The organism is Alteromonas sp. RW2A1 (genome assembly GCF_001886475.1).
GTDB classification, from domain to species: Bacteria; Pseudomonadota; Gammaproteobacteria; order Enterobacterales; family Alteromonadaceae; genus Alteromonas; species Alteromonas hispanica.
This window is the reverse complement of sequence record NZ_CP018031.1, coordinates 3,440,111-3,497,781: the sequence shown is the minus strand read 5'-3', so window position 1 is coordinate 3,497,781 and position 57,671 is coordinate 3,440,111. Positions and strand designations below refer to the sequence as shown.

Below are 57,671 nucleotides of genomic sequence, written 5' to 3'. Positions count from 1 at the left end.
TGACGCAAGATAACGCCATGGCGGGAGTCAAGTTTTATGTTGTACCTGACTTTTCAAAGTTAAATGCATCGGTAATTAACGGCGCCTTAGCCCAAGCGTTCTTCTCGCTATCGTTAGGAATGGGGATCCTCATTACCTATGGCAGCTACATAGATAAATCGGCTGACGTACCAACTTCTGCAAAGCTGGTGGCACTTACTGATACTGCGGTTGCCTTTACTGCTGGCCTAATGATTCTACCCGCTATTTTCTCGTTTAACCCAGAAATAAATCCTAACGAATTAAGCGAGTCTTCAGTGGGTATGATATTTACCTATCTACCAAGTATCTTCTTGGCGTTGCAGGAGTCTATCGGTTATTTAGGCGCTTCAATAGTTGCTAGCTTGTTTTTCTTACTCGTATTTTTTGCCGCTATTACCTCGCTAGTTTCAATATTTGAGGTGCCGGTAGCAGCGCTAATGGACGAGAAAGGTGTAAGCCGTAAATGGGCGCTGACCTCGTTGGGAAGTATTATGATAGTACTAGCTATCTTAAGTGCACTTTCCTTCGGTAAGATTGAGGCGTTAACCACCTTTGTAAGTTACGCTGGAGCCGATAAGTCATTCTTTGATGTGATCATCGATGTTTTTTACGAAACCATACTGCCTCTGAATGGCTTATTGATTTGCTTATTTGTTACCTACCGTTGGAAAACCACTAACTTCAATGCGTCACTGGAAGAGGGCAGCAGTGATTATCGCGGCAGCTGGTTCGAAAAATACGTCGATATTTCGCTTAAAACGTTTATTCCGCTAATTTTACTGGTCATTTTCGCCAACACAGTAGCAGTTAAATACTTCGGCGTAAGTTTGTTCGGTTAATCATAATACGGGCGCTGTTTTTGTTACAAAGAGTGCTCGTTGCAATTTAATCGTTACAATCTAATAAGAATTACACTCAAAAAAGGGATGGCAAACGCCATCCCTTTTTTATTTATTGTAAATCTGGCTTATCATTTACCAGAGTACATATCATCTGGGTTTGAAAAGCGAGGAGTAATCTTCAATGCTTTCCAGCTTGCTGTGGCATCAACTACTTTGCCTTTGGCCTCATATTCAGTGTCAGAGAAGATGGGCAGCGGGAGATTAAGCGCCGATGCTGCGCGAGCATAATATTCGCCACGTTTAGGGTGAAGCTCACTGCATAGGTGCAGGGTTTTGTTTTGCAGCGGAGTGCGAATAACATTCACCAGAGCGCTAACCACATCGCTAATATGCACAAGGTTTATACGTTTGTTGCCCGCAGGCAACTCCCGTCCGCTTAATGAGCGTGCAGGGTGACGGTCTGGACCAACCAAGCCCGCCAAACGAAGCACTGTATAATCAATCTGCGACGACACTGACGCTAAATGCTTTTCTATCGCTACATGTGCTTTTGCCGATGCTGTTTCAGGTGCGGTAGAGCTTGACTCAGTGAGTGTTTCGTTTGTGCTATCACCGTATACCGATGTAGTGCTGATAAAAATAATATGGGCCACCTGCGCTGCCACTGCATCATCAATTAGTGCAATAACTTGCTGGGTAAAGCCATCTAACTGAGTGTTTCTTCTACCTGGTGGAATATTGATAATAAAGGTAGCGCCAGACATATGCTTACATAGCTCTGCGGTATCATCTCCAAGGGCAAATTTAACCGCTGTGATCTGTTGTTCACCAAGGGATTTACATTTTTCATCACTTCGTGTTGTGCCCACTATGGTTGCGTTGATAGGACTATCGCTACTTAACAGCGCATTTCCTAGATAACTCGCCATCCAACCGTAACCTGTAATCACTACTTTTTTCTGCATAAGCTATGTGTCCTAACACCCGTACTAAAATTTGTATGGCATTCATTTATAGCTTTCAGTATATCAGGCTAATATGTATTTGTGAGTGGAAAGGGAAATTGAGGAGTAGTGAAAATGAATAAAAAGCCGAACACCTTCGCGTTCAGCTTCTTTACGTTAAAACAGAAAAGTTATTATGTTTTTGCTAAGTTTTGTCGCTATTTTATTTACATTCTTAACTCGCTGTGACCTTCTAATTCTATAAGGTTCAAGCCATCTAGACCCGGTATAGAAGCTTGCATTTTTGATTCTGCATAATCAGCCTTTTTAAGCACATCGCACAATGCGTTACCTTTTTCTTCAAGCGATGCTGCCTTTGCTTCTAAGCGGTACTCTAGGTCGTCTCCAAAACGTTCCATTTTTTGCTCAAACTCAGACATATCGCCTCCTTCCCACAGCATCTGTGTACCAAGAGCGATAAGAATGCGGCCCATAGACTCACTAATTAATGATTCAATTTGCTCTTCAAACTCAGCTTCCCAGCTTTCGTCAAACCAACCAGGCTCATCAAATTTTGAAGAGTCTACTCGAATGTTGCCTGCATCGTCGTAAAAGGAGCGAGCCAATTTTTGATCGAGAGAGTCGAACAGCGCTTGGAAATCGTTATCAAGGTCACTGCCACTGCCAAGCAATTCTCCAAAAACTTCGGTTACCGCCACACTAGCCACTTCTAAGCCTTCACTTGCTATTGTTAAGGTCATTGGAATTGCTGTATCGATGCTATTGTAATAATCGTTTACGTAGCTTTGTTGGTCTTTAGTTAACGCGACTGTTTCACCGTTAACTGTGAGGTCGCGATTAGAGTTAATGTTAAGAATCGACCCATTGTCCATATTTACGGTTAGGTCACCTTGGTAATATTGCAATTGACCATCTAACTCGATATCGCAACTGTTATCATGAGCCAAAACCTGACCACTTAGTAATGCGCCAGTTACAGCAACTGAAAGTAAAAGCTTGTTCGACATTATAAAATCCCTAATCGTGACTTAACGATAAAAACATTGTTCATTTGATGAGCTGGATGTCACAGACGGTTTAGCTCATTGATACATAAGCTTTAGCAATGCAGATGCCACATATTAAAGTCATTTATTTTCAATGGTTTAACTTTTTATTTTTTCTAACGAATTACAGCAAGTTTAATTTTTGGCAAAAATGCTAATAAAGTAGTTATTTTGACTACGATCAAATTTTACTCAATTGCTGCTGTTTCTCATAAAATTAAACCCCACCAAAATATGTTCAATAGAGATGAATTGATGCATAATACGCCCAATTAAATTAAGGGGTTAACACAATGGCTGATTGGACTAATGCAATTATGTTCGGTGTTGCGCTAATTGCCTTTACGCTCGGGCTTAGCAGCATCGTTATGGGTTTTATTACAGCAAAAACTGGTGCTGAAGGTATGCAGGAAAAAGTAGAGTATGGCTTTTTCGGCGTAACTGGTTTAGTTATTTTTCTACTAATGACTTACGCAATAAGTTAATAGAACTGCGGATAATATAAAAACAAAAAACCGGCTCACAAAGCCGGTTTTTTTATGCGCTACTGTTGCAGCCAATGGCAATATGAAAGGAATTAACCGGACGTTTTTTCAACCTCTCTGGCTAAGTGTAAGCTGCTTAAATGGCTATCACGTTGGTAGGCTCGCAAATCAAAAGGGTCGAGCATTGCAATTACATGGTCAAAAATGTCAGCCTGCACTTTTTCATAGTCCACCCAGTCTTGCCTTGCACTAAAACAATAAATTTCAAGTGGCAACCCCAACTCATTTGGCGGGAGCTGTCTTACCATCAATGTAAGCTCTTGATTAATATGAGGGTGCTTTCTCAAGTACGCTTCTAAGTACGCGCGAAATGTTCCTACGTTCGTCAAACGTCTGCTGTTCAGCAAGTCAGACTCATCAATAGAAGAGTCTCTGTGGTAGGCCTGCAGTTCATTCTTTTTCTTCTCTACATAGTCGTTGATGTAGCGAATCTTTGAGAACCGCTCTAGCATATTGTTGTCGCACAGCTTTATAGAATGAATGTCTAAATAAATTGCACGTTTTATTCTACGTCCGCCAGACTCCTGCATTCCGCGCCAGTTCTTTACCGCCTCTGTAGTAAGGCTGTATGTAGGGAGAGTAGAAATTGTTTTATCCCAGTTTTGCACCTTAACATTTGTCAGACCAATTTCTTTAATTTCGCCATCAACCTCGTATTTTTGCATCGATATCCAATCACCAGTATTAAACATACGGTTGGCCGCAATTTGAATTCCGGCGACAAAACCCAGGATCGTATCTCTGAAAATGAGAAGTAGTACGGCGGCTATGGCGGTAAGACCCGACACAATCAGCAGAGGGCTTCTATCAACAATTAAAGAAATACTGAGCAATATAGTCACAATGGCGAAAGCAAGCTTGGTGACTTGAATGAAGCCAGTAATCGGGGCTCTTTTCGCTAGCGCAGAGGAGTTATATACATATTCAATGGTGCTGAGCATGGCATACAGTGCAAGTAATCCGCTGTAAAGCATATAAAGCTGTGCACTTTTGATTAAAAAGCCACGTAGTACAGCACCTTCATCGATCAGGATAGGTGTAGCTATATAAATAAATAGCGCTGGAAACAGGTGCATTAAGCGTCTAAAAAAGCCGTACTCTTGCAGCGCGTTGTCCCACACGTTGTTCGACTTATAGACGACTCGCGCAATTTGAGGCCTAATTAAAAGGCGGGCAATGACATAAATCACCACAGAGACAAGCAAAATTGCACTAGCGGCAAGGACGTTAAACAGCGGTTCACCGGTAGTAAGTTCCGGAAAAATATCATTCACTAAGTGAACAAAAGTCTCGCGAAAAGAGGAACTGACTTCCATGATTTATGACTCCAACAGGTTTTTAATTCGCGTATCTTTATTTTTCCAAAGGTTATTTAACCAATCTTGGAAATAAAGCCGGAATTCAGATTCATTGCGCTGCGAGTTCTGTTGCAATTCTGGAACAGGCTCTACATTTACGTCTATTACTATTTTAGTCATGGTGCCACAAAGCATTGCCATCATTGGATGCTTTTGATTATTGGGGTACAACAGAGAAATGTCCAACACGTTGGTAAATAGTTCTCCCATTGCCGCAAGAGTAAAAGACACTCCACCAGCTTTTGCTGGCAGCAAATGCGTATAAGGGCTTTTCTTTAGCGCATGCTTTTCGGGTGTGAATCGCGTGCCCTCAACAAAATTAATAACAGTAGTTGGCACCGTTCTAAATTTTTCACAATACGCTTTAGTGGTCTCCAGGTCCTTACCTTTTTTCTCTGGATACTTTTCTATGTAGGCGCGGGAATATCTGCGCATAAACGGCATATCTAAGGCCCACGCGCCCAAGCCAACGAACGGCAACCATATAAGCTCTCTTTTCAAAAAGAATTTTGGCGCAGGAATTCGGTGAGTAGCAAACTCGATAAGCAAAATAATATCTAAGTAGCTGAGATGGTTAGCAATAATTAGGTACCAACGGTCTTTTGCCAGTTCGCCATGAATTGCGTATTCGATATCAATGGCATTAAACATACGAATAAGCAGCACACTAATGCGCCCAAAGCTAAACATTAGCCAGTGCATTACGCTATTCCATAGCGACCTTATTTTACCGTTAGGCAATACCAGTTTTACTAAGCCCAGCACAATAATAAGACTTCCCCATAACGCGAGATTTAGTAGCTGTAGCGTTATGTGAACAACGAAAGTAAAAGGAGCGAGAATTGTACGGATCATAAAGGTTTCTGCGTTGCGTTTAGTTCTTCTAAAAGATTGTCTTTTGCTTGCCAGCGTTCGTTGAGCCATGTTTGAAAACGAGCGCGCACTTGCGGGTCGTCAAAATACGAAGGGTGAAAGATACCGCTATCCATAATCTCTTTAATAGGCATAACGCTTATATTTACCCGAACATCGCGCACTCGGCCGCTAACGAAGTCCCAAAAAGTGGGGACGCCATTTGGATAGTCAATAGTAACGTCAATAAGTTTATGAAGTTGTTCGCCCATTGCCGAAAGTACAAAAGCGATGCCGCCGGCTTTTGGCTTTAATAGGTGGGTGAAAGGCGAACCTTGTCTGTCGTGTTTGCTTTGAGTGAAACGCGTACCTTCGACAAAGTTCATGATACTGACAGGTTTGGTGCGAAATTTCTCACAGGCTTTACGTGTAGTTTCCATATCTTTGCCTTTTAGCTCAGGATGTTTGGCCAAAAACGACTTGGAATATCTACGCATAAACGGAAAATCCAGTGCCCACCATGCCAACCCCAGTATCGGCACATAAATTAACTCTTTTTTGAGAAAAAATTTTAAAAATGGAATTTTGCGGTTAAATACACGTTGGAGAACCAGAATATCTACCCAAGACTGATGGTTCGCAGTAACAAGATACCAATCGTTACGAGTAAGCTGCTCGAGTCCGGTAACATGGAATGTAGTACCACTGCTAACGCGCTGATTTAAGTTATTGACGCCAATCCATGCAGTGGCACATGTATCTAACAGATACGAAATGAAACGTCGCCATTGAGGCACTGGAATAAGCTTAAACACAGAAAGCACAATGATGGGTGTTGCCCAAACCACTGTGTTTACAAAATAGAATATGACGGAAATTGTACCGATAATATGGTGCAATAGTGTTCTAACCATTGTATTTACCTCAAAATTTAGGCGCTTAGTGTAAACGAACTTGATCTAAAATCCGATAGAGCCTTTACTGAATCTTCAATAAAGGTACAAATACTATTTATAAAGGAGCGGTAATGAAGCTTTTAAGCGAGAACAAAGCGTTCGGAGGAACACACCTTCGCTATAGTCACACTTCAACGACAACAAACTGTGAAATGACGTTTGCGATATTTTTACCGCCTTTCGCCAGCAAAGAGAAACCCGTACCTGTGCTGTATTGGCTGTCGGGACTAACCTGCAACGATCAAAACTTTATGCAGAAAGCTGGAGCGATGAAGCTAGCCAGTGAACTGGGTATGGCAATTGTCGCGCCGGATACATCTCCGCGGGGCGAAGGTGTTCCAGATGACGCAGAAGGGGCTTACGATTTCGGTTTAGGAGCTGGTTTTTATGTGGATGCCACTCAAGCGCCGTGGAATGAGCACTACAAAATGTATAGTTATATTACTGAAGAACTGCCACCGCTGATTGAAGGGGAGTTTCCTGTAACTAAAGAAAAGGCGATAAGTGGGCACTCAATGGGAGGCCACGGCGCTTTAATCATTGGTATGCGCAATCCTAATAAATATGTGTCGGTATCGGCATTTAGCCCCATTGCCAACCCCAGTGACTGCCCTTGGGGAGAAAAAGCGCTGGGTAATTATTTGGGAAGCGATAAAGCCAGCTGGAAAGATTATGACGCCTCTGAATTGATGGCGAGTCAGACTCATTATATTCCTATGCTGGTTGAGCAAGGAACAAAAGACGAGTTTCTTCAAGAGCAGTTAAAGCCGCAATCACTTGTTCATGCAGCGCAACGCTCTGAAACACAGCTTACGTTAAACATGCACGAAGGATACGACCATAGCTATTTCTTTATCGCATCGTTCATTGAAGAGCATTTAGAATTCCACGCAGGCCATATGGGATTAATCTAACTCATTGATATGGAGGCATAATGCACTCCACTACATAATGCACTCCATTATTTGTACGATGGTAGAGAAGCCGAAGTGTTAAGTGAATTAACCTTCGGCTTTTTTTATCCCCCGGGTGACAAAAATTTTAAGGTGGTGCAAGGCCGTTGTGGAGCTCAGTGAAATATCCAGAAACAACCGATGGTTTTATTCTCCATTTAGCCTATCTTTTATTATCTCTATGAGTATGTCGGCTTCTTCATAACCTGCGACAGTATGCTTTGTTATATCAACCTTCAGGCGCTCTGAGACACTATCTTTGTTTAGCAAAGCCTGCTTTATGTAGGTCAATGTTTTTCCCTTACTATGGCCGCGACTTCGTCCGCTAACATCATTGCACTGGCTTTCATATCGTCATAGTCATGCGCATCCATATAATCTTGTTCGTAAAGCGCATCTACAACCGCAGGAATTTTGCTGTAGTGTTTTATGACATAATAGATATCAATAGCGTCTTTTCCCTGATACTCGCGCCCTCGTTCAGTCCAGGCGATAAGTTTTAGCAATAGGATGCCTACCGGAGATGCTACTTTTACACTAAGTTCAGGATTTTTTGACAGGGTAACGTCCCATGCGTTTTGATAGACTTCATTGAATCCTAGCACGCTCATAACAAAATCATGTTTGGGCGGCCAAGCGATCTGGCCGTGATCATCGCTGACCCCACCAAACGGAATCAAGTCGATTTCCCAAGGCAAGCCGTCACTGTCAGTCGTGTCTAGTTGATGTGCCTTCTTCGAGTGAGGTGTAAATCCCGCTTCTATCAGTGCAGTTCGTAACACTTCGTAATGCTCCCAATTCTGCACTTCAATACCAAAGTCCACATCTTTCGTACCGCGCTCAATCGTAGCGTTATAGCCGTGAGCCAAGATAATATCCCGTGCAGTAGCCCCTACAATTAGCAACGGAACACTTAGCTCTGCGGCAATACCGTGGATTTGACTATATACCTCGACAAGCCCCTTGGGCAGTTTTTCGGATACATCAAGCGAGGTGGTCATGGTAGATCCTTTTTGCGGTATCAATATTGCGAGGGTCATCGCTGTTGAGTAGTTCCGCATATACTAATAGTGGCGCGACATAGCCAGGTAACTCCCCCCTAATTTTTTCGATTCCTACAGGCGGCTCTATAATTTTCAGTATATTAACGTCTGTCTCTTCAGCACGTAGTCGGCGTAGCCTGAAAGTTTTTAATAGGGCTTTATGTGCTTCAGTATCAGCATATATCTGGTATGTTTTGGGGGTAAGGTAATGAGTATAGGCATCGGCGGCGACCTCTCCGCCCCAGAGTGCTCCGTACTTATCTAGCGGTGCGTTACGAAGCTGCTCAATATTCTGAGGAACATATAGCTTCTCCTCCAGTTTAGCTTCCATGTTGTGTGGATAAGCGTCCAGCCATCGCGTTAGAAGCAGATCTTTTTCGTTGAGGACGAGTCCTTTTTTCCCTTTTTCGAGAACAAATGTGAGTTGCTTAAGGTCATCTAAAACTTGTTTTACCGTGCCTAAAGCAATTTCAGCTTGCTCCGCAAGTACCCGCATTGGCTGATTAACAAGCTCAGGCTTCAATAACAACATCATGACCAGTTTCATACCTTTAGGTTGAAACGCCTTTCCTGTTAGCTTTCTCGCGTGTTGTATTTGAAGCTCTTGAGGTGGTTTCTTGCCTCTAATATCGATATAAAAGGGAGGTATATTGAGGTGCGCATTGCCTGCTATATCGAGATAATCGATTTGCAACTCCCGACAAAGTTCTGCAATTTTTTCATTAATATAGGTTGTGACAATAAGCGTTTTTTTGTCGCTAAAAACTATTTTTTCTAGTTGAAGCTTGTGTAGTCTGTGGCGAGTAATTCTCTCCTTTTCTTCCACACACCAAGTATGTTTCTGGTTTCCGTGAGTGAGCGTCAGCTGTCCGTCCGTCACCTCAGTATTTTGGAAATTATGATGCGTGTAAGTGATATTTAGCTTGGTATTCGCGGCTAACAGTTTCGCAGCTTCAGCTAATAAGTTATCCATTTGTTCATTTATCTCTTCCGTTCACTATTATTGAACGTTACGAAAAAATGAACAAAATTGCAACCATTGTTCATTATTTGTAGCTGTTCACTTTTTGTGAACATTAGCTTTTAATGAACAAAAAGACATCGTGTCAAATATTTTTAGGAGAGAAAGGGAGCCGCTGGACAGTCTAGTAAGAGTTTTCGCTCTTTTTCCTCAAACATGTAGGCAGCTTCAATGTAATGGAATGCGGCAATATCTTTCTCATTGAGAGGGGAGCAGGCGAGGGTAAGGCTATAATACGCTATCTTATTTTGCGCCTAAAAACTTGGGCCCCAAAAAGGCTTTTTTTGGAGCTTGATACGGTGAAATAAGGAATTAAAGGGACCCGAATTCAGAAAATTAAGTGCACCGCACTTGCTATTTACTCAAGAAGTGAAATCTATCTCTAAGAAACAAAGGCTTAAATTGAATGCTACGGTTCAAACTCTTGACCGCAGATTCTCTGTCGCCTCAATGCTAGACTGGAATTGCGCTCGCTTATCCTCCTTTAAATACAAGGCTTGCAGCGAGAAGTAATAAAAAGTACCCCTATATACCCCCAATAATGGTAATGTCTCATTCTTAATTTTGCTGAAAAATGCGTTTTATTCAAGAGCACTATCTGAAGAAATCAGCTCAATAGTTTCATCGCTCTTTTACATTTAAAATAAATTCGCCATTTCTGGTATGTGTTTCACTTCTTGGCCTAGTTCTTCAATGGCCTCATTAATGATCTGAATACAGACATCAATGTGTTTGATTTCCGATTCGCTTAACTGGTGCATCATCGCTTCGCTTTTTGCTTGCTGAATTGACTCTCTTACTGACTTGATCATTTGCCTCATCAATAATTGCAGACGAGGGAGTGATATACCAAATTCATGGGCGAAGTCTGCCAACATATAAGCAGTGAATGGGTGATTAAAATTACCAGCACTGCCAGCACCATATTCACCTATCGACATCGCGAAATGGTTTGCCATGCCTGTAGCTATTACCACATTAGCGTTTTCATCAGCTTGCCTTGCCTGGATCTCTCGAATAACGGCCTCAATGTTTACTAAATCGTAAAATGGCGTAAGACTTAAACCCTGTTTACCTACAAAGAAACTGATGTTTTTACCGTGAGCATCATAGTTACGCACTAAAATATTAAAGGTCATCCAGCGTATAAGTTGCGTTTGATACGCTTCGGCATTAGTTGTTTTTACATTGAACAGTTTCGGAAAAGACACACCATCACGAATATAAATACCGTCGCCCTCATCACCGTGTTGGCGTTCGTATTTGTAAGAAGGGGGCAGGTTAGTAGCTTGACAGCCATCAATGACGTGACGGCGCATAACGCGGTGTTGCTCTGTTATTAACTTACGGTCAAAACGGTCAATGACAAACGCGCTGACTTCTCCATATTTTCGTACCGTTACCTCTGGTACATCGATACCCGAATGTTTTGCCAGCAACATGGTAAATAATTCATTCACCGCAATAAAAGGCGCTTTTCCTGTTTCAAACTTAAAGATCTTATTTGAGCAAAGCTGACCTTCACCAAAGCCTAATTTGCCATCTATCTCTAATAAGTTAAGTTTATCTTGTACACCCGCGACTGATAGTCTTGTACGACCATCCCAATAGGTAATTGATTCTCCAGCATTCTTAAAACGAGCTAACTTATCGATTAGTTCTTCATTAGTGACTTCTCGAAATGAAGTTTCGATCTCTTCATTGCTCCGACTTGTAAATGATAACGCGCCAGATGTGTCAGCGCCGATGATCTTGATAAGCCCAAAGGTATTATTTCTTGAGATAGTGTTATTACTCGTTATCTCTTCTAACCCTTTACCTTCAGGTAATAAGTTTTGTAGGAAGTTCCGAACCGCTCTGTGACCAAACTCACCGTTCAAAGGCAGATGGGGCGAGATAGCAAAACCCTCCTTAACCCAATCAGGCTCGTAAGTTAAGGTTAATTCGGTTTCAGAGCCTACAGGAATAGTTATTGCCGCAATTCTACGACCATGACCGATATAAACGTTCAGGGTATTTAGATTAGTACCAGTCATCACCTACCCCCGTTTCTACTTTGGAAGTCGCATCATCACAAAGAATGCTAAATGAAAGACCAAGGTACTCCATTACCTTGAGAAGGTTTGCTAACTTTACATTGGTATCGCCTTTTTCTATTTTCACCAGCGTTGGCTTTGAAATAGACAATGCTTCAGATACATCTACAAGAGACAGCTTCATACCCGTTCGCTTTGCAGTGATCGCTTCAGCAAGCTGAGTTGGGGTAAAGCGTTCTGATAAGTTAGGCATCGCTGAAGCCTTAACCGCTTTACCTTTTCTGTTTGTCTTGGCAAGATTACTCATATAAGTTAACTTTTATTTACTTTTAAATATAAAGTAATGCCGAAAAATCTATAAGTCAAATATAGTTAACCTTTACTATCTGAAAGCCTTTTCCTCATTAAAAGTCAGTTATAATTTACTTTAAATGCTCTAAATAAGAGTCTAGAGAAGCTAGTTCATTTTTAATGGCGCGCCTTACTTCAGCACGCTGATGACCTGTATAGCCTAACGAGCATTCTTGAATCCAATTATGCGCCTCTTCAATGGAAAGAACATGCATTGAATGCATGCCATCACGCAAATCTCATAGGCTATATCTAACTCGGAAGGGGCATCATTTACCCGAAAATGCTCTACGTTATTTCCATATGGGTTAAATGATACTTCGATAACTTGTACATCTGTTTTTTCTAGTCGTCTTTGTAATGCTATACTGCGCCATCTTATTTTGCGCCTAAAAACTTAGGGCCCCAAAAAGGCTTTTTCTGGACCCTGAAAGAGTGAAAATAAGGAATTAAAGGGACCCGAATTCAGAAAATTAAGTGCACCGCACTTGGCATTTACTCAAGAAACTAGATATTATCAATACAAAACAAAGGCTTAAATTGAATACAACTGTTCAAGCTCTTGACCGCAGATTCTCTGTCGCTCCAATGCTCGATTGGACAGACAGGCATTGTCGCTACTTTTTACGATTGCTCTCAAAGCACACGCTACTGTATACGGAAATGGTAACGACTGGCGCCATTATTTATGGGAAGGGTGACTATTTAGGCTTCAATACTGAAGAGCACCCTGTGGCTGTTCAGCTTGGAGGGAGCGACCCTGCCGATATGGCGAGATGCGCGGTGCTGTCACAAGAGCGAGGATATGATGAAGTTAATATCAACGTTGGTTGTCCTAGCGACAGGGTAAAAAATGGCAGTTTTGGTGCTTGTTTAATGGCTCAACCCGACGTGGTAGCTGCTTGCGTTAAAGCGATGCAGGCCGAGGTCGATATTCCGGTTACGGTAAAGTGCCGTATTGGAATCGATGACATGGACGAAGATGAAGATTTTACCCGCTTTATAGATATTGTAGCCGATGCAGGTTGCGATACATTTATTGTTCACGCTAGAAAAGCCTGGTTGCAAGGGTTAAGTCCGAAGGAAAATCGTGAGATCCCTCCGCTAAACTACCCAAGAGTTCATCGTATCAAACAAACTCACCCGGAACTGTCTATTAGCATAAACGGTGGCGTCAAATCTTTGGACGAGACAAAAGCTCAGTTGCTGAATGTTGATGGCGTAATGGTTGGCCGCGAGGTGTATTCAAATCCTTATATCATGGCGCGTGTAGACGCAGAAATTTTTGGAGATGATAATGTAAATACGATATCGCGAAAGGAAGTTGTTCATAAAATGCAGCAATATATAGAGCGGCAGCAGGGAGAGTATTTTAAACCTTGGCATGTTGCGCGCCACATGCTTGGTCTATTTCAAGGCCAAGCAGGTGGTCGTATATGGCGCCGTTATTTAAGTCAGAATGGTACTGGAAAATCACCGGATCCAGACTTATTAATGAACGCATTAAGCGCTGTTGAAAGCGCACAACGGGAAATAGAAGAATATAATGGTCAAAAAGACTAATCATTTAGCGCCTTTGACTAAAGTTTAATATTTGTTCTACATCAAAAAGTATGTCTTAATTTTTAAGTTTTAAATTAAGCTTTAATATCAATAATTTATAATTTATTAAGCTTTTGGCACGTCTCTCGCAATCCTTTGTGTATCACAACAACGCTGTGTTGTTGGACCGACAAAATTTCGAGGGACACTATGAAAACTTCACTAATTGCAGCAACTATACTTTCAGCAAGCATGATGAGCGGTGCAGCAAACGCACAAGAATCTGTGCTACACACTTTTCTACAAAATATGGTGACTAGCGCAGTAACAACGACCGCTAATGAACTAACTGCGGATGTCTATCAATCGGTTGCCAATACCGCTTATCACTTTTCATTAGATGCAAACCAAAGCAACAGTAAAGCCAGCGTTAGTGTTACTGACATTGCAGCTACGACAATGAAAGACCCTAAGAACAATGAAAAAGATTCCGACTAATTATTTTGATTAATTCGTACTCTCTAGAAAGCGCCCTCGGGCGCTTTTTTTTGATTTCTACATAAATAAAGCTCAATACCTCTTTTAGTTAAATTCACACTGCTGTGGTCAAAAAAGCCAAAATTTGGTTCTGTCTCTCTTTGATAAGCAGGGTTTCTCAGGCTGAAAATTGAAAAATCAATGAAATTCAATGATTTAAGTTTTTGGCACGCCTATTGTAATACCTTCAGTGTAATCACAGTTTAACCAATACAGTGAGATGTCAGCGTCACATCAGTCTTGATAGTCAATTGCTGGTAACTCACCAAAAATCCAAGTGGAGAGATAATTATGGGTATGTTTTCAAGAATTAACGATATTGTTCAGGCCAACATCAACGCAATGTTAGACAAGGCAGAAGACCCTGAAAAAATAATTCGTCTAATCATTCAAGAGATGGAAGAGACACTCGTAGAGGTTCGCACTGATGCTGCACGATACATAGCGCAACAAAAAACGTTGGCAAGACAAATGGATAATGCCAACAAAGAAATCGCTGGGTGGCAGAGTAAAGCGCAGTTGGCCATGGATAACGACAAAGAGTCTTTGGCAAAAGCTGCACTTGTTGAAAAACAAAAGTACGTGGCAAAGCTTTCATCATTGCAAGAGCAAGAGGCGCATTTAGCAGAAAGCATCGAAAAAATTCAGCACGATACATCGCGTCTTAACGACAAGATGGCTGAAGCTAAAGCAAAGCAAAAAGTACTTATTCAGCGCAAACACGCAGCAGAGACGCGTTTGAAAGTGAAGCATGCTAACCATGAGACAAAAATTGATGACGCTATGTCGCGTTTTGAAAATTACGAACAGCGAATTGACTATCTTGAGGCGCAGGTAGATGCCTACGACCTTACTAAATCTAATGAAGCCGCATCGCTTTCTGCAGAATTTGAAGCACTTGAGGCCAATGAAACGATTGAAAAAGAACTGGCAGAACTAAAGAAAAACAAAGTGGCGTAGGGTGTAACGCGCATAAGTATGCTCACCAGTACAACTATGCGCGTGCAATGTGAACATCGAAGCTAGTCACCCATTAAAAATTGTTGGAGAACATCATGAAAATTTCATCACAAAAGCGTTTATACAGAGACTTAGATTCGGGAGTTATATCAGGAGTGTGCGCAGGCGTAGCACGCTATATTGATATTGACGCAGTGTGGGTTCGCGGTGGCGCAGTAGTGGCACTATTTTTTATGCCTGCCATTGTATTACTTGCTTATTTCGCCGCGGTTATTCTACTTCCGAGACTACCGTAATGAAAAATTTCTTACTGGCGTTATTTATAGCAATTGTACTAATGAACTGTCTCGGCAGTGTAGTAGAGGACCTTCTTGGCATGCATTTAGTAATGTCTGATGAGCTTCTCAGCCCCTGGCAAAATATCGCGGTATTTTCTATTGTGGGTGTTGTACTTGCTATTGTAGGCTTTGTTGTAGCGCTCAGTGTTATGGGCACGGTTATACTCGCGATATGCGCGGTCTTGTTCGCATTGTTGCTGGCAGGCGTAAGTGCTTTCTGGCCAGTCATTGTCATCGCAATTGCTATTTTTGCATTGAAAAAACGCAACTCTGCATCATACGAGCACAAAAATGAACAAAACATGTCTCATACGTTATAGTTATCATAACTGAATTTAAGTTGTGTTAGAGTGCAATAAAGTGGTCATATAGAGGAATGCTGTCATTAGGGGCAGTTTTTCTCGATATCATAAATTACAAACAGCTGACTAAGGTCAGCTGTTTGTTATAAAAAGGAAGGTTGGTGTTCATATGAGACAATCAATTAATGCAAAACGGATAGCGATTGTCGCTGTAGTGCTTGTTGTTCTTTTCTGGCTTATTGGCTGGTACTGGAGTTTATCGCCAGATACGTTTGATGTTAAAGAGCGTTTAAAAACCTCATCTTCAGTAGAAAACCCTACTGAAATTGCCGGCTACACCATGACAACTGCTATGATTGAAGTGTCTGAAACCTTACTTGATAAACCTGGTGGCTATTTGTCGAATGACGTTATCCCACCGAGCGTTCTGTTAGATAACATGCCCGCATGGGAGTTTGGTGCCCTTGAGATGGTTCGCGATCTCGCACTTTCTATGCGCAAAGACTTTAGCCGTTCTCAGTCGCAGTCAATGGAGAATCCTTATCTCACTAAAGCACACCCTAAATTCAATATGGACCATAAAAGCTGGGCACTGCCTTCCTCTGAGTCGAGTTACTCAGATGGTATAGAGCTTTTAAAGCAATATAGAGAAGAGCTTGCAGTAACTCGCAATAGCGACAGCCAGTTTTACACTCGTGCCGACAATTTACGTGAATGGTTAAAACAAGTTGAAAAACGCCTAGGAAGTTATTCGCAAAGACTAAGCGCTAGTGTAGGATCTGCTAGAATCAACACTGACTTAGCGGGCGATAGAAATGCACGTCAATCTTCGCCAGTAGCTAGACAGAGTGTTGTAAAAACAGGTTGGTGGAAACTAGATGACAACTTTTACGAAGCGCGCGGTGCGACATGGGCCTTACTTCATTTTCTAAAAGCCGCAGAAGTAGAGTTTTACGATGTGCTGGAAGATAAAAATGCGCTTGTTAGTATGCAGCAAATTATTCGTGAGTTGGAAGCTACTCAGCAATCTGTATTCAGTCCAATGATTTTAAACGGAAGTGGTTTTGGCATGTTGGCCAATCATTCATTAGTAATGGCCAATTATATTTCTCGCGCCAATGCCGCTCTTATTGAAATATCAGAACTTCTCAATCAAGGATAACAAATGAAAAAGGGTCTTTTAATCGCCGCTCTTGGATGTGCATTCGCATCGGCGGCTTCTCATGCTGATACCATTGCTGGTGTTTATGTGGGAGCGCAGGCTTGGCAGACGGATACTACCGGAGGCTTCGCTGATTCAAGCAGCACGGCAGATTTTAATTTTGATGATAAGACTAATTCTTCGTTTTATATCGCATTAGAGCACCCTGTGCCGTTTCTACCTAATGTGAAAGTAAACCACACTACGCTAGATAACTCTGGCGTAACGGCGCTAGATTCAAGCTTTACTTTTGACGGACAGCTGTACACAGCGAATAGTGAAGTGACCACTGAGATCGACTTAACTTCTACCGATCTTATTTTGTATTATGAATTGTTTGATAACGACTTAGTCAGCTTCGACCTTGGTGTAAATGCGAAATATATCGATGGCGCTTTGTTTGTAAATGATAGAGCAAGCGCTACTCAAGGCTCTGCTGACTTTTCTGGCGTAGTGCCTATGGCCTATTCAAAGCTGCAGTTAGGATTACCTTTTACGGGGCTATCGGCCTACGCCGAGGGAAGCTACCTATCATTCGATGATCATGAGCTAAGTGACTATCAAGTAGCGGTTGCTTATTCATTTATTGAAAGTATTGCTATTGATATGACTGTGCAAGTAGGTTACAGAAATGTCACTGTAGATATTGAAGATCTCGATGATGTCTATGCTGATATGGAGTTTGACGGCGTATTTGCTGGGCTAGAGCTACATTTTTAGTATAAATTTAAAATTGACTCTAAGGCGCAACGGTTCCTCTGTTTGCGCCTTTTTTATTTCAACAAGGGTTTTAAGCACATTCAGTAATAAAAAAGTTTCATTTATTCTTTTCTCTTCTTGAATAAAGCCGTTAGCCTAGCGACATCGAAAAAGGGCTAAAAGACTATGTCACAAGATTCTAATTCATCAAAAGCTTCAAATTCAGCGCCAGGCGCAGTAGTAAATGAACAGCAGTGGAATGCCATTACGCAGGCTATTGCTGGCTTAAACCGTGACCAGCTCACTTGGGTGAGTGGTTACGCAGCCGGAATGGCTGCTGCGCAAGGTGGAGCGGTAGCACCTGCGATTCAAGATCAAGCTGCCGTTGCTGGCGATATACCTACACTCACCATTTTATATGGTTCGCAAACCGGTAATGCGAAAACGTTAGCGCACGAGTGCCAGGCAAAAGCAGAAGGTGCGGGCTTTAACAGTAAACTAGTGAGTATGGCTGATTATAAAGCGCGAAACCTTAAAAATGAAACGCACGTTGCTGTGTTTGTAAGCACGCATGGTGAGGGCGATGCGCCAGACGACGCGGTAGAACTTCACGAGTATGTTGGCAGTAAAAAAGCGCCAAAGCTGGCTAACACTAAGTATGCAGTGTTGAGCTTAGGTGACAGCAGCTATGAGTTTTTCTGCCAAACTGGTAAGGACTTTGACGAACGTCTGTCTAAACTTGGTGCTTCTTCAGTTATTGACCGTCTAGATTGTGACGTAGACTATGAAGCTGAAGCGCAAGCATGGCTAGACAAACTCATCGAGTCACTGAAAGGTGATTTTACACGCACTGCTGCCCCGGCAGTAGCGGCGCAAACAGGCGCAGCAGTTACAGCGGCGCCAGCGCAAACGTATACAAAAAAAGCACCTTACACAGCCTCTCTAATAGAGTCTCAGAAGATCACAGGCAGAGATTCGATTAAAGATATTCGTCATATTGAGATTAGCCTTGAAGACTCAGGCATCACTTACAAGCCTGGCGATGCTCTTGGCGTTTGGTTTAAGAACGCGCCGTCATTGGTTAATGATTTGATTGCTTTACTCTCGCTAAGTGAAGATGCCGAAGTGGTGGTAGCTGAGAGCACAATGACGTTAAAAGAAGCGCTTACTTCAAAGTTAGAGTTAACGCTTAGTTATCCTAACTTTATCAAAGCCTATCAAGCCGCTACTGGCTCTGAGGGATTAGCTGCCTTGATGGAAGATAAAGCTAAGCTGCGCACTTACATGGCCGACCGCCAAATCATCGACATAGTGCGAGATCACGTGGGCACGATTACTGAGCAACAGCTTGTTGATGCGCTGCGCCCACTTACTCCAAGACTATATTCTATTGCTTCAAGCCAAGCCGATGTTGAAGATGAAGTACATTTGACTGTAGCGCATGTTGATTACGAAGCCTTTGGCCAACGTCATCAAGGTGGTGCGTCTGGATATTTGTGTGAATACCTGGAAGAAAATGGTGAAGTAGACGTTTTCGTTGAGAATAACGATAATTTCCGCTTGCCAACAGATCCCAACACGCCGGTTATTATGGTTGGACCGGGAACAGGTATTGCGCCTTTCAGAGCCTTCATGCAAGAGCGTGATGTACAAGAAGCCGAGGGGAAAAATTGGCTGTTCTTTGGAAACCCACACTTTACTCAAGACTTCTTATATCAAGTTGAGTGGCAAGGTTACGTAAAAGATGGCTTGCTAGACAAAATTACGCTGGCATTCTCTCGGGATCAAGAAGAGAAAATTTACGTTCAGCATCGCTTACTAGAGCAGGGTAAAGAGGTGTTTGAATGGTTAGAGCAAGGCGCCCACTTTTATGTGTGTGGTGATGCCATGCATATGGCCAAAGATGTTGAAAATGCACTTATCAAAATTGTACAAGAGCACGGCGGTAAATCAGAAGCCGAAGCGAAAGCTTATGTAGTTGAACTGCGCAAAGCGAAACGTTATCAAAAGGATGTCTACTAATGAGTAATGAAAACTCTCAATTCATAGTTGAAGGTAAATTGGCCGACAATGAACGTTTGAAGCGTGAAAGCAATAATCTGCGTGGAACCATAGAGACAGACTTGAAAGATGATCTCACTGGTGGCTTTACTGCTGACAACTTCCAGCTAATTCGTTTTCACGGCATGTATCAGCAAGACGATAGAGATATTCGTGCCGAGCGGGCAAAGCAAAAGCTAGAGCCGCTACAAAACGTTATGTTACGCGCCCGTTTACCCGGTGGTGTTATAACTCCGGACCAATGGTTGGCCATAGACAAATTTGCTACGGATCACACTCTATACGGCAGTATTCGTTTAACAACCCGCCAAACTTTTCAGTTTCACGGCGTGTTAAAGCCAAAGATAAAGTCTATGCATCAGATGCTTAATAAAGCGGGAATAGACTCAATTGCTACTGCAGGAGACGTAAACAGAAACGTGTTGTGTACTTCTAACCCAGTAGAGTCGGAACTGCACTTAGAAGCGTTTGAATGGGCTAAAAAGATAAGCGAGCACTTACTTCCAAAAACCCGTGCGTATGCCGAGATTTGGTTGGACGGTGAAAAAGTGGAAACTACGGAGAAGCCTGTAGAACCTATTTTAGGTGATAACTACTTGCCCCGTAAGTTTAAAACCACCGTGGTTATCCCTCCGCAAAACGACGTTGATGTGCACGCTAACGACCTTAACTTTGTTGCCATTGCAGAAAACGGCAAACTAGTTGGCTTTAACGTTCTTGTTGGCGGCGGACTTGCCATGACACACGGCGATAAAAGTACCTATCCACGCAAAGCAACGGATTTCGGTTTTATCTCATTGGCCGATACGCTAAATGTTGCTGCTGCGGTAGTAACAGTGCAGCGCGACTGGGGTAACCGTGTGAATCGTAAAAATGCGAAAACAAAATACACTCTTGAGCGCGTGGGCGTAGAAAACTTCAAAGCTGAGGTAGAAAAGCGCGCTAATGTTACCTTTCAGGCGAGCAAACCGTTTGAGTTCACCGGCCGCGGAGATCGCTTTGGATGGGTAGAGGGTATTGACGGAAAGTACCACTTAACCGTATTTATCGAAAATGGTCGAATTCTTGACTACCCAGGCAAAACGTTAAAAACTGGCTGCGCTGAGATTGCCAAAATTCATCATGGCGATTTTAGATTAACAGCTAATCAAAATCTTATTATTGCCGGTGTTGCGCCAAATGATAAAGATAAAATAGAAGCTTTAGCCCGAGAGCATGGATTAATAGCGCCGGCTGTTTCAAATCAACGTCTTGATTCAATGGCTTGTGTTTCGTTACCTACATGCCCGCTAGCGATGGCAGAAGCAGAGCGTTATTTGCCAGATGCGGTAACCGAACTTGAAGGGTTACTAGCTAAGCACGGCCTTGCTGATGACAGTGTCATCTTCAGAGTAACAGGTTGCCCGAACGGTTGTGGCCGCGCCATGCTTGCTGAAGTTGGACTGGTAGGCAAAGGCCCGGGTAAGTACAACTTGCATTTAGGTGGAGACCGCGAGGGAACACGCATTCCTCGTATGTATCGCGAAAACATAAGCGAGCAAGAGATAATGTCTGAATTAGACAGCTTGTTCGGCAAGTGGGCGAGTGATCGAGAAGACGGCGAGTCGTTTGGCGACTTTGTTATTCGCACCAACGTGGTTAAACCTGTCATTGATTCAGCGCGAGACTTCTATGATTAATAATACGGCAGCGAAGCAGCAGGTATTATCACATGATATCAGCAAGGATGAGCTTGCTGATATCAATGCATCGTTAGAGAAAATGACAGCACAACAGCGGGTGGATTGGGCACTAGACAATTTGCCAGGCAACCATATAGTGTCGTCTAGCTTTGGCGCACAGTCTGCGGTAATGCTGCATATGCTTACGCAAGCGAAGCCTGATATCCCGGTAGTGTTGACAGACACCGGGTACCTATTTCCTGAAACCTATCAATTTATAGATGAATTGGTAGAAAAGCTGAAACTTAACTTACATGTTTACCAGGCTGCGCTTTCGTCAGCGTGGCAGGAAGCTCGTTTTGGTCGACTGTGGGAGCAGGGCATAGAAGGTATCGAAACTTACAATAAATTAAACAAAGTTGAACCCATGCAGCGAGCGTTAGAAGAGCTTAATGCAGGCACATGGTTTGCCGGCTTGCGTCGCAGTCAGTCGGATTCTCGTGGAAAGCTTCCTGTTTTACAGAGAGTGGGCGGGCAGTTTAAGTTATACCCTATCATTGATTGGAGTAACAAAGACCTTCACTATTATCTAAAAGAGCACGGTCTCTCTTATCATCCCCTTTGGGATCAGGGGTATGTGTCGATTGGAGATTGGCATACTACTCAGTCGTTACAAGAAGGCATGGATGAGCAAGATACGAGATTTTTTGGTCTTAAAAGAGAGTGTGGTTTGCACGAATTTGGCGACGGTATATAAGGCGCGTTGGTCTTCAGTACGGCAAGAAACAACACGCCCTAATTTACTGAACCGTTTTCGCGAGTATTTCAATGTATGACTGTCTTTGTTCTGTTCGTTTGCTAGCTTATTAACTTTTACCAAGCTAACAGAAAGGCAGTCACGAAATACTGAACACGCCGGCAAGTACGTCTTTCATTTTCTGCATGTATGCTGTGTTCGTATTTTTTCCGACAAGCTTATATAGCTCACTGCCAACTGGCGTAAATTTATAATAAACCAGCGCAACGCCAGATGATTTACAGGTTAAGGTAAAGCTTTCGTTTACACACCTCCAAGATGTTTGTTGACCTTCTTGGTACTCCCCGCTTTCTATTTCACTGGCATAAATTAATTTCATCTCTTGAAGAGAGAGTAAGTCTGGGTAGCTCAACCCTACGGTGGCGAGATTAACTTGTTCTGGCAAGGGCTTTTTAAAAATGGAAAGTAAGCCTTTCCTTTTGTGATAGCCCACTAAAATTCTTGGAACAGTATCATTAGTTCGCTTACTAGCCACATTAACGGCTTTGGTAAATGTTTGCGCATCGCGATGAGTTAACGATTTCAATAATTGAAGAGTTCTTAGTGAAAAGCTGCCTGGTCGAGATACCTCGACGGCAAAAATCTTTCCCCACAGTTCTTGCATTGGCGCACTATAAATTTCCTCGGCCAATGAGCTGAAAGCAAAAAACCAATCTGGATCTAGGTTGTCACTTGTTTGTTCGTTGATTGTGACATTTAGTGCTATATTTAAAATAGATTTAAGATTATTTGCCTTCTGTATCTGTAGTATCTTGTTACGACGTTCTAGAGCGTGTTCTTGTTTTTTTGGCTCTAGAGACAATGCCGACGGAGAAATGCCTACTCTTGAAAACCATGAGAGCATACGTTGTCTGCTCGCTTCAAGGTCTGCGCTTTTGTTTACTGCTTCCTTGGCATGAGCCGATGGTTTAACGGCATCCTCTTTATTGAGAGGCGGTGATGCTCTTTTTACCTCTTGGGGCTGATGTTGTGGAGAGATTTTCATAAACGTCACATCGGTGTTTTGTAACAATAGGTAACAGGAATTCACTATTGCATTGCACAAAATAATTATCAATGTAATCGTGACACTAATGATAGTAAGGCATTTTGTCTTTTGCTGTGCATTTTTTCAGCAGTATTTGTGCCATTTAAGAAAGGCAAAATGTTGAAGTTCAGCGCGGCCTAGTGCGCAATTATGTTTTATCAGTATTGAGGAAATGAGTGGTTATGTCGGCAACGGATTATGAAAACGACGAACTTATCTTTTTAGATGATGATGCAATAGACACAGAACTACATCTTGGAAAAGATTGGAATATCCTAATCGTCGACGACGATGAGGAAATCCATACAGTAACCCGCCTTGCGCTATCCGACCTGATAGTTAACGATCGTAAGCTAAACTTTATTCATGCACACTCTGCTAAAGAAGCCAAAGAACGCCTGCATGAATATGGCAAATCCATAGCAATAATCCTCCTTGATGTAGTGATGGAAACTGACGATGCCGGCTTCGATGTCGTTAAATACATTCGCGAGAAAATGGGGCTCAACGAACCCCGCATTATTCTTAGAACCGGACAGCCAGGTTTTGCTCCCGAAGAGCAGGTTATTAAGCTTTACGATATTAACGACTACAAAACAAAAACAGAGTTAACTAGGTCAAAACTACTGACAACCATTATTTCCTCAATTCGTTCTTACCAGCAAATCATCACGATAAGCCAAAGTCGACTTGGCCTTGAAAAAATCATTACTTCATCTGCAAATTTGTTTGAAGAGCACTCAGTGAAAGCGTTTTGCGAGGGAGTAGTCACGCAAATTAGTTCACTAATTGGGTTAGAATCTGAGGGGCTTTTATGTGCTCGAGCGGGCTCACTTCTCGACTTAGACGATGAAAATATTTACGTGCTCGGGGCTGCGGGCGCATATGCAGAGTTTATCAATCAGCCCGTCGATGATATTCATAATGACGAAATGACAGAGAACATCCATCGCTGCCTAAGACTAAAACAGCATATTTTTGATATCTCTTGTTCTGTGCTTTATATCAATAGAGCAGGTTTTGAGGCTGCAGTTTACATGCGTCAAACTCATGAAATTAACGACTTGGATAAACACTTACTTGAAGTATTTCTGTCTAGTATTTCTGTTGGATATGAAAATGTTAACCTTTTCCACGAACTTCGTAATGCAGCCTTCAGAGATTGGTTAACTCGTCTGCCTAACCGCAATCAGTTTATCAACATGCTGGATAACCCGGCCAGTGTAGCAAGTAAAAACTGTTGTGTCGCATTGGTTGACGTCAATCACTTTTCTGATGTGAATGACGGTCTAGGGCAAGAAGTGGGCAATGATGTGTTGCGAGCTATTGCCGAGCGTATGCAAACGTCTTTGCCCAATACTATCCGCTTAAGCCGAATTGCAGCAGACGTATTTGGGCTCATTGGGCCTGAAAGCGAAGTATGCCCAGATGTTATCAATGCGATTTTTGATTCATCGTTTGTGGTGGATGAACACGTTCTTCCAATAAAAGTAACGTTAGGCCTTTGCAAAATAGAGAATGAGCGAAATATCGGCGTCGATTTTTTGAAGCGGGCTAATATTGCACTGAACCGAGCTAAGAAAAATCTCACCGACAATTTCGAATATTATGCGAAAGATATCGAGGATCAAACAACATGGCGCCTTGCCATGATTCGTCGCCTTAGAAGCGATTTCGCAGAGCGTAAACTTGAGCTATGGTTTCAGCCGCAAGTAGATCTTCTTACTGACAAAGTAGTAGGAATGGAAGGCTTACTGCGTTGGCCAGATGGTGAGGGAGGGTATATTTCTCCAGCAGTGTTCGTACCGTTGGCAGAATATTCAGGCTTAATAGTAGATATCGGTGAATGGGTGCTCGAAGAGTCTTGTCGAAGGCTTCAGCAGCTAAGAGAGTTAGGGCATGAGCATCTTCGTGTGGCTGTTAATATTTCTATTCCCCAATTTAGGGATCGTTTTTTCGTCGACAAGGTAAAGAATGCGCTGCTAGAAGCAGATTGCGACCCTAGCTTACTTGAGCTTGAAATTACAGAAAGTGTGGTAATGGATGAGCCCCAAATTGTCATTGATGCGCTGCGCGCATTGAGAGATTTCGGGGTCAAAATTGCCATTGACGATTTTGGCACTGGCTTTTCGTCAATGAGTTATTTGCAGCAGTTACCCTTAGACAGGCTGAAAGTAGACCGTTCCTTCGTGAAAGATATTGTGCCAGGCTCGTCTGCGGTGCTTGCAGAAACCATAGTTACTCTTGGTAATAAACTCGGGTTGCTTACTATTGCCGAGGGCGTTGAAACACGAGAGCAGGCTATTTATATGATTAAGCTAGGGTGTGATGAAGCTCAAGGCTTCTTCTTTGCTAAGCCCATGCCGTTTAATCAGCTAGTTGAGTTACTGAAAAGCACTAGGTTGCCTAGTGACAACACTTAGGCTTAGAAAGATTGTTCGTCACTAAGAGGCTATCGTTTCATTAAGATATTAACGCTTAATGAGTGCAGTTACCTTTTTTTGAAGTGCAGGAACAGTTTCCTTCTCAAACCATGGGTTTTTTGCCAGCCATCTATTGTTCCGCCCTGACGGGTGAGGTAATACGAAGTAACCATCATGAGGTGTTTTAATAGCTTCTGTCAGTGTTTTGTATTGCTTGAGGTAATATTGTTGAGCATAACGTCCAATCAATAACGTCAGTATAGGTTTTACGTGCTGCAAAAGTGGCTTGTGCCATGTTGGCGCACATATTTTCATTGGCGGTGCATCAGCGCCGTTTCTATAGCCTGGAAAGCAAAAGCCCATCGGCATAATGGAAAATAACTCCGGCTTGTAAAATGTATCTTTATCTACACCAAGCCAAGCGCGCAGTCTATTGCCGCTAGGATCGATAAAAGGAACATAATTATTGTGGGCAGTTAATCCAGGTGCCTGACTGATGATTAGGATCTTGGTATTTTTGGCTACCGATAAAATAGGGCGTGTAGGATGAGGGAGTGCATTATCACAAAGAGAACAGCTTTTTGCGAGGTGAACTAAATTGTCAAATTCAGTCAAATTTTTCTCCAAATATTGCACTTTGTCATATTAGTGTAACATTACTATGATCGAAATTGACTAGTGAACATACATGTTGTATTATGTCAACACAGTACAATACTGTACCACAGGAGATAAGACATGCGTAAAGTAGTATTCAGTTTAGCCCTTTTAGCTTCATTTGGCATAGCGCATGCGGATTCTGGCAGTGGCCAGCTTTTCGATTGTATGGACACTAAAACGTTCGAAATGAATAACCAATGTATGGCCAACAAAATTGGCAACAACATTCGTTTCCGTGATGCTCAACAAGATCTTGTAAATATCGCTAGCGAAAGCCAAGGCGATTACGCGATAGCAACGATGACATTTGACCAAGAGAAAATGCACATTGATATCGTAGCGCACAAAGACTCTTTAAATGCGCTAGCTGCAAATAGAAACTAAAATCTTAAAAAGTAGCGAAAAGCCGGCAGAAAAAGCCGGCTTTTTTTTGGCTGCTAGAAAATTCTATTGAGTCCATTAATTGCAGCAACTCGATAAGCTTCTGCCATCGTAGGGTAGTTGAAAGTAGTGTTTACAAAGTAATCAATAGTATTCCCTTCACCCTTTTGCTGCATTATCGCTTGCCCGATATGCACAATTTCTGATGCACGTTCGCCAAAACAATGGATCCCTAAAATTTCTTTTGTCTCGCGGTGAAACAATATCTTTAAGCTACCTGTTTGAGTTGAGGCAATCTGTGCTCTTGCCAGGTGTTTGAATTGGGCGCGTCCTACTTCGTACGGTACTTTTGCTGCAGTAAGTTCTTGTTCGGTCTTTCCAACAGAGCTAATTTCCGGAATGGTGTAGATGCCTGATGGGATATCGGCCACCAATGAGGCATGAGTTTTGCCCGCTAGCATGGCCTCGGCGGCAAAACGACCTTGGTTATATGCCGCAGATGCTAAGCTTGGGTAGCCAATGACATCGCCTACAGCATACACATTCTCTACGTCAGTTTGATAATTTTCGTTAACCTTAAGTTGGCCTCTACTATCTGCTTGTAAAACAATATTCTCGAGCTTCAATTTGTCTGTGTTACCCGTTCGTCCGTTTGCAAACAACAAGCAGTCTGCACGCATACGTTTTCCAGACTCTAAATTGAGGATCACAGAGTCATCGGTTGTTTCCACTGACGAATATGTTTCATTGTGGCGAATAAGTACGCCGTTATTCCAAAGGTGATAACTCAAGGCATCAGAAATCTCGGTGTCGAGAAAAGACAGCAACCGGTCTCGCATATTAACTAAGTCTACTTTTACACCGAGTCCACGGAATATGCTGGCGTATTCCGATCCGATAACACCTGCACCATAGATAATAATGGATTTGGGGTCGTGTTTAAGGGACAAAATAGTATCGGAGTTGTAAATTCGAGGGTGATTAAAATCGATGTCTTTTGGTGTGTAGGGACGAGATCCTGTTGCTAATGCAATTTGCCCCGCGGTAACAATGTCTTTTGAGCCATCCTCGCGAACAATCTGAAGTGTATGAGCATCAATGAAGCTGGCTTCACCATGAAAAAGTGTTACTCGGTTTCTATCATAAAATGATGAACGCAAACGCGTCTGACTGTTTACTACGCCGCTTGCGTGACGCATGATTTCCGAGAAGGTTAAGCTTCTGCTTAAATGATTGTCTGCAAAAAGCGGAGAGCTATTATACTCTATCAAACGACTTACTGAATGACGCAGAGCCTTCGAAGGAATTGTGCCCCAATGTGTGCAGCCTCCTCCCACAGCGTCATAACGCTCAACAACGGCAACCTTCTTGCCCGCTTTGGCGAGCTGCATCGCAACACCTTCTCCTCCCGGTCCGGTGCCTATGACTATTGCATCGTAATGATATGAGGGTGCTTTTTGCTTTGCTGCCATGTTGTATTCCTATTTGTTTAATTGCGCATATAAGCGACAGGATAGTGCATTTTTTTACTTTACTACTATCAGTAAATTTAACTCTAGTAGTAAATAGTAAATAAAAAAAACCACATGCAACGAATTGCATGTGGTTTTATTGACAGTTGTAATGGGAAGAATACTACGCCATTTGTAGAGAGAGGGTCTGCAGTTGTGTCCATTTCTCTTTTTGAACGGCAAATGCATGCTTCATTTCTTTATATTTATACGTCAACTCGAATCCTTCGAGAGTGCGCTGAAACGATTTTTGCTTAACACGCATTACTCGTTTCTTCGTCGAATAATAATCGCTCATACGTTGCATAAGCAGGTCGTATTCTTGTTGGATGGTATTCATCATTTCGTCGGCGTTGGGAAGCAGCGACACTTTTTCACTTGCTCTTTGTAACTGCATAGCAGCTAGCGCCTTTTCAATCCGCTCTTCAGGTACTTTTCGTAGATTAGTTGTTAATCCGACAAAGGATAAACCTCGGATTAGCCATTTCGTTGGATCGAATTGATACCAGCGAATGCCGTTCCGATAGTCATACTCAAAGATATGGTGATAGTTATGGTAACCCTCACCAAATGTGAAGAACGCTAGCACGCCATTATCTCTTGCTGTGTTCTTATCTGTGTAAGGTTGCGAACCCCAGAAATGTGCAAGTGAGTTAATGAAAAAAGTGACGTGATGAACTAGAACAAGTCTCAACACACCAGCAATAAGCAACATTCCTAAAATATCGCCATTCAGCCAGCCTAATAATCCCGTCACACCGAAGTTTGCTACTAATACTATTGGAAGGTAGTAGTTGTGTTGCCACATAACCACTTTGTCTTTCTGTAAATCTTTGCAGTTACTGTAATCGCCATAGCGGTTCGACTGATACTCTCTTAGCATCCAGCCTATATGAGCAAACCATAGACCTTTCTTAGCTGAATAAGGGTCTTTCTCTGTATCATCAACGTGGCGGTGATGAATTCGGTGATCAGACGACCAATGTAAAATGCTGTTCTGTAGCGCCATCGCGCCGCCAATTGCGAGTATTACGCGCACTACAATGTTTGCATCGTAGGTTTTGTGTGACCACAAACGATGGTACCCAGCAGTAATAGACATACCGGTAAAGTAAAATAAAAAGATAGCGGCGCTTATTTCGGCCCAATCTATCCCTCGGTGCGCAATCCATAGTGGAGCACCGATAAATGCAATCGCGCCCGATATTATAAATACCAGCACGTTCGTTAATATAAGAGGAGGTTTTTTCATTTTTGACTACTTGGCTTACAACTGTTCGCTAATTTATCGTTTTATGTATTCTCAGGCAAGTAAAACTAGGTTAAGTTCTGCTAACATAGTTAAACTTTAATCATTATAGAACACTACACAGCATTGTGTTTCGCCTCTCGGCAAATGATGGGGTAACATGTCGTAGATTTAATAACTGGTGTCATCGTGAGTCGACAAGAGCAAAAGTTAAAAACCCGTCAAAATATAATTCATGCCGCGTTTTCGCTTCTGGATGAAAATAGAAGTCTTTCTGCCATTAGCCTTCGCGAGGTTGCTCGAGAAGCTGGTATTGCGCCAACGTCTTTTTATCGTCACTTTAAAGACATGGACGAGTTGGGCCTGACTCTGGTAGATGAGGCCGGGTTAGCGCTCAGGCAGTTGATGAGACAGGCTCGCCGTCGCATAGCGTCAGGTGGTGGTGTTATCCACACGTCCGTAGAGACGTTCATGGAGTTTATCGCTGCAAATACAAATGTTTTTAGACTACTGCTTAGAGAACATACGGGAACTTCCTCTGCCTATCGTCTGGCGGTATTTCGAGAAATTCAGCACTTTATTGATGAGCTCACTGATTACATTATTGAAAAACAGGGCGTTGAATACGCATCAGCGCAAATTCAAGCCGATGCAATGGTGAGGCTAGTGTTTAGTGCAGGAGCAGAAGCTCTAGAGGCTGATGATAAGTTGCGCGGAGAAATTGGCGAAAAAGTTAAAAAGCAGCTTCGGTTTGTACAAATTGGTGCTACTGTTAAAAAGTAGCCCCAGCTGTTCAGCAATGCTTTAATCAGCACAACGTTAGTTTAAGCAGTACGCTCATAATTGCTTTTCATCACCCAACCTCATCATTACTGCATATCTTTTATATGCTAACGCAGCACATTCTTACTTTCTTGATAAAAGCACACCGGCTTCAATGTGGTGTGTAAAAGGAAATTGATCGAATAGTGCGGTTTTAACGACATTATGGGTGGTACACAACACCTTTAAATTATCTGCTAGCGTTTCTGGGTTGCAAGAAATGTAAACGATATTGTCATAGTCTTGAATCATCTTTAATGAGTCTATGTCTAAACCCGCACGAGGTGGGTCTACCAACACTGTTGTAAAGTTGTAGCCGCTAAGCTCAATACCCTCAAGTCGACTAAAGGTACGTTCACCTCTCATCGCTTGCGTAAACTCTTCTGCTGCCAAGCGCACTATTTTTACGTTATCTAAATTATTGTGCTCAATATTATATTGGGCTGCGTTTACTGATGGTTTTGCGATCTCTGTACCAATGACATTGTCAAAATGTATGGCGAGCGGGATAGAAAAGTTACCTGCGCCGCAGTACATTTCAAGCAAATCTCCACTGAGTGGCTTTACACAATCTAGAGCCCACTCAATCATGCTGCAGTTCACTTTAGCATTAGGTTGAGTAAAACTGTTTTCGATATGCTTGAAAACAAACTCACGGCCATTAACCGGGAGTCTCTCTATAACGAAGTCATTCCCAATTATCACTTTTTGCTTACGAGCTCTGCCTATGATACTTACCGCTGGAAAAAATTGAGAAAGTGACTCTTTTAACCGAAGAGCATGGTTCTGCCAGTCACTATCTAATTGACGGTGATATAAAAGGCTTATAACCATTTCTCCAGAAAGAGCCGATAAGTAATCTATTTGAAACAGTTTTCGACGCAAAATTTCATTTGGTCTTATTAAATCAAGCAATTCCACCATTGCTCTGTTAATACCTTCAGACGCTGGTGGGAACGTATCAACGCGATACTTTTCCTTTGTTTGTTGATTGAACATGATATGAAAAAGATCGTCCCCTTCATGCCATACTCTAAACTCTGCGCGCATTCGGTAATGTTCAGGTGATGATGGAAACACTGACAATGCTGGCGCAGAAAATTCACCGAGCAATGTATTAAGGCGGCTAACTTTCTCATCGAGTTGTTCTTGATACTGCGCTAAGTTGTTGTCTGCCATTCGTTTCTCCATTAGGTCACCGGGCCTAAAGCATATTATTGAAAATTAGTCGGTATCGTTTCGTAGAAGTGTTGTTCATCGGTACCTTTCGTTAAGGACGCGAATTGTAGAGGCTTCTGCAGTATGTGCAAACCTAATTCGTAAGCGTAGTAAAAATTTCTGTATTAAAATTAAACAATATTGAGATGGTGCCGATATAGTACATGAGGATAGTGAGGATCAAATTATGAACGTGGGTCAAATTAAGGCTTTTATGGGAGAGCAAAAAGCTGATCAAAAGGCTGCAGTTAACCCTAATGAGGCACTAAAAAAACAGCTTCAGCAAGACGGACTTCAGCAAGCTGCTGAGTTCTCGAAACAGCAGGCTTCAACGGTATCTGTAAATAGCACTCAAGCCAGTATTGGATTAAGAGTGGTGAGTAGTAGCCTCAGTCAATCGCTAGAAATAGACGGGCAAAAGCCTAAAGAGTTAGCCGATAAAAAAGTTGAAGAGAAAAACAAAAGCTTATTCGACTTCGAAGAAGTGGCTAAAAATGTCATGCGCTTTGTAGGTGGTGTAATTCGCGGAGCTGCCAACGGTGGAGCAAGCGATGAAAAGTTAAATGGATTATTTAGCCAAGCAAGAGAAGGCGTAAGTAGAGGCTTTGCCATGGCGGAAAAAGATCTTGCGGGCTTTATGAATGAAGAATTGGAAAACGGAATCAGCAAGAGTCGTAACCTCATCGATAATGGTATAGATGAATTAGAAACTGACATCTTTAATCGTAAAGGTTCTGAGAACGGGAACGTCGCTCAGGTTTCTACCCTATCTGCGGCGTCGGTGTCTGATGAAAAGTCTGGTCAATTGAGCATTCGCACCAAAGACGGCGATGAAGTAACCTTTAGCTTTGAAAGCTTGCGAACGTTCCAAGCACAGCAGCAAACTTCCTTTCAGGCGCAATCAACCATCGGGGAAGCTGGAAGTGACAGCTCGACGAACATAGCTGCACAGCAAACCACATCCTTCGAGTTTTATGAAAGAAGCGGTATAAGCTTTTCTCTTAAAGGTGAATTGGACGAAGCCGAGATGAAGTCTATTGCAGACCTAGTTGGTCAAGTGCAAGATCTTGCAGATACGTTTTATAAAGGTGATGTAGATAAAGCGTTTGAGGAAGCACTAAGTTTGGGGTTTGATGATAAAGAATTAGTAGGCTATGCGCTGCAGCTAAATCGCTCTACGCAAACAGACGTTTTAAAAGCTTACGAAAATATTCAGCACTACAGCGAAGAGAACGATGAACGCGGTAAGTACGGTAACGTAGTCAATCCTGTGTCTCAATATTTAGAGAAAATGATGAATACGTTTGAGAAAGCTGAAAATACGTTGGAGTCTAACGAAGACTACAATACGCTGATTGCTGGTCTCATAAGTAATATGGAAGATGTTCAGATCCCTGACTTAATTTCAGCGATCAATCGGTTCCATTCATTTAATAAGACATTACTTGATGGGTTGCCACAAGCGGAAGGTACTATAGGCAATCAAACTGAAGCTACTGAATAGTAGCAACAATAAAGAGAATCAAAAAAGCCTGGCGAACCGCCAGGCTTTCTTATTTATGCATGCTCGACTTTTTCTTTCGCTGGCCGCACTTTTAAAGTACGTTCCTGAAAAGTTGAGTCGTTTGTTTTTTCAATAACGGTGTTCACATCTTTGGCTACTACTTCAATAAAGCCATATCCTTTTCTCTTACCTGTTTTACGATCTTTCATTAAGCGGACAGATTGTACTTCTGCATAGCTACTGAAATATTCTTTAACTGCATTTTCATTCGCACGATACGGTAGATTACCAACGTAAAGTGTTTCAACGGCATCTGCAGAGACTGAAGCAGAGACATCGTCATTTGAAGAAGATGAGCTTTGGATAAGAGAAGCCAGCCATGGGGTAACTATACCGCTGATAAGAAGTGCAGCGGAGACAGTTAATGGAGAAACTTCCATATTAAGTGAAGAAAATAACAAAAAACCTGCTATCGCAAAAATGGCACTAATAATAATGCACTGAATAAAGCCTACTTTCATATACCTACCTTTCTATTGTTTATTATGGGGTTGGAGGCTGTATACAGTTTACTCATTTGTAACAATTAGAACAATAAAATGTGAAAAAACTAGCCGAAAGATGCATTGAGCTTGTAGATATGATGCAGAAATGAGCGGTTAACCTCAAAAGTGTGCTAAAAAGCAAAAAAAACCAATTTAACTGTTGATCTTTCTCATCAGGTATCTATAATGCGCTCCACGTTCTGAGGGGGCTTCGAGAAAAACAAAGTCAACTTAGCAACAAGTGCAAAACCAAGTTTTCAAGCAAATAAAAAGTTTAAAAACAAGGTTGACATCGAAAACAAACGATGTAAAATGCGCACCTCACTCGAGCAGGGTGAGCCACTAAGAAGCAACGGCTTCTAGTGGAAAGTAGCGAAGCTACTTAGTTCTTTAACAATTTAGACAAGACAATCTGTGTGGGCACTCGTTAAGAGTGTCACAACGACGATTCATATTTCGATATATTTATATTTAATTGAAGAGTTTGATCATGGCTCAGATTGAACGCTGGCGGCAGGCCTAACACATGCAAGTCGAACGGTAGCAGGATGTGCTTGCACATCGCTGACGAGTGGCGGACGGGTGAGTAATGCTTGGGAACTTGCCTTTGCGAGGGGGATAACAGTTGGAAACGACTGCTAATACCGCATAACGTCTACGGACCAAACGGGGCTTAGGCTCCGGCGCAGAGAGAGGCCCAAGTGAGATTAGCTAGTTGGTGAGGTAAAGGCTCACCAAGGCGACGATCTCTAGCTGTTCTGAGAGGAAGATCAGCCACACTGGGACTGAGACACGGCCCAGACTCCTACGGGAGGCAGCAGTGGGGAATATTGCACAATGGGGGAAACCCTGATGCAGCCATGCCGCGTGTGTGAAGAAGGCCTTCGGGTTGTAAAGCACTTTCAGTTGTGAGGAAAAGTGAGTAGTTAATACCTGCTCACCGTGACGTTAGCAACAGAAGAAGCACCGGCTAACTCCGTGCCAGCAGCCGCGGTAATACGGAGGGTGCGAGCGTTAATCGGAATTACTGGGCGTAAAGCGCACGCAGGCGGTTTGTTAAGCTAGATGTGAAAGCCCCGGGCTCAACCTGGGACGGTCATTTAGAACTGGCAGACTAGAGTCTTGGAGAGGGGAGTGGAATTCCAGGTGTAGCGGTGAAATGCGTAGATATCTGGAGGAACATCAGTGGCGAAGGCGACTCCCTGGCCAAAGACTGACGCTCATGTGCGAAAGTGTGGGTAGCGAACAGGATTAGATACCCTGGTAGTCCACACCGTAAACGCTGTCTACTAGCTGTTTGTGACTTTAAGTCGTGAGTAGCGAAGCTAACGCGATAAGTAGACCGCCTGGGGAGTACGGCCGCAAGGTTAAAACTCAAATGAATTGACGGGGGCCCGCACAAGCGGTGGAGCATGTGGTTTAATTCGATGCAACGCGAAGAACCTTACCTACACTTGACATGCAGAGAACTTTCCAGAGATGGATTGGTGCCTTCGGGAACTCTGACACAGGTGCTGCATGGCTGTCGTCAGCTCGTGTCGTGAGATGTTGGGTTAAGTCCCGCAACGAGCGCAACCCTTGTCCTTAGTTGCCAGCATTGGGCACTCTAAGGAGACTGCCGGTGACAAACCGGAGGAAGGTGGGGACGACGTCAAGTCATCATGGCCCTTACGTGTAGGGCTACACACGTGCTACAATGGCATTTACAGAGGGAAGCGAGACAGTGATGTGGAGCGGACCCCTTAAAGAATGTCGTAGTCCGGATTGGAGTCTGCAACTCGACTCCATGAAGTCGGAATCGCTAGTAATCGCAGGTCAGAATACTGCGGTGAATACGTTCCCGGGCCTTGTACACACCGCCCGTCACACCATGGGAGTGGGATGCAAAAGAAGTAGTTAGTCTAACCTTCGGGAGGACGATTACCACTTTGTGTTTCATGACTGGGGTGAAGTCGTAACAAGGTAACCCTAGGGGAACCTGGGGTTGGATCACCTCCTTACCATTACGTCGATAGACGCACTTGATGCAGTGCCTACACAGATAGTCTTGTTTAAAAATGAAGAACGACACAAGTTTATGGGGCTATAGCTCAGCTGGGAGAGCGCCTGATTTGCATTCAGGAGGTCAGCAGTTCGATCCTGCTTAGCTCCACCATCTACTTGAATCTGAGCTTAAACAACGTTTAAGTGCAGTATACTGAAGGCTTGTAGCTCAGCTGGTTAGAGCGCACCCCTGATAAGGGTGAGGTCGGCAGTTCAAGTCTGCCCAAGCCTACCAATTCTTGTGTCACGTTGGACCCGAAATCCTAATGAATATTTACTGTTTCAGTAAGCATTGATTAGGGTTTTTTACCCTGAGGGAGCATTTACGATACTTTAAAGAGTAATGTAGGTCCTCCTTGCGCAAAAGTCATGACAAAAAGCGTCATGATTTTGCACGATAGTTCTTTAACAATTTGGAAAGCTGATATTAATAGTAATCAATCAAAATTGAGTAACTGAGAAGTCGAAAGACGTACTTTTTACTCTACTTGACTTGAATTGCTTGTTATCAACATTGATTGATAGCAAGGCAATTCTTCCGATTAGCTTGTCATGCATGCAACATTACCCTTGTCCGAATTCAAAAGGCGGACATGAGGCCGATACTCAAGGCTTTTTAGGGTTGTTGTATGGTTAAGTGACGAAGCGTATACGGTGGATGCCTTGGCAGTTAGAGGCGATGAAGGACGTGTAAGTCTGCGAAAAGCTGTGGTGAGCCGACAAAATGCATTTGAGCCACAGATGTCCGAATGGGGAAACCCACCTGTTTACAGGTATCGTTACATGAATACATAGTGTAACGAGGCGAACGAGGGGAACTGAAACATCTAAGTACCCTTAGGAAAAGAAATCAATTGAGATTCCCCTAGTAGCGGCGAGCGAACGGGGAGCAGCCCTTAAGCTGTTTAGTGTGTAGTGGAATCCTTTGGGAAGAGGAGCGATACAGGGTGATAGCCCCGTACACGTAGCGTGCTTTACAGTGAAATCGAGTAGGTCGGGACACGTGTTATCTTGACTGAATATGGGGGGACCATCCTCCAAGGCTAAATACTCCTAACTGACCGATAGTGAACCAGTACCGTGAGGGAAAGGCGAAAAGAACCCCTGTGAGGGGAGTGAAATAGAACCTGAAACCGTATACGTACAAGCAGTGGGAGCCCCAAGCAGGGTGCTTAGTGATGGGGTGACTGCGTACCTTTTGTATAATGGGTCAGCGACTTATATTTAGTAGCAAGGTTAAGCGAATAGCGGAGCCGTAGCGAAAGCGAGTGTTAACTGCGCGTTGAGTTGCTAGGTATAGACCCGAAACCCGGTGATCTAGCCATGGGCAGGTTGAAGGTTGAGTAACATCAACTGGAGGACCGAACCGACTGACGTTGAAAAGTCAGCGGATGACTTGTGGCTGGGGGTGAAAGGCCAATCAAACCGGGAGATAGCTGGTTCTCCCCGAAATCTATTTAGGTAGAGCCTCGGACGAATTCCATTGGGGGTAGAGCACTGTTAAGGCTAGGGGGTCATCCCGACTTACCAACCCTTTGCAAACTCCGAATACCAATGAGAACTATCCGGGAGACACACGGCGGGTGCTAACGTCCGTCGTGGAGAGGGAAACAACCCAGACCGCCAGCTAAGGTCCCAAAATATTGCTAAGTGGGAAACGATGTGGGAAGGCATAGACAGCTAGGAGGTTGGCTTAGAAGCAGCCACCCTTTAAAGAAAGCGTAATAGCTCACTAGTCGAGTCGGCCTGCGCGGAAGATGTAACGGGGCTAAGCAATATACCGAAGCTGCGGCAGCACAGTTTACTGTGCTGGGTAGGGGAGCGTTGTGTAAGTGGATGAAGGTGAGTTGTAAAGCTTGCTGGACATATCACAAGTGCGAATGCTGACATGAGTAACGATAATGGGAGTGAAAAACTCCCACGCCGGAAGACCAAGGTTTCCTGTCCCATGCTAATCAGGGCAGGGTAAGTCGGCCCCTAAGGCGAGGCAGAAATGCGTAGTCGATGGGAAACGGATTAATATTTCCGTACTTATATAATCAGTGATGGAGGGACGGAGAAGGCTAGGCAAGCTTGGCGTTGGTTGTCCAAGTGAAAGCGAGTAGGCCGAGAACTTAGGTAAATCCGGGTTCTTAAAGCTGAGACGCGAGACGAGCTCCCAAGGGAGTGAAGTTGTTGATGCCCTGCTTCCAGGAAAAGCTTCTAAACTTATGATTATATGAACCGTACCCCAAACCGACACAGGTGGTCAGGTAGAGAATACTAAGGCGCTTGAGAGAACTCGGGTGAAGGAACTCGGCAAAATTGTACCGTAACTTCGGGAGAAGGTACGCCTCTGTTTGTGAACACTTCGCGTGGTAAGCAAATGGAGGCCGCAGTGACCAGGTGGCTGGGACTGTTTATTAAAAACACAGCACTCTGCAAACTCGTAAGAGGACGTATAGGGTGTGACACCTGCCCGGTGCCGGAAGGTTAATTGATGGGGTTAGCGTAAGCGAAGCTCTTGATCGAAGCCCCGGTAAACGGCGGCCGTAACTATAACGGTCCTAAGGTAGCGAAATTCCTTGTCGGGTAAGTTCCGACCTGCACGAATGGTGTAACCATGGCCACGCTGTCTCCACCCGAGACTCAGTGAAATTGAAATCGCAGTGAAGATGCTGTGTACCCGCACCTAGACGGAAAGACCCCGTGAACCTTTACTACAGCTTGGCACTGAACATTGAACCTACATGTGTAGGATAGGTGGGAGGCTTCGAAGCACAGTCGCTAGATTGTGTGGAGCCGTCCTTGAAATACCACCCTTGTATGTTTGATGTTCTAACATTGGTCCCTTATCGGGATTGTGGACAGTGTCTGGTGGGTAGTTTGACTGGGGCGGTCTCCTCCCAAATAGTAACGGAGGAGCACGAAGGTTAGCTAATCACGGTCGGACATCGTGAGGTTAGTGCAATGGCATAAGCTAGCTTAACTGCGAGACAGACACGTCGAGCAGGTACGAAAGTAGGTCATAGTGATCCGGTGGTTCTGTATGGAAGGGCCATCGCTCAACGGATAAAAGGTACTCCGGGGATAACAGGCTGATACCGCCCAAGAGTTCATATCGACGGCGGTGTTTGGCACCTCGATGTCGGCTCATCACATCCTGGGGCTGAAGTCGGTCCCAAGGGTATGGCTGTTCGCCATTTAAAGTGGTACGCGAGCTGGGTTTAGAACGTCGTGAGACAGTTCGGTCCCTATCTGGTGTGGGCGTTGGATGATTGATGGGAGCTGCTCCTAGTACGAGAGGACCGGAGTGGACGAACCGCTGGTGTTCGGGTTGTCATGCCAATGGCATTGCCCGGTAGCTACGTTCGGAACGGATAACCGCTGAAAGCATCTAAGCGGGAAGCCGGCCCAGAGATGAGTCATCCCTGACCTTTAAGGTCTGGAAGGGTTGTTATAGACGATGACGTTGATAGGCAGGGTGTGGAAGCGTTGTAAGGCGTTAAGCTAACCTGTACTAATTGCCCGAGAGGCTTAACCATACAACAACGCCTAAAAGGCTTCGAAGAGAAGTTGGCGTTGTAAGCAAAGACAAGCTAAAAGCAAGATAGAGTAAAAAGTAAGTTACTCACTGATTGAATTAATATTAAACTTTCCGATTTGTTAGTTATTAAGCAACGATGATTAAATAGACTCTAAAGAGTACTGTTAGTCCTCCTTGCGCAGAAGTCACGACAAAAAGCATCGTGATTCTGCACTAAAAGTTTTTCCTGGCAGCCATAGCGATACGGTACCACCTGACTCCATTCCGAACTCAGAAGTGAAACGTATTAGCGCCGATGGTAGTGTGGGGTTTCCCCATGTGAGAGTAGGACACTGCCAGGTCCTTATTTCGAAAAGCCCTTGTCTTACGACAAGGGCTTTTTCGTTAGGAAGCAAAGCGAGTACTCTGTAGTCAAAAACTGAGGGTACTGTGTGTCTTCCTTGCGCAAAAGTCGCGACAAAGAGCGTCACGATTTTGCACCACTAAACCCGCCTAACGGCGGGTTTTTTGTGTTTGGGAGAAAGGAAATTATGGGGATGCAGTATCTAGCCGACAAACAGCCCGAGCCTGGCGAGGTCTTTGAAATTGCTGACGGTGTGTTGTGGCTAACCATGCCTTTGCCTTTCGAGTTAGATCATATCAATCTTTATCTTATTAAAGACGGTGACGGCTGGGTGGTAGTCGACACAGGAATTGGCACAAGCACAACTAAAAAGCTGTGGCAGCAAATTTTTAAAAAAATTGATGGTCGTATTACCGGTGTTGTTGTCACTCATCTTCATCCAGACCACGTTGGCCTAGGGGGATGGATTGCTGATGAGTTTAATGTGCCATTTTACATGTCGCAAACCGAATACTTTACCGCCAGAGCTTTTTGCGCTGGGAAAAACGGTGCGTCGAATCAACGAGATATCGATTACTACAATAGAGCAGGGCTAGATAAAGAGCTTATCGAGAAACTGACACAAGGGGATGGAAAGGGGTTTAGTCAGGTTGTATCGCCGATACCAATGAGTTACACGCGCCTCAAGCACAATGACACTTTATTGTTTGGTAGTAGTGAGTGGCAGGTTCTGATAGGAAGAGGGCACTCGCCCGAACACGCCTGTTTGTATAACGCTAACAAAGGCGTACTGATTTCTGGAGATCATATTCTGCCCATGATTACTCCAAATATTGGGGCATACTCTACTGAGCCAGAAGCGCTTACGCTAAATGATTACCTGACTACATTGCCGCCATTTAAAGCACTTCCTGAAAACACAGTGGTATTGCCAGCTCACAAGTTGCCATTTGTTGGTCTTCACGAACGAGTTGACGAGCTACTTAGCCATCACCATAAACACCTTGATGCACTTACTGAAGCTTGCCATACGCCGCAATCAATTTCAGATTTGCTTCCCGTTATGTTTAAACGAGAACTGTCGAGTAGAAATATGGTGTTCGCAGTTGCCGAGTGTTACGCACATATGAATTATTTAGTGGCTAATAACACGCTTAAGAGAACGCTAGATGATAGAGGGGTTTACAAGTTTTGTGGCGCTACAGTAAACGTTTGAGTTGATAACTGCACAAGCGCTATAGGTTTTCCTGCTCAGGCTGCTCACTAGCGCTGTCTTCCTCTTGCTGAACGTTCTGCGCGGGATATTTGGGAATGGTAATTTGAACAACCGTCCCTTTACCTTCCTTGCTGCTTATCGATACTTTTCCGTTGTGCTTTTCTATAGCGGTATAAGCAACAGATAATCCAAGTCCCTGCCCTTGCCCCTCGGGTTTTGTGGTAAAGAAAGGCTCGAATATTCGTTTGAGATTTTTTTGCTCAATACCACAGCCACTGTCGAGTATTTTAAAGCTAATGTCGTTGTCGTGTTCAACAATAGAAAGTTTTATAAATCCTTTGTCTTCTATCGCTTGTGCAGAATTCACCATAACGTTCATAAGGGCTTGCTTCAGTGTTCCAGGATCGCCAATAACTTCTAATTTTTCATGGGCACACTCAAACTTATACTCTGGTTTTGCATATTGTGCAGATATCAGGGTGATAAGCTGTTTAGCGACCGTGCACACTTCGATAGTTTGGTAGCCTTCTGCAGTTTCTAAAGAGAAGTTTTTGAGGTTTTCTACAATATCTCTTACTCGGGTAAGGCCTTCGCTAGACTCATCAATCAGCTCAGTAATGTCGTCTTTTAGTAATGCATAGTGATTGCTATCGTAGAGAGACTGTATTTGTTCCTGCATCTCTTCGGTAAAGTGTGTGATTTGCGACTCTACGCCATCGCAAATAGACAAAAGATGAGTGGCATACTGAGATAGTGTATCTAAGTTTGCGGTTACAAAACCAATTGGGTTATTTATTTCGTGGGCGATGCCGGCAGCGAGTTGTCCCGTTGAAGCCATTTTTTCAGCTTGAATAAGCTGGCTTTGTGCCGTGTCTAATTTTCGGATCAGCTTCCGCTGTTCCGCGTGTTCTTTTTTCAGCGCCTGCGACAGTTTTTGCTGCGCTCTAAAGTAGCTAGCCTGAGCGGTGACGTCTTGAAGGAATATGCAGGCTAGCTTTCTACCAGATGAATTATCCTTTATGGGAATTATTTCCATATTTTGATACATCTGAGTTTCTTCGCCCGTGATAGGGCGGCTACTTTTGAACGGAAATATGTGAGGGCGCTGTTCCCAGTAACTAAAGCTAGGATGTTGCAGAACAAAGACTGATTTCAGACGCCTTTGTAAAAACTTACCTTGCCCCTTAAAGAGATCAGTAACCGGCTGCTCTTTGTAATTCTTGCGTAGCTCATGGGGCAGCCTGTCTAAGAAAAAGTCGTTTAGATAAACCACGTTGAATTGTTCGTCAACAATGCCGATACCTACGGGAAGTTTGCTAACGAGTTGTTCGAACATTAGCCTAGTAGCTCATCCAATGTTGTTTTCATTCTGGCAAGAGACTCATCGTCTAAACAAAACACAACGCGCATGCTAAATGATGATATCGCAATAATAAACTGCACTTCCATCACCAGAGTGTGCTGCCATTGCAAGTCGCTAAAATTAGACTTTTCAGGTTGAAATAGCGTTGGCATATTCAAATTCGTAGTTAACTCTAGCTGATCTGAAAGACCTGATAAACAAGCGCCGGCCAGTATATTACAAAGCTCAAGAATAATTTCTTGCACATCTTCTTTATCAAGAGGCTCGTCGTAGTCCATTAGCTTCGCTACCTCTGCTAACCCCGATTGCGATAGCACCGACATCACCTCACCATGTATATCGCCTAAAAAGGATTGGCGAGTATAGAAGGAGTCTGTTGTTTCAAACAGTAAACTATACAGCTCACTTGGCGTAACTGTTGCAATTTTGGGAATTGAAATATCAATCTTTGTTTCAATCAGTTGTGCTAGCGAATTGGCCGCCTGTCCCATAGATATATTAAGAAGTTCTTGGAGTGCGTCTCTTTGATCCTCGTCAAGTGGTAACACAATACTCATAAGTACCCCAATTCGAACATCGCCATAGCGAGCTCTTCTTTGTCTAAAGGTTTTCTTAAAAAGCGCTTTGCGCCAAGAGAGGTAACGATTTTTTGCTTTTCTGGCTGAAAGTCAGCGCTAATAACGATAACGTTCGGTGCATCAGCTTTGTCGCTTAAGTATTCTAATACGCCTACGCCGTCAACTTCCGGCATAGTCAGGTCGAGCAAAACCAAGTCAAAGGATGTATCAGAAAGTAGTTCAATTGCTTCTTTGCCATTTGTGGCTTCACAGATGGCATATTCTAAATCCTCTGGTAATGCACGAATCACACTGCGTCTTGACAGCTTAGAGTCATCAGCAACTAAAACAGATATCGACATTAAAAAGTCTCCTAGATGGCATTATCGTGTTTGCCCAGTAGTAAAGTATGTGCAAGATTAGCGTTACTGCAACAATCTATATAAAAAAGTTTCACAGTGTGCAGTTCTCTCTCATGTTTCAATTATATGGCAGAAGTGACTTTTGTGCGTATTATACTTTAAGTCTAAAAATGAAAGAATGTGGGATGGAGTAACTGAAAATAACAAAACAGTGCGCCTATTGAACAGGCGCAGCGGTGAACATAAAGACTATTATAAGCTTGGACGACGTTAATTAGCTGTTTTGTAGTTTGTACATCTTTTCGATAGAGGATGGTATAGCGTCTACATAGCGCTTAACGTCAGCAATTTTACCCATACTTACTCTAGACCAATTGGTATACGTTCGATAAATGCCGCGAATTAAAACATTTTGCTCAGCCATGGCCTGGCGAAAATACTCCGCGTTTCCATCTCCCAAATTCACAAACACAAAGTTAGTACTTGATGGTAGCGCTGTCAAACCATTAGCTTTAACTGCGTCCATGACCATGCCTCTTCCTTCAAGAATTTTTTCTTTTGAAAAGCTTAAAAAGGCATCATCGTTGTAGCTCGCTATAGCAGCTGCTAAGCCTGCTTGGTTAAGCGTGTAATTGCCCATACCGTACTTGTTAATCCATTCGGTATTTTGTTCTGAGGCAATAAGGTAGCCAACTCTCATGCCGGCAAGACCATAAATCTTTGAGAATGTGCGTGCTACCACTATATTGTGGCCTGCTTTTACAAGAGGAATCATTGTGTGTTTTGGCGGTGCATCAGTAAGTTCGTTGTAAGCTTCATCAACCAGTACCAAGGTTTTCTTTGATGCCTTAATACAGAACTCGCGAAGCGCGGAAGGTTCGAGAATTTTCCCTGTTGGATTATTGGGGTTACATATATGCACCATACTAATAGTGTCGTCTATTGCGCTATAAATAGCTTCTAGGTCTATGTCTAGTGAAGCGGTATTCGGGACACGTATAATCTCAGGTCCCCCTTGTTTCTCTGGTGCTCTAGACGTGGTATCCCAAAATAGATCAGGCCCAAGAATTTTACCCTTATCACAAGCCGCTAATGCTGTATAAGAAAGTATCGGGCTAGACCCTGCGCTAAGTGAAATATTTTTCTTATCAATACTATGACGCTCAGCAATCATATCAATTAAGCGCATAGCGGCAGGGTAGGCATAGTATGCACCGCCTTGAGACGCAGCCTCAGATATTGCTTTAAGCGCAGATGGGCTGGGACCAAACGGATTTTCATTGGCATCAAGTTTTGCTACCCCAGGTTTTGGTCCATAAAGGTGCTGAGAAGAGCTTGAAGCTGCTTGAGCTCCCAATGTGGTAACAATACCGCTAGCGCCCATCGCGGTAGCTGCAGCACTGCCCCCTAAAAACAGGCGTCTAGAGCGATTGATTGTCATAGTGTTATTCCTTTTTCATAGCAGTAATAGTCACAGTGATTTACGACTTAAATGGCTTTGTAAAACATGGCGCTAGATACAATAACCAAATAAATTCCAAACAAGCGTTTGAGCTTTATTTCACTAAAGTTATGCGCCATTTTTGCGCCAATAGGCGCCGTGAAAATAGCACCTATGCTTATAGCGATAAGTGCAGGCAAATTGATATACCCAAAGGTGCCGAATGGGAGAGAAGAAGACTGAGAGTTGGTCATAAATAAAAAGCCCACCGCGCCAGGTAAACCAATTAAAAAGCCAACTCCTGCAGCGGTAGCAACCGCTTGCTGAATAGAGCGCTGACACATCACCATGGTAATAACCGTTGGCGTACCGCCACCTATGCCGAGCAATGCAGAAAAGCCTCCGAGAACAAAAGCCAAAAGCGCTTTGCCTTTGCCGGAAGGCATTTCAAATACAAGCCCGGGACGCACTACGAATTCTGGAAAGAGAAAATACACAGAGTACAAGAGAACCCCAGATGCGAACACCACGGTTAGGGCATCTGAACTAGTGTTGCCTGCAATGGCCACACCTCCTATAACGCCCAAAATCAGCCAAATACTCCATGAACGGAGTATATCGAAATCGACGGCACCTCGTGCCCTGTGGGCAATAACAGATCGTGCGCTCGATACCACGATTGAGGCCAATGAGGTACCAATAGCTACTTTTACCAACTCCTCAGATGGTGGAGTAAAAAAAGGAAATACCGCTAGAAGAGCAGGAACCACGACAAAACCGCCCCCATTTCCGAATAGACCAGCGGTAAGACCAGCGATAGCGCCGGTAATACACAAGGTAACTACAAACCACAGTAGTTCTATTTCCATTTATCTGAAGCTCCGTCGACGATTACTGTTAAAAATGCTTGAAAGTACTTCGTTGATGAGCAAACTGCTGTACTTAACGTTGAAAATAAGAAATTCACAATGAGATGTTCAAAACAAGAAATTGAAAATAAATAAGCTGCACGACTGTAAAACACCCGTGCCCACAGTCTGTGCAGAAATGTTACAAACCTAAATGTTGGCCGCTTATAAGCCGCCGATTATCACCATCAAGAGCAAAATTTTCATATCAGCGATTAAGCTAAGATCTCTTCGCTTGAGAGGGAAGAAAGAACAATATTTAGGGGTATAATAAAAATGTTGAGCCAGCTCTGAAGCACAGATAAACACTGAGTTAGCGCTTTGAAAGCTTTAGCGCAGCATTTTTTACCGAGCGTTATTTAGTCATGTACAAATAGAAGAGAAATATTTAGTTCTTTAGGGCTCTCCCTCGCTTTTATTAGTGTTTTCCATTCGCTATGGCATATCGCTTGCTATCTCAATTGCGTATCGCTTGCTGACTGCATTGCGGAATATTGATAAATGAGAGATCCCTCAGAGGCCGAACTTTGCACTCAAAGCAATTAACGTACTTTGTTACTACGGTTAAAAAAGGCAGTATCGCTGCAGCGGCAAGGGCGCTGAATATTGCGCAGCCGGCCGTGAGTCAACAGTTAGCGAATTTAGAGCGAGAAGTTAAGGCTACTCTTTTCAATAGAAGCTATGCCGGCGTTTCACTAAGCCCAGCCGGAGAGATTTTTTTCAATCATGCAGTTGCCTTATTAGAGCAAATGGAAGCAGCTAAAAATGCGGTTGTTGAGCTGAATCACTTGCATGAAAAAACAATCAAGATAGGTGTTATTCCGTCCATTGGTAACGTTGTGTCTTTGCCTCTAATTACAGAGGTAGAAAAGGCTAATGCTTACAAAAAAGTAGAGATTAGTACGGGGCCTTCTTATGCCATTAATGACTGGCTTGAATCTAAGCAGGTCGATATAGCGCTTTCTTATCGGGAAGCGATTGATGACAAACACACTACTGCAATACCTCTTATTCAAGAGGAAATGCACCTTGTATTTCCTGCATCATTACAAAAAGAAGAACTGGCGTTTCTCACCAATCGAAATACCGTGCGTTTTGAGGAATTAAAAGGTCTACCATTGATATCGCCCGGTACAAAAGATGCGCTTGGGCAGTTGATCGCCAGCTTCGAGCAGCAGACCGGGATTAAGTTGAATCACGACCATGCTTATTCTGGGCAGTTGATGACAGGACTGCGACAAGTCATCAATGGTGAAGGGGTGATGATCCTTCCCACGTCAGCCATATTTCATCTTAAAGAACCCGGTTTGGTTGGCTCGGTAAAAATTGTCGAGCCAGATATGTATCGAACGGTCTATGCGTTTACACATAAAAATAATTCGCAACAAAAAGACATCGTCAACACTCTGTCATCGATAAAAAGGGTGGTATATGAACAACATGCGTTGCGTCACTGGTGCGGTAATTTAGAGTTTGCTACCACTACAGCTGGAACAAATTTAGCTACCCTTTGATCATTTATTACTCGATATTTTTGGGCAATTCAATGTCGATAAGAATAGGTAAATGATCGGATAAAACCGCTGTTTTGCGATTTTTTACTTTAGTGTATTTTTTTACATTAATATCCTTCGACACCCACATTCTATCGAGTGAAAAAATTGGGAACTGGCTTGGAAAAGTGGCTCCCATTTTCTGTTGATGAAGAAGTCGATTTAAAGACCGAAATGTTCTGGAGAAAAACTGCCACTCGTTAAAGTCACCGCCAAGTACAAGAGGTGTAGGAGTTTCTGCCAAGCGTTTTCTCAGGTGTTGGTGCAATAGAGTAAACTGAGACCTTCTTTCTTTAGTTTTAAGCCCTTTGTGGGTATTTACTACCGTTAATGGGCCACCCTCTGTCTGATATTGTACTAATTGAACATTTCTCGGTTGCCTACCTTGCTGACTTACATCTAGAGTTTCACTAGATAGGATGTCGTAGCGACTTAATACCGCGTTACCATACCAACCATCTTGTTCAGTAAGTGCGGGGGAAGCCGTTAAACGAAAGGTATTGTTGGCACAAATATCATCGATATCTTGATTTGTATCACGGTGGCTAGGGCGGGTGTCCATCTCTTGCAACAACACAATATCTGCACCCATTTGCGATAAGAATTGCCCGATTCTTTTGTAATCATGCTGTTTATCGCGCCCTACGCCACTGTGGATATTATATGAAACTATGCGACACATTCTTCGCTCTCATTATCCTGTTGTTTCTCATTGCTCGCAGCTTGCTTTCGCTGTTGATAGTAGCGGGCAAATTTCTGAGAGCCCCAAATCATCAAGCCCCAAAGTGCAATGCCTGCAACCAGATAGCTGATGGTTTCGACAGAAGGGTTTTGCCAAATTTGCGCGATAGAGTCACCCACTAAGCCTTTGGCAATCATGGGCGGAAACATACCGAGGAATGTGCCAACCAAAAACTGAATAATGCCGATAGATGAGATGCCGGCGACCAAGTTGACTAAACTAAATGGTGCAATGGGCAGCATTCGAATAGCCGCTACGCCAACAATACCGCTGCGTTTAAGCTTTTCGTCAACGGCAGCTACTTTGGGGCCTCCCAGCTTTTTCAAGCCAGCGTTACCAGAAAGTTTACCAATGCCAAATAATATTGCTGAGCTTAATAAAGCGCCCATCATTCCGTAAATTGGCCCCCAAATTGGGCCAAATATCGCGGCCACAGCTAGCGAAAGAACGGTGACTGGGAAAAACAAAATTCCACCAACCACATAGACCATTAATACCGTAGGCAGCGCAAAGTAGGTTCCTCTACTTTCTTCCAGAAACGCATTGATACTGTCTGAGCTCAACCAAGGTATAGATTGACTTGCCCAGTACATTAAGCCACACATCACTGCAACAATGGTTACCCCAATGGCAATCATAATGCTTCTACGCCTGGGGTTTCTGGCGGGCAAAACCGTTCCGTCAGGAGTTGGAATGGAAATCAAGGGCTCTTCAGGGTCTGACAACGAGCGAAATAGGTTTGCGGTTGATTGCTCAGTAAATATTTCGTCTCTTACCTCGGTAAGAATATAGCCATGGGCAATTTGCCCCTGCATAAATGCCTCAACAGGGTTTGGTTGTTCAAAAATAGCGGGCATATCTTCCAGCGCTCTACCCGTATGTTCTGCAAGTAAGTCATTTCTAACGTTAACAACACTTTGTTTGTTTTCTGGTGTATTGCCATACAGAACCGTATCAATCTCGGTGTCCAGCGTCATTGAACGATTACTCAGATTAGATGAACCAATAACAAGGTACTTATCGTCAATGGTCATTACCTTTGAGTGAATACGTTTGTACGCGCGTTTTCCCTGCATATCTTCAATAGATGAGTAGGTCATCTTCACTCTTTCTGGTGAAATACCACTCTCTAATATGGTTTTAAATTGAATGCGACTGGCCCAAAACGCTTCGCACTCAAACTTTCCTTTCGGCTCGTATGAACTAACAATACACACATTCAAATTGGGCTTAAGCTTAAGCTGTCTATTTAATTCTTCTGCTATTTCTTGACGAGTAGTAAATTGATTCTCAATGTAAATAAATGACTCAGCTTGGCCGATAAGGTCTAGCAGCATGTGGCGCACTTCTTGTGCAGGTTCTACCTCGTCCATAAAAGGGATCGTTCTTGCCAGCGCACACTCCACGTTTTTAAAAATAGGAGGGTAGCTTTCTGGCCATGCAGCAGGAATTGGCGCATCAATGTTTATATTCGCATTATCTCGAATCGCTATGGGCGTTTCGTTTGCAACTCGCTGCCATCTCCAGCGTACGAGTTTCGAAAAATCAGCTACTACCGGGCCGCTTGATACCATTTGTACGTCGTGCAGGGGCCCATAATCACCGTCTGGCCCATCACGCTCCTCAGATACCACAGGATGATCTCTGGTGTCCCAACGGTTAGTAGATACGTCCATGCCTCCTGAAAAAACCAGCTCGTCATCAATGACCACAATTTTTTGATGCTGACTCCCACCCATAGGAATGGTGTCATCAAGTTCGGTTTTTACATTATCGGGGGTTTTTTCATCCCATGCTTCTTTAGCCCAAAGTTCTCTTTGTGCAAAAAATGCAAGGGATGAGTCCCACCGCAGCAGATAAATTTGAATATCAGGGGTTTGTTCAGCTTTCCATTTTAGTAAGTCGCTTATAACGCTTGGTGCTGAACTTTGCGCTTCATCTTCACCACGGATAAGACGAATTCGGCTGTCTATGTCCCAGCCAACAATAAATATGCTGTGCTTTGCTTTTACTATCGAACTGTGCAGCGCTTTATAATAATTGGCGCAGTCGATAAGGGGAGCTGCGAATGTAGCGTTGCTCTCTACCCAACAGTTTTCGCCTGGCTCAAAAATATTATTCTGCGAAGTCATGATATTGTCCTAATGCTATTTTTCTCCGTTATCGTAAGAGATTTGCACAAATCATTCCGTATGAATTGATGCCAAAATAGAAAGCTAAATTATTGTTTTTCATTGGTAATTAGGCTTTCCCATAAAAGAGTGACGATAATGGGAAGGTAACTTAATTGTAATAATTTCACGAATTACCTCCTTCTTTCCCGTCTAATTGGTAAAAAGCATTTTTTTCACCTATATATTGGAAGGGTTATGTATTGGAGTAAAACAAATGGGTTTCTTTTCCCGAGAAAACGCTGCAAAGCAGGCATTGTCTCAATCGATACTTGCTGTAGTTACCATTGATGAAAATAATAATGTAACGTTTTATAACGATGCAGCGGAGCAACTGTGGGGTTATTCTCCTTCAGAAGTTATCGGAAAAAATATAAAAATGTTGGTGCCAAGAGAGCATCAGTCTAATCACGATAGCTATGTAAATACTCACCGAAATACAGGTGTGAATAAAATTGTTGGCAGCTCAAGGGAAGTGGAACTGGAAACCAAGTCAGGACAGCGTATTTGGGTACAACTCGCTTTATCGCAGGTAGACGTGGGTGGAAAAAAACATTACACCGCTTTTGTTCGTGATGTTACAGAAGAGCGAGAAGCGAGAGAAATTGTTGAGCAGACTCTTGAACAAGCGTTAGATGCTGTAGTTTGTATTAATGAAAATAATGAAGTAACGCTGTTTAACGCCTCGGCAGAAAAATTCTGGGGTTACAGACGAGAAGAAGTTATCGGTAAAAACGTGAAAATGCTGGTACCAAAGGCTATCCAGGCTAACCACGATAATTACGTTAATGCGAATAGGGAAACAGGACAGGACAAGATTGTCGGCACCAGCAGAGAGGTCAGAGTCGAGCGAAAAGACGGTGAGCTGCTTTGGGGACGCTTGTCTTTGTCAAAAGTACGACTTGCAGACCGCACTCTTTACACCGCTTTTGTGAGAGATGTAACCGAGGAAGTAGAACAGCGTGAATTACAGCGAATGCTGTCGCTAGTGGCGAATGAGACGGACAACGCTGTTATTATTTCAGACTCTGACGGACTTATTGAATATGTAAATAACGGTTTTTATCGCTTAACAGGGTGGAGTTTAGAAGAGGTTAGGGGCAAAAAACCTGGCTCATTTTTGCAAGGTGAGGAAACTGCCCCCAGAACTGTGGATGTTATTCGTCAAAAGCTTAAAAACAGAGACGCCTTTTACGATGAAATTTTGAATTACCGTAAAGATGGTTCACCCTATTGGACGTCGCTATCCATAAACCCAGTTTTCAATGAAGGGCAACTGACTAACTTTATTGCCGTACAGGCCGACATTACCCGCGTAAAACAAATGTCGCTTGATTTTACTAACAAGCTCCAGGCCATTGGCAGTGCACTGGTACTATTAGAAATGGAGCCGGACGGAAGGTTAGTCGAAGCAAATAAATTGTTGAAAGAAACACTGAAAGGCATTTACGACTCTAAAGAATTTGCGAAAGAGTTGATGTCACGGTTAACTTCAGAAGACAGGACTCAGCTCGAAAAGACTGGCTTTGTTTCTAAAATTCTAGAATTTAGAAATAACGATAAGTACCTCGCTTTTGATTCACGAATTAGCGCGCTTAAAAACTTTAACGGTCAGATTACGCGATACGTGTTCTTTGCCATTAACGTATCTACGCGCAAACAAGCAGTAAATGACACACAAGGGGCAATGCAAGAGTTGCTTACAACCAGTCAAACTATTAGCACCATTGTGGGTACTATAAACTCAATTTCTGAGCAAACCAATCTGTTGGCACTTAATGCCGCCATTGAGGCCGCAAGGGCCGGAGAGATGGGACGCGGGTTTGCGGTCGTAGCCGACGAAGTGAGAACTTTGGCAGGAAACTCTCAATCGTCATCAAATGAAATTGATAACCTCGTAAAAACAACTGTGACCAAAATAGAAGAGCTTGCCCAACTCATAAAAGGTATTGACGGTTAAAGCTGGTGTCGAAACCAATTGATTGTTGGAATAGCTATTGTTGGAATAGCGATTCTTGAAACTCGTACATTTAATGGCGCCGTTTTGGCGCCGACCTAGTACCTTTTGGCGCTGGTTTATACTACAAGCCACAGGTCAAGGGCGTTTCTCTGAAAGTGTCTTTGTGAGGAAATAGCGCCTCTTTTGCCCACTTTTACTCCACACATATGGCCTTTAATGATTTCTCGATTATCTAATGAAACTTTCTTTTAATTTTTAAGATATTGAAATTATTATAAAAAATGATTGATTGAAAAATGCTATCGAATGAATTCAATTAATCGACTATCAAAAAGGGCCACTTCTATCTATCTTTATCGGTGTTAAAAGTAAATATATTGTTAACCGTAATAGCTTTTGGAAAACACTGGGTTTTCTTGGTTTACTCTATAAACAACAATGGGATGAAGATATGATCATGACAAGGTTTAAAAGAACCACGCTTTCTGCACTTGTAGCGCTTTCGCTGGGTGCTACAGGCGCAGTCGCTAACGATGAAATTAGCAAGCCTGCTGGTGCCAAGGGCACTGGGATGACCAAACCGTTTCAAGCCAAAACTAACCAATTCTGGTGGCCTGACCAACTCGATCTTTCTCAGCTTCGCGATCACGACAATCGCTCTAATCCCCTCGGTGAAGACTTTAACTATGCAGAAGCCTTTTCTAAGTTAGATTTAGACCAGGTGAAGGCAGACGTTAATGAACTGCTTACAACGTCGCAAGACTGGTGGCCAGCGGACTATGGAAATTATGGCCCGTTCTTTATTCGTTTGTCATGGCATAGTGCCGGCACGTATCGCACCCTAGATGGTCGTGGCGGTGGCGACGGTGGTCAAATGCGTTTCAACCCACTAAACAGTTGGCCAGACAACGGCAACCTAGATAAAGCACGCCGTCTGCTGTGGCCAATAAAGCAAAAGTACGGTGAGAGTCTATCTTGGGGCGACCTTATGATACTTGCTGGTACAGTGGGTATGGAAAATATGGGCTTTGACACTTATGGCTTTGCTGGCGGTCGTACAGACGATTGGGAACCTGATATGGTGTATTGGGGGCCAGAAGTTGAAATGCTTGCAAGTGACCGTGAAGAAAGTGACGGCGAGCTTAAGCGTCCATTAGGTGCCACGCACATGGGTCTTATTTATGTAAATCCAGAGGGCCCTAAAGGGGTTCCAGACCCGCTGGGCTCAGCGAAAAATATTCGCACTGCATTTGCTCGCATGGCCATGAACGATGAAGAAACCGTTGCGTTAATTGCTGGTGGTCACACATTCGGTAAGATGCACGGCGCACATAAACCTGCAGATTGTCTAGAAGCAGAGCCGGGCGGTGCTGGTTTAGAAGAACAAGGTCTTGGTTGGAAAAATAACTGCGGTAAAGGCCATTCAGAAGACACAGTAACAAGTGGCCTTGAGGGAGCATGGACACAAGCGCCAACGAAATGGACAAGCTTGTACCTTTCAAACTTAATGGGATTTGAGTGGAAACAAACCCGTAGCCCAGCAGGTGCAGTTCAGTGGATTCCAAAAGATGAATCTGCTCACCAGTCAGTACCTGATGCACACGTTGAAGGCAAAATGCATGCTCCAGTAATGACTACGGCTGACCTAGCGTTAAAATACGATCCTGAGTATCGCAAAATTGTAGAACGCTTTTTGGCAGACCCTAAGGAATACCAAACAGCTTTCGCTAAAGCATGGTTTAAGCTGACTCACCGCGATATGGGTCCAAAAGAGCGTTACTTGGGGAACGATATTCCAGAAGAAAACTTCATCTGGCAAGATCCTGTACCAAAAGCCGACTACAAAGCAATTTCACAAGATGATGTGAAAGAGCTGAAAGCAGAGATCTTAGACACCGGCCTATCGGTGCAAGAGCTTGTAAAAACAGCGTGGGCTTCTGCTGCTAGCTTCAGAGCATCAGATTTACGCGGTGGCGCTAACGGTGCACGCATTGTGCTTGAACCTCAAATGAGTTGGGAAGCGAACGAGCCAGAAACAGTCAAAACGGTTGTTGAGAAGCTTAAAGCCATTCAAGATGACTTTAATTCTCAGATGTTTACTAAAAAGAAAGTATCTTTAGCAGACTTGATTGTAATTGGTGGTGCAGCAGCCATTGAAAAAGCCGCTGCTAATGCGGGTGTTAAGGTAACTGTGCCTGTTGTTGTGGGTCGTACCGATGCTACACAAGCTCAGACTGACGTTAACTCATTCTCGTTGCTTGAGCCTGCGGCTGATGCATTCAGAAACTATTACAATGCTGAGAAAAGCTATCGTTCGCCTACTGAAATGCTAGTAGATAAAGCAGATCAGCTAAACTTAACTGTACCTGAAATGACAGTACTTGTGGGCGGTATGCGTACGCTTGGAGCGAACGTAGGTGACAGCAAGCACGGCGTGTTTACTGACAATGAAGGCGCGTTAGACAACGACTTCTTCGTAAACCTGCTAGACATGAAAACGAAGTGGAGAAAAACAGACAACCCATCGGTATACGAAGGTTTAGATCGTAAATCGGGTGAAGTACTTTACACCGGTACGCCTGTTGATCTCGTGTTTGGTTCAAACAGCGAACTGCGCGCCGTTGCTGAAGTGTATGCTTATGACAATGCAAAAGAGCGTTTTGTAAACGACTTTGTAGATGCATGGACAAAAGTAATGACGCTAGACCGTTTTGACTTACGTCACGACGTTACGGCTAAAATTGAAAAGTAATAGTCGATAATGCAAGAACTACAACGGGGCTTTTGCCCCGTTTTTTGTTTGTGCTATTTGAATTCGTTTGCTTTACAGGTAGGCACTCGGTAGTTACGATTGTCGACTATTTAGCCAAAGTTATCATTTTTAAGCAGATATGTGTTTAGGCAGATATGTTTGGGCAGAGTAAGATACGATATTAAAGCACGTATATTTTAACCATACACGCCGTAAGCACATAGGCAGCAGAAAGTATGACAAGTCCCCAGCGTACGCTGATAAATCTTGAGATATTGAGCGATGATATTAACCAACTCGAGAGCTCACAACTCAACGGCTCTCTTCACTTCAAATTGCTCAGTGACTTTCTCTTACGGCTAACTGAGTTAAGCCATAGCGTGCAGTCAGACACTGAGGCTTCAGTAAAACAACTGCTAAAAGGCTCGGTACTTGATGGAGCAATAGGGCGCAAGTCTATGCTTGTGGTGTATATCAAGCTAATTAACTATGTCATAACTGCTTGGGATGCAACGCTGAAAGCCGAATCAATTATCAACGATAATTTTGATGATAGCGCCGATGTGAGATTAGAGCTTCTGCAAGTTAAAGCGATAAAGGCCAAAGCACAGCTAAAAACCGTTGCTTCAGCTATGGGGGAGCAAGACTACAAAACCTTTTGTACTATGCTAGGGCTGACTGCTGAAAAATGGCAGTGGGATACATTGCGCGCCCGCTTCTAACAAGTTACTAGGACGTTTTTATACTGATATCGCCTTCATTGATAACCCGAACTTCACGTTGAGGGAAGGGGATCTCAATATTGTGTTCACGTAATGTTTCAAACACGGTTAGCAGTAAATCACCGCCCACTCGGTTTTTACCATCATCTACGCCTTCCATCCAAAATTCGATAAACATGTTAACGCCTGAGTCTCCAAAGCTGTCGATTTCGCAGTCTGGTTGTTCCTCAAACGGAATACCTTCTCCACCAATTACCTGTGGGTGCTCGGCAACAGTAGTTTTAATAATTTCAACCATAGCTCGAATATCAGTTTTATAGGCAACAGAAAAATCGATGCGATATCTCTGCTTAGAATCTTTGTGGGTCCAGTTGATCAGTAACGAGCTAATGAACTTCTCATTGGGTACTAGAATATCTTTGCCATCAAAGGTCTCTAAAACCGCATAGCGCATTTTAAATTCTCGCACTATGCCTTTTCTACCGTCTTCTAGTTCAACATAGTCGCCTACCGTTAAGGAGCGGTCTAACAGAATTATGATGCCAGATATAAAATTCGAAGCGATGGACTGCAAGCCGAGGCCAAGACCTACACCAAGGGCGCCACCAAAAACGGCTAAGGCGGTAAGGTTTATGCCCATTACGTTTAACAATAAAATAAACGCAACACAGAAAAGCGCCACCTCAAACAGTTTGGCAAATACCTCTTTCGTTGAGATATCTAGCGACTTATGATTTCGAATAATATCCTGACCGATTGCGTTAGAACTGCGGCCGAGCCAAAACAGCAGCCCCCCAAATATGACTACACGGGCAACGCCATACGCTGAAATTTGCACGTTTCCTACAGAGATTGCGATAGAGGCTAACGCTTCATTTATAATGGGTAAAAGCCCAATGAGATGTAAAAATAAAATAGGAAGGCCGATAACACGCATTAAGCGGGCCGTAGATTTATTTTCGACAAAACCGCTAATGATCGAATTCACGAAAAGAAGTACTGCGACTACTACCGCAATATCTAATAACCAGGCGTCAAACTGGAACTTTTCGCCTAAAACTGTGGAAAATTTTAAGAGGCTAATGGTCACAATGGGAAAGAGCGCCTTTCCTAAATTGTAAAGAAAACCATGTAGAGTATGCGCGCCGTTTTGGGGCTGAGACTTTGTGAATCTCAGGTTTTTCTCAATTTGGCGAGAAAATAAAAATGCACATAGATATATAACAGCAATGATGAACAACTGAAGATAAAAACTAGTGGAAAGTACCGCTGATTCAATAACTGACAGTTTACTCTCTACCGCTTGATAAAAATGCTCATAATTCATTTTACTATTTTCTCCAAATGTATACGACAATGTATACAGAAACCGCGTTTTATACCTTATCAATGATTGGGTAAAGCTTTATTTTTGGTATCGCTGTTTTTGCACGCTGATTTTACTTAGAAGCAATCCGTCACAACGAATGCATTTATCGGCATCAAAATACTTATAACCTAAAGAACCATAGCATAATTAAAATTTCGTCCTAAACTATGGTAACAAACAAGTTGAAGCGCGCTGTAATAAAGCGATATAGATGACGGTGTTAAAAAATGGTGTTTGGGTTATGAACTCAATAAAAAGAAGTGTGCTTTTAATCGCACTGTATCTTCTCAGCATATCATGTGTAGATGCCGAACAGCATGATGATAACGGACTCGCTGTTTCTGGCTTTGCAAGACTAGTTGGTGGTTACCTTGATACCGATAAGGCCCGTTACCAAGGTTACGAAAACGCCTTAAGCTTCTCTGAAATGTCCCTTGCCGCCATCCAGGCTGATTATAAAATAAATGACTATTTTTCTGCTTCGGCGCAACTTTTAGCACATAGCAGCGAAAATCGCGATTCAGGTATTGAGTGGCTGTATTTAACCTACATGCCAAACGAGTCGCTGCAATTTAATGCCGGTAGGCTTCGCACGCCTTTTCTTAAGTATTCCGATGTTATCGATGTGGGTTTTGCTTATCCATGGATAAGCCCACCGCAGCAGCTATATAGCAGTATTTTATTTTCTCATTACGAGGGTATTAACGCCCGATACCGCACGCGTTTCAACGATTTTTCTGTCGATTTTGAGGCCTACTACGGCAGCTACCAAGACGATATGAACATGCAGGGAGTGAGTGCAAAGGTTGATATAGATGAGCTTTATGGCGGCATTGTCGAAGTTAACTACGGTAGTTTTCAGCTGCGACTGGCCAGTATTGCAAGTCAAAAAATAGAAGCTGAGGTAGACAGCATTACCCCGCTGTTACAAGGGTTAAATAGCGCAGGTTTTTCTGATACCGCCGACCGCTTTAAAATAAATGATGGTGCGCATTCAGTTCTCATCGGCGCCAGTTTCGATAGCTTAGACTGGTTTATTGGTGCGGAATGGATGAAGATTACGTCGGATATTGACATACTCTCAACACTAGACAGTGCTTATCTCACCGGAGGATACTATTTCGATAATGTGCTACTTCATGCAACATTCACTTCCTCTCGACAGGCGTCTATTAGTCAAGATAATCCAGTTCCAC

The 57,671-nt window shown here is 43.3% G+C and carries 48 protein-coding genes, 2 tRNA genes and 3 rRNA genes (2 of these 53 running past the window's edge); 28 read left to right on the top strand and 25 right to left on the bottom strand.

Annotated features, from left to right (window positions below):
* A protein-coding gene (locus BM528_RS15480) for a sodium-dependent transporter (RefSeq protein ID WP_071980609.1) crosses the window boundary here: on the top strand, window positions 1-860 show its 3' portion. Its footprint begins 562 nt before the window's first position; the window shows 860 of its 1,422 coding nt (coding positions 563-1,422); its start codon lies beyond the left edge, outside the window; it ends in the stop codon at window positions 858-860.
* 131 nt (window positions 861-991) lie between these two features.
* Here BM528_RS15480 and BM528_RS15475 read toward each other — a convergent pair whose 3' ends face one another.
* Together BM528_RS15475 and BM528_RS15470 are read right to left on the bottom strand one after the other, a co-directional pair.
* Window positions 992-1,828: an NAD(P)H-binding protein gene (locus tag BM528_RS15475; RefSeq protein WP_071980608.1), complete on the bottom strand. Its 837-nt coding sequence runs from the start codon at window positions 1,826-1,828 to the stop codon at window positions 992-994.
* Window positions 1,829-2,034: 206 nt separating this feature from the next.
* The gene (locus tag BM528_RS15470) at window positions 2,035-2,835 is read right to left on the bottom strand and encodes a DUF2884 family protein (protein ID WP_071980607.1); all 801 of its coding nucleotides are present in this window, start codon (window positions 2,833-2,835) and stop codon (window positions 2,035-2,037) included.
* Between the two features lie 332 nt (window positions 2,836-3,167).
* Here BM528_RS15470 and BM528_RS15465 point away from each other — a divergent pair, with 332 nt between their 5' ends.
* Window positions 3,168-3,359: a hypothetical protein gene (locus tag BM528_RS15465; RefSeq protein WP_071980606.1), complete on the top strand. Its 192-nt coding sequence runs from the start codon at window positions 3,168-3,170 to the stop codon at window positions 3,357-3,359.
* A 92-nt stretch (window positions 3,360-3,451) separates the two neighbouring features.
* On the opposite strand, the gene BM528_RS15460 is transcribed toward BM528_RS15465, so the two are convergent.
* Genes BM528_RS15460 through BM528_RS15450 form a run of 3 tightly spaced genes read right to left on the bottom strand, consistent with a single transcriptional unit; the run spans window position 3,452 to window position 6,543 of the window.
* Complete coding sequence (locus BM528_RS15460) at window positions 3,452-4,735, bottom strand: mechanosensitive ion channel family protein (RefSeq protein ID WP_071980605.1); 1,284 nt, start codon at window positions 4,733-4,735, stop codon at window positions 3,452-3,454.
* 3 nt (window positions 4,736-4,738) lie between these two features.
* Window positions 4,739-5,632 (bottom strand): acyltransferase, encoded by an 894-nt coding sequence (locus BM528_RS15455; RefSeq protein ID WP_071980604.1) that lies wholly within the window; start codon window positions 5,630-5,632, stop codon window positions 4,739-4,741.
* The gene (locus BM528_RS15450; RefSeq protein WP_071980603.1) at window positions 5,629-6,543 is read right to left on the bottom strand and encodes an acyltransferase; all 915 of its coding nucleotides are present in this window, start codon (window positions 6,541-6,543) and stop codon (window positions 5,629-5,631) included. Before BM528_RS15450 ends, BM528_RS15455 begins: the two co-directional genes overlap by 4 nt.
* Window positions 6,544-6,656: 113 nt before the next feature.
* On the opposite strand from BM528_RS15450, the gene fghA reads away from it, so the two are divergent.
* Window positions 6,657-7,499 (top strand): S-formylglutathione hydrolase, encoded by an 843-nt coding sequence (gene fghA / locus BM528_RS15445; protein WP_071980602.1) that lies wholly within the window; start codon window positions 6,657-6,659, stop codon window positions 7,497-7,499.
* Between the two features lie 186 nt (window positions 7,500-7,685).
* On the opposite strand, the gene BM528_RS18680 is transcribed toward fghA, so the two are convergent.
* The 6 genes from BM528_RS18680 to BM528_RS18570 all read right to left on the bottom strand — a co-directional run bounded on the left by BM528_RS18680 (window position 7,686) and on the right by BM528_RS18570 (window position 12,213).
* On the bottom strand, window positions 7,686-7,829 hold the full coding sequence (locus tag BM528_RS18680) for a hypothetical protein (protein WP_198033568.1): 144 nt from the start codon (window positions 7,827-7,829) through the stop codon (window positions 7,686-7,688).
* Complete coding sequence (locus BM528_RS15440) at window positions 7,826-8,539, bottom strand: nucleotidyl transferase AbiEii/AbiGii toxin family protein (protein WP_071980601.1); 714 nt, start codon at window positions 8,537-8,539, stop codon at window positions 7,826-7,828. Before BM528_RS15440 ends, BM528_RS18680 begins: the two co-directional genes overlap by 4 nt.
* Window positions 8,523-9,554, bottom strand: a complete 1,032-nt coding sequence (locus tag BM528_RS15435) for a type IV toxin-antitoxin system AbiEi family antitoxin (RefSeq protein WP_071980600.1) — start codon at window positions 9,552-9,554, stop codon at window positions 8,523-8,525. The genes BM528_RS15440 and BM528_RS15435 overlap by 17 nt, the downstream gene beginning before the upstream one ends.
* Window positions 9,555-10,240: 686 nt before the next feature.
* Window positions 10,241-11,641 carry a HipA domain-containing protein gene (locus BM528_RS15430; RefSeq protein WP_071980599.1) on the bottom strand — a complete coding sequence of 467 codons (1,401 nt, stop codon included), beginning with the start codon at window positions 11,639-11,641 and terminating at the stop codon, window positions 10,241-10,243.
* Entirely contained in the window at window positions 11,625-11,945 is a 321-nt protein-coding gene (locus BM528_RS15425) for a helix-turn-helix domain-containing protein (RefSeq protein ID WP_071980598.1), read from the bottom strand. The genes BM528_RS15430 and BM528_RS15425 overlap by 17 nt, the downstream gene beginning before the upstream one ends.
* Before the next feature lie 115 nt (window positions 11,946-12,060).
* Window positions 12,061-12,213 (bottom strand): hypothetical protein, encoded by a 153-nt coding sequence (locus BM528_RS18570; RefSeq protein ID WP_156844079.1) that lies wholly within the window; start codon window positions 12,211-12,213, stop codon window positions 12,061-12,063.
* Window positions 12,214-12,529: 316 nt separating this feature from the next.
* Here BM528_RS18570 and dusA point away from each other — a divergent pair, with 316 nt between their 5' ends.
* From dusA to BM528_RS15375, 10 genes are all read left to right on the top strand, one after another.
* Window positions 12,530-13,552, top strand: coding sequence for a tRNA dihydrouridine(20/20a) synthase DusA (dusA, locus tag BM528_RS15420; RefSeq protein WP_071981352.1), 1,023 nt, complete (start codon window positions 12,530-12,532; stop codon window positions 13,550-13,552).
* A 189-nt stretch (window positions 13,553-13,741) separates the two neighbouring features.
* Window positions 13,742-14,029: a hypothetical protein gene (locus BM528_RS15415; RefSeq protein WP_071980597.1), complete on the top strand. Its 288-nt coding sequence runs from the start codon at window positions 13,742-13,744 to the stop codon at window positions 14,027-14,029.
* A gap of 330 nt (window positions 14,030-14,359) precedes the next feature.
* Window positions 14,360-15,028 carry a phage shock protein PspA gene (gene pspA / locus BM528_RS15410; protein WP_071980596.1) on the top strand — a complete coding sequence of 223 codons (669 nt, stop codon included), beginning with the start codon at window positions 14,360-14,362 and terminating at the stop codon, window positions 15,026-15,028.
* 95 nt (window positions 15,029-15,123) lie between these two features.
* Entirely contained in the window at window positions 15,124-15,324 is a 201-nt protein-coding gene (locus BM528_RS15405; protein ID WP_071980595.1) for a PspC domain-containing protein, read from the top strand.
* Window positions 15,324-15,686: a hypothetical protein gene (locus tag BM528_RS15400; protein ID WP_071980594.1), complete on the top strand. Its 363-nt coding sequence runs from the start codon at window positions 15,324-15,326 to the stop codon at window positions 15,684-15,686. Before BM528_RS15405 ends, BM528_RS15400 begins: the two co-directional genes overlap by 1 nt.
* A gap of 151 nt (window positions 15,687-15,837) precedes the next feature.
* On the top strand, window positions 15,838-16,830 hold the full coding sequence (locus BM528_RS15395) for a DUF2333 family protein (protein ID WP_071980593.1): 993 nt from the start codon (window positions 15,838-15,840) through the stop codon (window positions 16,828-16,830).
* Window positions 16,831-16,833: 3 nt separating this feature from the next.
* The gene (locus tag BM528_RS15390; protein WP_071980592.1) at window positions 16,834-17,589 is read left to right on the top strand and encodes a TIGR04219 family outer membrane beta-barrel protein; all 756 of its coding nucleotides are present in this window, start codon (window positions 16,834-16,836) and stop codon (window positions 17,587-17,589) included.
* A 165-nt stretch (window positions 17,590-17,754) separates the two neighbouring features.
* Entirely contained in the window at window positions 17,755-19,590 is a 1,836-nt protein-coding gene (locus tag BM528_RS15385) for an assimilatory sulfite reductase (NADPH) flavoprotein subunit (RefSeq protein ID WP_071980591.1), read from the top strand.
* Window positions 19,590-21,308 (top strand): assimilatory sulfite reductase (NADPH) hemoprotein subunit, encoded by a 1,719-nt coding sequence (cysI, locus tag BM528_RS15380; RefSeq protein ID WP_071980590.1) that lies wholly within the window; start codon window positions 19,590-19,592, stop codon window positions 21,306-21,308. Before BM528_RS15385 ends, cysI begins: the two co-directional genes overlap by 1 nt.
* Entirely contained in the window at window positions 21,301-22,047 is a 747-nt protein-coding gene (locus BM528_RS15375; protein WP_071980589.1) for a phosphoadenylyl-sulfate reductase, read from the top strand. The genes cysI and BM528_RS15375 overlap by 8 nt, the downstream gene beginning before the upstream one ends.
* Window positions 22,048-22,186: 139 nt before the next feature.
* Here BM528_RS15375 and BM528_RS15370 read toward each other — a convergent pair whose 3' ends face one another.
* Complete coding sequence (locus tag BM528_RS15370) at window positions 22,187-23,092, bottom strand: TIGR03899 family protein (RefSeq protein WP_071980588.1); 906 nt, start codon at window positions 23,090-23,092, stop codon at window positions 22,187-22,189.
* Window positions 23,093-23,316: 224 nt separating this feature from the next.
* On the opposite strand from BM528_RS15370, the gene BM528_RS15365 reads away from it, so the two are divergent.
* Window positions 23,317-25,557 carry a two-component system response regulator gene (locus BM528_RS15365; RefSeq protein ID WP_071980587.1) on the top strand — a complete coding sequence of 747 codons (2,241 nt, stop codon included), beginning with the start codon at window positions 23,317-23,319 and terminating at the stop codon, window positions 25,555-25,557.
* 48 nt (window positions 25,558-25,605) lie between these two features.
* Here the strand turns inward: BM528_RS15365 and BM528_RS15360 are convergent, their stop codons facing one another.
* A complete protein-coding gene (locus BM528_RS15360; RefSeq protein WP_071980586.1) occupies window positions 25,606-26,184 on the bottom strand; it encodes a uracil-DNA glycosylase family protein in 579 nt (192 codons plus the stop codon).
* A 111-nt stretch (window positions 26,185-26,295) separates the two neighbouring features.
* Between BM528_RS15360 and BM528_RS15355 the strand changes: the two genes are divergently transcribed.
* Window positions 26,296-26,601 carry a pyridine nucleotide transhydrogenase gene (locus tag BM528_RS15355; protein ID WP_071980585.1) on the top strand — a complete coding sequence of 102 codons (306 nt, stop codon included), beginning with the start codon at window positions 26,296-26,298 and terminating at the stop codon, window positions 26,599-26,601.
* Window positions 26,602-26,654: 53 nt separating this feature from the next.
* On the opposite strand, the gene sthA is transcribed toward BM528_RS15355, so the two are convergent.
* The gene (gene sthA / locus BM528_RS15350) at window positions 26,655-28,070 is read right to left on the bottom strand and encodes a Si-specific NAD(P)(+) transhydrogenase (RefSeq protein WP_071980584.1); all 1,416 of its coding nucleotides are present in this window, start codon (window positions 28,068-28,070) and stop codon (window positions 26,655-26,657) included.
* A gap of 163 nt (window positions 28,071-28,233) precedes the next feature.
* Complete coding sequence (locus BM528_RS15345; RefSeq protein WP_071980583.1) at window positions 28,234-29,361, bottom strand: acyl-CoA desaturase; 1,128 nt, start codon at window positions 29,359-29,361, stop codon at window positions 28,234-28,236.
* Between the two features lie 186 nt (window positions 29,362-29,547).
* On the opposite strand from BM528_RS15345, the gene fabR reads away from it, so the two are divergent.
* Entirely contained in the window at window positions 29,548-30,141 is a 594-nt protein-coding gene (gene fabR / locus BM528_RS15340) for an HTH-type transcriptional repressor FabR (protein ID WP_071980582.1), read from the top strand.
* A gap of 123 nt (window positions 30,142-30,264) precedes the next feature.
* Here the strand turns inward: fabR and trmA are convergent, their stop codons facing one another.
* Window positions 30,265-31,359 carry a tRNA (uridine(54)-C5)-methyltransferase TrmA gene (gene trmA, locus BM528_RS15335; protein WP_071980581.1) on the bottom strand — a complete coding sequence of 365 codons (1,095 nt, stop codon included), beginning with the start codon at window positions 31,357-31,359 and terminating at the stop codon, window positions 30,265-30,267.
* Between the two features lie 226 nt (window positions 31,360-31,585).
* Here trmA and BM528_RS15330 point away from each other — a divergent pair, with 226 nt between their 5' ends.
* The gene (locus BM528_RS15330; RefSeq protein WP_071980580.1) at window positions 31,586-32,902 is read left to right on the top strand and encodes a DUF5610 domain-containing protein; all 1,317 of its coding nucleotides are present in this window, start codon (window positions 31,586-31,588) and stop codon (window positions 32,900-32,902) included.
* Window positions 32,903-32,955: 53 nt separating this feature from the next.
* On the opposite strand, the gene BM528_RS15325 is transcribed toward BM528_RS15330, so the two are convergent.
* The gene (locus tag BM528_RS15325) at window positions 32,956-33,423 is read right to left on the bottom strand and encodes an RNA recognition motif domain-containing protein (protein ID WP_071980579.1); all 468 of its coding nucleotides are present in this window, start codon (window positions 33,421-33,423) and stop codon (window positions 32,956-32,958) included.
* Window positions 33,424-33,919: 496 nt separating this feature from the next.
* Here BM528_RS15325 and BM528_RS15320 point away from each other — a divergent pair.
* From BM528_RS15320 to BM528_RS15295, 6 genes are all read left to right on the top strand, one after another.
* A 16S ribosomal RNA gene (locus BM528_RS15320) occupies window positions 33,920-35,447 on the top strand.
* A gap of 79 nt (window positions 35,448-35,526) precedes the next feature.
* Window positions 35,527-35,602, top strand: a tRNA-Ala gene (locus BM528_RS15315).
* Window positions 35,603-35,648: 46 nt separating this feature from the next.
* Window positions 35,649-35,725, top strand: a tRNA-Ile gene (locus BM528_RS15310).
* A gap of 396 nt (window positions 35,726-36,121) precedes the next feature.
* Window positions 36,122-39,014, top strand: a 23S ribosomal RNA gene (locus tag BM528_RS15305).
* Between the two features lie 227 nt (window positions 39,015-39,241).
* Window positions 39,242-39,357, top strand: a 5S ribosomal RNA gene (rrf, locus tag BM528_RS15300).
* The 16S, 23S and 5S rRNA genes sit together here with 2 tRNA genes alongside, the layout of an rRNA operon.
* Before the next feature lie 195 nt (window positions 39,358-39,552).
* Entirely contained in the window at window positions 39,553-40,575 is a 1,023-nt protein-coding gene (locus BM528_RS15295) for an MBL fold metallo-hydrolase (protein WP_071981351.1), read from the top strand.
* A gap of 19 nt (window positions 40,576-40,594) precedes the next feature.
* Here BM528_RS15295 and BM528_RS15290 read toward each other — a convergent pair whose 3' ends face one another.
* The 5 genes from BM528_RS15290 to BM528_RS15270 form a co-directional block, all read right to left on the bottom strand.
* The gene (locus BM528_RS15290) at window positions 40,595-41,911 is read right to left on the bottom strand and encodes a sensor histidine kinase (protein ID WP_071980578.1); all 1,317 of its coding nucleotides are present in this window, start codon (window positions 41,909-41,911) and stop codon (window positions 40,595-40,597) included.
* Window positions 41,911-42,495, bottom strand: coding sequence for a chemotaxis protein CheX (locus tag BM528_RS15285; protein WP_071980577.1), 585 nt, complete (start codon window positions 42,493-42,495; stop codon window positions 41,911-41,913). Before BM528_RS15285 ends, BM528_RS15290 begins: the two co-directional genes overlap by 1 nt.
* Window positions 42,492-42,857: a response regulator gene (locus BM528_RS15280; RefSeq protein WP_071980576.1), complete on the bottom strand. Its 366-nt coding sequence runs from the start codon at window positions 42,855-42,857 to the stop codon at window positions 42,492-42,494. Before BM528_RS15280 ends, BM528_RS15285 begins: the two co-directional genes overlap by 4 nt.
* 274 nt (window positions 42,858-43,131) lie before the next feature.
* Complete coding sequence (locus BM528_RS15275; protein WP_071980575.1) at window positions 43,132-44,298, bottom strand: pyridoxal phosphate-dependent aminotransferase; 1,167 nt, start codon at window positions 44,296-44,298, stop codon at window positions 43,132-43,134.
* 47 nt (window positions 44,299-44,345) lie between these two features.
* On the bottom strand, window positions 44,346-45,167 hold the full coding sequence (locus tag BM528_RS15270) for a sulfite exporter TauE/SafE family protein (protein ID WP_071980574.1): 822 nt from the start codon (window positions 45,165-45,167) through the stop codon (window positions 44,346-44,348).
* Between the two features lie 566 nt (window positions 45,168-45,733).
* Between BM528_RS15270 and BM528_RS15265 the strand changes: the two genes are divergently transcribed.
* A complete protein-coding gene (locus BM528_RS15265; RefSeq protein WP_071980573.1) occupies window positions 45,734-46,720 on the top strand; it encodes a LysR family transcriptional regulator in 987 nt (328 codons plus the stop codon).
* A 7-nt stretch (window positions 46,721-46,727) separates the two neighbouring features.
* Here the strand turns inward: BM528_RS15265 and BM528_RS15260 are convergent, their stop codons facing one another.
* Together BM528_RS15260 and BM528_RS15255 are read right to left on the bottom strand one after the other, a co-directional pair.
* The gene (locus BM528_RS15260; protein WP_071980572.1) at window positions 46,728-47,441 is read right to left on the bottom strand and encodes an endonuclease/exonuclease/phosphatase family protein; all 714 of its coding nucleotides are present in this window, start codon (window positions 47,439-47,441) and stop codon (window positions 46,728-46,730) included.
* Window positions 47,429-49,633: a VTT domain-containing protein gene (locus BM528_RS15255; RefSeq protein ID WP_071980571.1), complete on the bottom strand. Its 2,205-nt coding sequence runs from the start codon at window positions 49,631-49,633 to the stop codon at window positions 47,429-47,431. Before BM528_RS15255 ends, BM528_RS15260 begins: the two co-directional genes overlap by 13 nt.
* Window positions 49,634-49,889: 256 nt before the next feature.
* Here BM528_RS15255 and BM528_RS15250 point away from each other — a divergent pair, with 256 nt between their 5' ends.
* The 3 genes from BM528_RS15250 to BM528_RS15240 all read left to right on the top strand — a co-directional run bounded on the left by BM528_RS15250 (window position 49,890) and on the right by BM528_RS15240 (window position 55,106).
* Window positions 49,890-51,632 (top strand): PAS domain S-box protein, encoded by a 1,743-nt coding sequence (locus BM528_RS15250; protein ID WP_071980570.1) that lies wholly within the window; start codon window positions 49,890-49,892, stop codon window positions 51,630-51,632.
* Between the two features lie 451 nt (window positions 51,633-52,083).
* Window positions 52,084-54,384 carry a catalase/peroxidase HPI gene (gene katG, locus BM528_RS15245; protein WP_071980569.1) on the top strand — a complete coding sequence of 767 codons (2,301 nt, stop codon included), beginning with the start codon at window positions 52,084-52,086 and terminating at the stop codon, window positions 54,382-54,384.
* 236 nt (window positions 54,385-54,620) lie between these two features.
* Window positions 54,621-55,106, top strand: a complete 486-nt coding sequence (locus BM528_RS15240; RefSeq protein WP_071980568.1) for a hypothetical protein — start codon at window positions 54,621-54,623, stop codon at window positions 55,104-55,106.
* Between the two features lie 7 nt (window positions 55,107-55,113).
* Here BM528_RS15240 and BM528_RS15235 read toward each other — a convergent pair whose 3' ends face one another.
* Window positions 55,114-56,433, bottom strand: coding sequence for a mechanosensitive ion channel family protein (locus tag BM528_RS15235; protein ID WP_071980567.1), 1,320 nt, complete (start codon window positions 56,431-56,433; stop codon window positions 55,114-55,116).
* Window positions 56,434-56,716: 283 nt separating this feature from the next.
* Here BM528_RS15235 and BM528_RS15230 point away from each other — a divergent pair, with 283 nt between their 5' ends.
* A protein-coding gene (locus tag BM528_RS15230) for a hypothetical protein (protein WP_198033566.1) crosses the window boundary here: on the top strand, window positions 56,717-57,671 show its 5' portion. 239 nt of this gene lie beyond the right edge of the window; 955 of the gene's 1,194 nt are visible here — the first part of the coding sequence; its start codon is at window positions 56,717-56,719; its stop codon lies beyond the right edge, outside the window.

What these genes read in the sequence shown, in the direction of transcription:
- BM528_RS15475 (WP_071980608.1), bottom strand. Translation starts at nt 1,828, where the DNA reads ATGCAGAAAAAAGTAGTGATTACAGGTTACGGTTGGATGGCGAGTTAT.
- BM528_RS15470 (WP_071980607.1), bottom strand. Translation starts at nt 2,835, where the DNA reads ATGTCGAACAAGCTTTTACTTTCAGTTGCTGTAACTGGCGCATTACTA.
- BM528_RS15465 (WP_071980606.1), top strand. Translation starts at nt 3,168, where the DNA reads ATGGCTGATTGGACTAATGCAATTATGTTCGGTGTTGCGCTAATTGCC.
- BM528_RS15460 (WP_071980605.1), bottom strand. Translation starts at nt 4,735, where the DNA reads ATGGAAGTCAGTTCCTCTTTTCGCGAGACTTTTGTTCACTTAGTGAAT.
- BM528_RS15455 (WP_071980604.1), bottom strand. Translation starts at nt 5,632, where the DNA reads ATGATCCGTACAATTCTCGCTCCTTTTACTTTCGTTGTTCACATAACG.
- BM528_RS15450 (WP_071980603.1), bottom strand. Translation starts at nt 6,543, where the DNA reads ATGGTTAGAACACTATTGCACCATATTATCGGTACAATTTCCGTCATA.
- fghA (WP_071980602.1), top strand. Translation starts at nt 6,657, where the DNA reads ATGAAGCTTTTAAGCGAGAACAAAGCGTTCGGAGGAACACACCTTCGC.
- BM528_RS15440 (WP_071980601.1), bottom strand. Translation starts at nt 8,539, where the DNA reads ATGACCACCTCGCTTGATGTATCCGAAAAACTGCCCAAGGGGCTTGTC.
- BM528_RS15435 (WP_071980600.1), bottom strand. Translation starts at nt 9,554, where the DNA reads ATGGATAACTTATTAGCTGAAGCTGCGAAACTGTTAGCCGCGAATACC.
- BM528_RS15425 (WP_071980598.1), bottom strand. Translation starts at nt 11,945, where the DNA reads ATGAGTAATCTTGCCAAGACAAACAGAAAAGGTAAAGCGGTTAAGGCT.
- BM528_RS18570 (WP_156844079.1), bottom strand. Translation starts at nt 12,213, where the DNA reads ATGCATTCAATGCATGTTCTTTCCATTGAAGAGGCGCATAATTGGATT.
- BM528_RS15415 (WP_071980597.1), top strand. Translation starts at nt 13,742, where the DNA reads ATGAAAACTTCACTAATTGCAGCAACTATACTTTCAGCAAGCATGATG.
- pspA (WP_071980596.1), top strand. Translation starts at nt 14,360, where the DNA reads ATGGGTATGTTTTCAAGAATTAACGATATTGTTCAGGCCAACATCAAC.
- BM528_RS15405 (WP_071980595.1), top strand. Translation starts at nt 15,124, where the DNA reads ATGAAAATTTCATCACAAAAGCGTTTATACAGAGACTTAGATTCGGGA.
- BM528_RS15400 (WP_071980594.1), top strand. Translation starts at nt 15,324, where the DNA reads ATGAAAAATTTCTTACTGGCGTTATTTATAGCAATTGTACTAATGAAC.
- BM528_RS15395 (WP_071980593.1), top strand. Translation starts at nt 15,838, where the DNA reads ATGAGACAATCAATTAATGCAAAACGGATAGCGATTGTCGCTGTAGTG.
- BM528_RS15390 (WP_071980592.1), top strand. Translation starts at nt 16,834, where the DNA reads ATGAAAAAGGGTCTTTTAATCGCCGCTCTTGGATGTGCATTCGCATCG.
- BM528_RS15385 (WP_071980591.1), top strand. Translation starts at nt 17,755, where the DNA reads ATGTCACAAGATTCTAATTCATCAAAAGCTTCAAATTCAGCGCCAGGC.
- cysI (WP_071980590.1), top strand. Translation starts at nt 19,590, where the DNA reads ATGAGTAATGAAAACTCTCAATTCATAGTTGAAGGTAAATTGGCCGAC.
- BM528_RS15375 (WP_071980589.1), top strand. Translation starts at nt 21,301, where the DNA reads ATGATTAATAATACGGCAGCGAAGCAGCAGGTATTATCACATGATATC.
- BM528_RS15370 (WP_071980588.1), bottom strand. Translation starts at nt 23,092, where the DNA reads ATGAAAATCTCTCCACAACATCAGCCCCAAGAGGTAAAAAGAGCATCA.
- BM528_RS15365 (WP_071980587.1), top strand. Translation starts at nt 23,317, where the DNA reads ATGTCGGCAACGGATTATGAAAACGACGAACTTATCTTTTTAGATGAT.
- BM528_RS15355 (WP_071980585.1), top strand. Translation starts at nt 26,296, where the DNA reads ATGCGTAAAGTAGTATTCAGTTTAGCCCTTTTAGCTTCATTTGGCATA.
- sthA (WP_071980584.1), bottom strand. Translation starts at nt 28,070, where the DNA reads ATGGCAGCAAAGCAAAAAGCACCCTCATATCATTACGATGCAATAGTC.
- BM528_RS15345 (WP_071980583.1), bottom strand. Translation starts at nt 29,361, where the DNA reads ATGAAAAAACCTCCTCTTATATTAACGAACGTGCTGGTATTTATAATA.
- trmA (WP_071980581.1), bottom strand. Translation starts at nt 31,359, where the DNA reads ATGGCAGACAACAACTTAGCGCAGTATCAAGAACAACTCGATGAGAAA.
- BM528_RS15330 (WP_071980580.1), top strand. Translation starts at nt 31,586, where the DNA reads ATGAACGTGGGTCAAATTAAGGCTTTTATGGGAGAGCAAAAAGCTGAT.
- BM528_RS15325 (WP_071980579.1), bottom strand. Translation starts at nt 33,423, where the DNA reads ATGAAAGTAGGCTTTATTCAGTGCATTATTATTAGTGCCATTTTTGCG.
- BM528_RS15295 (WP_071981351.1), top strand. Translation starts at nt 39,553, where the DNA reads ATGCAGTATCTAGCCGACAAACAGCCCGAGCCTGGCGAGGTCTTTGAA.
- BM528_RS15290 (WP_071980578.1), bottom strand. Translation starts at nt 41,911, where the DNA reads ATGTTCGAACAACTCGTTAGCAAACTTCCCGTAGGTATCGGCATTGTT.
- BM528_RS15285 (WP_071980577.1), bottom strand. Translation starts at nt 42,495, where the DNA reads ATGAGTATTGTGTTACCACTTGACGAGGATCAAAGAGACGCACTCCAA.
- BM528_RS15280 (WP_071980576.1), bottom strand. Translation starts at nt 42,857, where the DNA reads ATGTCGATATCTGTTTTAGTTGCTGATGACTCTAAGCTGTCAAGACGC.
- BM528_RS15275 (WP_071980575.1), bottom strand. Translation starts at nt 44,298, where the DNA reads ATGACAATCAATCGCTCTAGACGCCTGTTTTTAGGGGGCAGTGCTGCA.
- BM528_RS15270 (WP_071980574.1), bottom strand. Translation starts at nt 45,167, where the DNA reads ATGGAAATAGAACTACTGTGGTTTGTAGTTACCTTGTGTATTACCGGC.
- BM528_RS15260 (WP_071980572.1), bottom strand. Translation starts at nt 47,441, where the DNA reads ATGTGTCGCATAGTTTCATATAATATCCACAGTGGCGTAGGGCGCGAT.
- BM528_RS15255 (WP_071980571.1), bottom strand. Translation starts at nt 49,633, where the DNA reads ATGACTTCGCAGAATAATATTTTTGAGCCAGGCGAAAACTGTTGGGTA.
- BM528_RS15250 (WP_071980570.1), top strand. Translation starts at nt 49,890, where the DNA reads ATGGGTTTCTTTTCCCGAGAAAACGCTGCAAAGCAGGCATTGTCTCAA.
- katG (WP_071980569.1), top strand. Translation starts at nt 52,084, where the DNA reads ATGATCATGACAAGGTTTAAAAGAACCACGCTTTCTGCACTTGTAGCG.
- BM528_RS15240 (WP_071980568.1), top strand. Translation starts at nt 54,621, where the DNA reads ATGACAAGTCCCCAGCGTACGCTGATAAATCTTGAGATATTGAGCGAT.
- BM528_RS15235 (WP_071980567.1), bottom strand. Translation starts at nt 56,433, where the DNA reads ATGAATTATGAGCATTTTTATCAAGCGGTAGAGAGTAAACTGTCAGTT.